The sequence below is a fragment of the Bacillus sp. D386 genome, from assembly GCF_006346415.1.
Window position 1 is genome coordinate 173,015 of the sequence record NZ_VEMV01000007.1, and the last position, 57,671, is coordinate 230,685.

53 protein-coding genes, 1 tRNA gene and 2 other annotated features (2 of these 56 running past the window's edge) are annotated in these 57,671 nt (G+C 39.3%); of the genes, 46 read left to right on the forward strand and 8 right to left on the reverse strand.

Annotated elements, in window-relative coordinates; genetic code table 11:
* The 14 genes from FHY45_RS19520 to FHY45_RS19585 all read left to right on the forward strand — a co-directional run.
* On the forward strand, positions 1–939 hold the 3' portion of the coding sequence (locus tag FHY45_RS19520) for a response regulator transcription factor (protein ID WP_066108837.1). It extends 588 nt beyond the left edge of the window; only the last 939 of its 1,527 coding nucleotides appear in the window; its start codon lies off the left edge, out of view; its stop codon occupies positions 937–939.
* A gap of 201 nt (positions 940–1,140) precedes the next feature.
* Positions 1,141–2,073, forward strand: a complete 933-nt coding sequence (locus FHY45_RS19525) for an ABC transporter permease (protein WP_225983735.1) — start codon at positions 1,141–1,143, stop codon at positions 2,071–2,073.
* 12 nt (positions 2,074–2,085) lie between these two features.
* Entirely contained in the window at positions 2,086–3,000 is a 915-nt protein-coding gene (locus FHY45_RS19530) for a carbohydrate ABC transporter permease (protein ID WP_066108832.1), read from the forward strand.
* Between the two features lie 56 nt (positions 3,001–3,056).
* A complete protein-coding gene (locus FHY45_RS19535) occupies positions 3,057–4,715 on the forward strand; it encodes an ABC transporter substrate-binding protein (protein ID WP_139892809.1) in 1,659 nt (552 codons plus the stop codon).
* Between the two features lie 111 nt (positions 4,716–4,826).
* Complete coding sequence (locus FHY45_RS19540; protein ID WP_066108826.1) at positions 4,827–5,606, forward strand: sugar phosphate isomerase/epimerase family protein; 780 nt, start codon at positions 4,827–4,829, stop codon at positions 5,604–5,606.
* A gap of 6 nt (positions 5,607–5,612) precedes the next feature.
* Entirely contained in the window at positions 5,613–6,689 is a 1,077-nt protein-coding gene (locus tag FHY45_RS19545) for a Gfo/Idh/MocA family protein (protein WP_066108824.1), read from the forward strand.
* A 30-nt stretch (positions 6,690–6,719) separates the two neighbouring features.
* On the forward strand, positions 6,720–7,763 hold the full coding sequence (locus FHY45_RS19550) for a Gfo/Idh/MocA family protein (RefSeq protein WP_066108822.1): 1,044 nt from the start codon (positions 6,720–6,722) through the stop codon (positions 7,761–7,763).
* A complete protein-coding gene (locus tag FHY45_RS19555; RefSeq protein WP_066108818.1) occupies positions 7,763–8,731 on the forward strand; it encodes a sugar phosphate isomerase/epimerase family protein in 969 nt (322 codons plus the stop codon). Before FHY45_RS19550 ends, FHY45_RS19555 begins: the two co-directional genes overlap by 1 nt.
* A gap of 272 nt (positions 8,732–9,003) precedes the next feature.
* Positions 9,004–9,136 (forward strand) — a sequence feature (ribosomal protein L20 leader region).
* A 48-nt stretch (positions 9,137–9,184) separates the two neighbouring features.
* Positions 9,185–9,706, forward strand: a complete 522-nt coding sequence (infC, locus tag FHY45_RS19560; protein ID WP_077248178.1) for a translation initiation factor IF-3 — start codon at positions 9,185–9,187, stop codon at positions 9,704–9,706.
* A 22-nt stretch (positions 9,707–9,728) separates the two neighbouring features.
* Positions 9,729–9,929: a 50S ribosomal protein L35 gene (gene rpmI / locus FHY45_RS19565; RefSeq protein WP_049669916.1), complete on the forward strand. Its 201-nt coding sequence runs from the start codon at positions 9,729–9,731 to the stop codon at positions 9,927–9,929.
* A 32-nt stretch (positions 9,930–9,961) separates the two neighbouring features.
* Entirely contained in the window at positions 9,962–10,321 is a 360-nt protein-coding gene (rplT, locus tag FHY45_RS19570) for a 50S ribosomal protein L20 (RefSeq protein WP_066108802.1), read from the forward strand.
* 59 nt (positions 10,322–10,380) lie between these two features.
* Complete coding sequence (locus FHY45_RS19575) at positions 10,381–10,656, forward strand: DUF1294 domain-containing protein (protein WP_066109248.1); 276 nt, start codon at positions 10,381–10,383, stop codon at positions 10,654–10,656.
* A 72-nt stretch (positions 10,657–10,728) separates the two neighbouring features.
* Positions 10,729–11,298 carry a VTT domain-containing protein gene (locus tag FHY45_RS19580; protein ID WP_066108799.1) on the forward strand — a complete coding sequence of 190 codons (570 nt, stop codon included), beginning with the start codon at positions 10,729–10,731 and terminating at the stop codon, positions 11,296–11,298.
* 281 nt (positions 11,299–11,579) lie between these two features.
* A complete protein-coding gene (locus tag FHY45_RS19585) occupies positions 11,580–12,668 on the forward strand; it encodes a M42 family metallopeptidase (RefSeq protein ID WP_066108797.1) in 1,089 nt (362 codons plus the stop codon).
* Positions 12,669–12,714: 46 nt separating this feature from the next.
* Here FHY45_RS19585 and sspI read toward each other — a convergent pair whose 3' ends face one another.
* On the reverse strand, positions 12,715–12,924 hold the full coding sequence (gene sspI, locus FHY45_RS19590) for a small acid-soluble spore protein SspI (protein ID WP_066108794.1): 210 nt from the start codon (positions 12,922–12,924) through the stop codon (positions 12,715–12,717).
* Positions 12,925–13,052: 128 nt separating this feature from the next.
* Here sspI and FHY45_RS19595 point away from each other — a divergent pair, with 128 nt between their 5' ends.
* The 3 genes from FHY45_RS19595 (at position 13,053) to pheT (ending at position 17,639) form a co-directional block, all read left to right on the forward strand.
* Positions 13,053–13,784 carry a TrmH family RNA methyltransferase gene (locus tag FHY45_RS19595; protein ID WP_175354319.1) on the forward strand — a complete coding sequence of 244 codons (732 nt, stop codon included), beginning with the start codon at positions 13,053–13,055 and terminating at the stop codon, positions 13,782–13,784.
* A 381-nt stretch (positions 13,785–14,165) separates the two neighbouring features.
* A complete protein-coding gene (gene pheS / locus FHY45_RS19600) occupies positions 14,166–15,203 on the forward strand; it encodes a phenylalanine--tRNA ligase subunit alpha (protein ID WP_066108785.1) in 1,038 nt (345 codons plus the stop codon).
* A gap of 21 nt (positions 15,204–15,224) precedes the next feature.
* Positions 15,225–17,639: a phenylalanine--tRNA ligase subunit beta gene (gene pheT, locus FHY45_RS19605; protein WP_066108783.1), complete on the forward strand. Its 2,415-nt coding sequence runs from the start codon at positions 15,225–15,227 to the stop codon at positions 17,637–17,639.
* 548 nt (positions 17,640–18,187) lie between these two features.
* On the opposite strand, the gene FHY45_RS19610 is transcribed toward pheT, so the two are convergent.
* The gene (locus FHY45_RS19610; protein WP_066108777.1) at positions 18,188–18,808 is read right to left on the reverse strand and encodes a DUF1269 domain-containing protein; all 621 of its coding nucleotides are present in this window, start codon (positions 18,806–18,808) and stop codon (positions 18,188–18,190) included.
* A gap of 391 nt (positions 18,809–19,199) precedes the next feature.
* The gene (rnhC, locus tag FHY45_RS19615) at positions 19,200–20,159 is read right to left on the reverse strand and encodes a ribonuclease HIII (RefSeq protein WP_139892810.1); all 960 of its coding nucleotides are present in this window, start codon (positions 20,157–20,159) and stop codon (positions 19,200–19,202) included.
* A 154-nt stretch (positions 20,160–20,313) separates the two neighbouring features.
* On the opposite strand from rnhC, the gene zapA reads away from it, so the two are divergent.
* The 11 genes from zapA (at position 20,314) to uvrC (ending at position 33,287) form a co-directional block, all read left to right on the forward strand.
* On the forward strand, positions 20,314–20,583 hold the full coding sequence (gene zapA, locus FHY45_RS19620; RefSeq protein ID WP_373925507.1) for a cell division protein ZapA: 270 nt from the start codon (positions 20,314–20,316) through the stop codon (positions 20,581–20,583).
* A 7-nt stretch (positions 20,584–20,590) separates the two neighbouring features.
* Positions 20,591–21,133, forward strand: coding sequence for a CvpA family protein (locus FHY45_RS19625; protein WP_066108772.1), 543 nt, complete (start codon positions 20,591–20,593; stop codon positions 21,131–21,133).
* 108 nt (positions 21,134–21,241) lie between these two features.
* Positions 21,242–22,957 carry a DNA polymerase/3'-5' exonuclease PolX gene (gene polX, locus FHY45_RS19630; protein ID WP_139892811.1) on the forward strand — a complete coding sequence of 572 codons (1,716 nt, stop codon included), beginning with the start codon at positions 21,242–21,244 and terminating at the stop codon, positions 22,955–22,957.
* A 27-nt stretch (positions 22,958–22,984) separates the two neighbouring features.
* Positions 22,985–25,342 carry an endonuclease MutS2 gene (locus FHY45_RS19635; RefSeq protein ID WP_139892812.1) on the forward strand — a complete coding sequence of 786 codons (2,358 nt, stop codon included), beginning with the start codon at positions 22,985–22,987 and terminating at the stop codon, positions 25,340–25,342.
* Between the two features lie 361 nt (positions 25,343–25,703).
* Positions 25,704–27,407, forward strand: a complete 1,704-nt coding sequence (locus FHY45_RS19640) for a long-chain-fatty-acid--CoA ligase (protein WP_139892813.1) — start codon at positions 25,704–25,706, stop codon at positions 27,405–27,407.
* 129 nt (positions 27,408–27,536) lie between these two features.
* The gene (locus tag FHY45_RS19645) at positions 27,537–28,118 is read left to right on the forward strand and encodes a fatty acid metabolism transcriptional regulator FadR (protein WP_139892814.1); all 582 of its coding nucleotides are present in this window, start codon (positions 27,537–27,539) and stop codon (positions 28,116–28,118) included.
* A 36-nt stretch (positions 28,119–28,154) separates the two neighbouring features.
* Complete coding sequence (locus tag FHY45_RS19650) at positions 28,155–28,928, forward strand: enoyl-CoA hydratase (RefSeq protein WP_139892815.1); 774 nt, start codon at positions 28,155–28,157, stop codon at positions 28,926–28,928.
* 126 nt (positions 28,929–29,054) lie between these two features.
* Positions 29,055–29,828: an electron transfer flavoprotein subunit beta/FixA family protein gene (locus tag FHY45_RS19655; RefSeq protein ID WP_139892816.1), complete on the forward strand. Its 774-nt coding sequence runs from the start codon at positions 29,055–29,057 to the stop codon at positions 29,826–29,828.
* A 67-nt stretch (positions 29,829–29,895) separates the two neighbouring features.
* Entirely contained in the window at positions 29,896–30,873 is a 978-nt protein-coding gene (locus FHY45_RS19660) for an electron transfer flavoprotein subunit alpha/FixB family protein (RefSeq protein ID WP_139892817.1), read from the forward strand.
* A gap of 182 nt (positions 30,874–31,055) precedes the next feature.
* A complete protein-coding gene (gene trxA / locus FHY45_RS19665) occupies positions 31,056–31,370 on the forward strand; it encodes a thioredoxin (protein WP_066108745.1) in 315 nt (104 codons plus the stop codon).
* A gap of 129 nt (positions 31,371–31,499) precedes the next feature.
* A complete protein-coding gene (gene uvrC, locus FHY45_RS19670) occupies positions 31,500–33,287 on the forward strand; it encodes an excinuclease ABC subunit UvrC (RefSeq protein WP_066108740.1) in 1,788 nt (595 codons plus the stop codon).
* 114 nt (positions 33,288–33,401) lie between these two features.
* On the opposite strand, the gene FHY45_RS19675 is transcribed toward uvrC, so the two are convergent.
* Positions 33,402–33,863 (reverse strand): YslB family protein, encoded by a 462-nt coding sequence (locus tag FHY45_RS19675; RefSeq protein ID WP_066108735.1) that lies wholly within the window; start codon positions 33,861–33,863, stop codon positions 33,402–33,404.
* 406 nt (positions 33,864–34,269) lie between these two features.
* Here FHY45_RS19675 and FHY45_RS19680 point away from each other — a divergent pair, with 406 nt between their 5' ends.
* The 11 genes from FHY45_RS19680 (at position 34,270) to FHY45_RS19730 (ending at position 43,243) form a co-directional block, all read left to right on the forward strand.
* Complete coding sequence (locus tag FHY45_RS19680; RefSeq protein ID WP_066108731.1) at positions 34,270–34,887, forward strand: succinate dehydrogenase cytochrome b558 subunit; 618 nt, start codon at positions 34,270–34,272, stop codon at positions 34,885–34,887.
* A gap of 57 nt (positions 34,888–34,944) precedes the next feature.
* Positions 34,945–36,705: a succinate dehydrogenase flavoprotein subunit gene (gene sdhA, locus FHY45_RS19685; RefSeq protein ID WP_066108728.1), complete on the forward strand. Its 1,761-nt coding sequence runs from the start codon at positions 34,945–34,947 to the stop codon at positions 36,703–36,705.
* 2 nt (positions 36,706–36,707) lie between these two features.
* On the forward strand, positions 36,708–37,469 hold the full coding sequence (sdhB, locus tag FHY45_RS19690) for a succinate dehydrogenase iron-sulfur subunit (protein WP_066108725.1): 762 nt from the start codon (positions 36,708–36,710) through the stop codon (positions 37,467–37,469).
* Between the two features lie 305 nt (positions 37,470–37,774).
* A complete protein-coding gene (locus FHY45_RS19695) occupies positions 37,775–38,245 on the forward strand; it encodes an acyl-CoA thioesterase (RefSeq protein WP_139892818.1) in 471 nt (156 codons plus the stop codon).
* Positions 38,246–38,364: 119 nt separating this feature from the next.
* Positions 38,365–38,589 carry a helix-turn-helix domain-containing protein gene (locus tag FHY45_RS19700; RefSeq protein WP_066108719.1) on the forward strand — a complete coding sequence of 75 codons (225 nt, stop codon included), beginning with the start codon at positions 38,365–38,367 and terminating at the stop codon, positions 38,587–38,589.
* A gap of 281 nt (positions 38,590–38,870) precedes the next feature.
* A complete protein-coding gene (racE, locus tag FHY45_RS19705) occupies positions 38,871–39,692 on the forward strand; it encodes a glutamate racemase (RefSeq protein WP_066108716.1) in 822 nt (273 codons plus the stop codon).
* A gap of 163 nt (positions 39,693–39,855) precedes the next feature.
* Complete coding sequence (locus tag FHY45_RS19710; protein ID WP_139892819.1) at positions 39,856–40,947, forward strand: GerMN domain-containing protein; 1,092 nt, start codon at positions 39,856–39,858, stop codon at positions 40,945–40,947.
* Between the two features lie 144 nt (positions 40,948–41,091).
* A complete protein-coding gene (gene rph / locus FHY45_RS19715; protein WP_139892820.1) occupies positions 41,092–41,829 on the forward strand; it encodes a ribonuclease PH in 738 nt (245 codons plus the stop codon).
* A gap of 46 nt (positions 41,830–41,875) precedes the next feature.
* On the forward strand, positions 41,876–42,481 hold the full coding sequence (locus tag FHY45_RS19720) for an XTP/dITP diphosphatase (RefSeq protein ID WP_066108707.1): 606 nt from the start codon (positions 41,876–41,878) through the stop codon (positions 42,479–42,481).
* Positions 42,478–42,990, forward strand: a complete 513-nt coding sequence (locus FHY45_RS19725) for a metallophosphoesterase family protein (RefSeq protein ID WP_066108704.1) — start codon at positions 42,478–42,480, stop codon at positions 42,988–42,990. Before FHY45_RS19720 ends, FHY45_RS19725 begins: the two co-directional genes overlap by 4 nt.
* Before the next feature lie 179 nt (positions 42,991–43,169).
* Positions 43,170–43,243: transfer RNA gene (locus FHY45_RS19730), tRNA-Arg, on the forward strand.
* Positions 43,244–43,442: 199 nt separating this feature from the next.
* On the opposite strand, the gene FHY45_RS19735 is transcribed toward FHY45_RS19730, so the two are convergent.
* The 3 genes from FHY45_RS19735 to FHY45_RS19745 form a co-directional block, all read right to left on the reverse strand.
* A complete protein-coding gene (locus tag FHY45_RS19735; protein WP_139892821.1) occupies positions 43,443–44,660 on the reverse strand; it encodes an NAD(P)/FAD-dependent oxidoreductase in 1,218 nt (405 codons plus the stop codon).
* 192 nt (positions 44,661–44,852) lie between these two features.
* Positions 44,853–46,412 carry an esterase/lipase family protein gene (locus FHY45_RS19740; protein WP_257469199.1) on the reverse strand — a complete coding sequence of 520 codons (1,560 nt, stop codon included), beginning with the start codon at positions 46,410–46,412 and terminating at the stop codon, positions 44,853–44,855.
* Positions 46,413–46,913: 501 nt separating this feature from the next.
* Positions 46,914–47,183 (reverse strand): DUF1292 domain-containing protein, encoded by a 270-nt coding sequence (locus FHY45_RS19745; protein ID WP_066108697.1) that lies wholly within the window; start codon positions 47,181–47,183, stop codon positions 46,914–46,916.
* Positions 47,184–47,363: 180 nt separating this feature from the next.
* On the opposite strand from FHY45_RS19745, the gene FHY45_RS19750 reads away from it, so the two are divergent.
* The 3 genes from FHY45_RS19750 (at position 47,364) to FHY45_RS19755 (ending at position 49,411) form a co-directional block, all read left to right on the forward strand.
* The gene (locus FHY45_RS19750) at positions 47,364–48,377 is read left to right on the forward strand and encodes an LLM class flavin-dependent oxidoreductase (RefSeq protein ID WP_066108694.1); all 1,014 of its coding nucleotides are present in this window, start codon (positions 47,364–47,366) and stop codon (positions 48,375–48,377) included.
* A 283-nt stretch (positions 48,378–48,660) separates the two neighbouring features.
* Positions 48,661–48,870, forward strand: coding sequence for a hypothetical protein (locus tag FHY45_RS21160; protein ID WP_306821565.1), 210 nt, complete (start codon positions 48,661–48,663; stop codon positions 48,868–48,870).
* Positions 48,860–49,411, forward strand: a complete 552-nt coding sequence (locus FHY45_RS19755; protein ID WP_306821566.1) for a GNAT family N-acetyltransferase — start codon at positions 48,860–48,862, stop codon at positions 49,409–49,411. Before FHY45_RS21160 ends, FHY45_RS19755 begins: the two co-directional genes overlap by 11 nt.
* Before the next feature lie 146 nt (positions 49,412–49,557).
* Here the strand turns inward: FHY45_RS19755 and FHY45_RS19760 are convergent, their stop codons facing one another.
* Positions 49,558–50,367, reverse strand: coding sequence for an SDR family oxidoreductase (locus FHY45_RS19760; protein ID WP_139892822.1), 810 nt, complete (start codon positions 50,365–50,367; stop codon positions 49,558–49,560).
* 434 nt (positions 50,368–50,801) lie between these two features.
* On the opposite strand from FHY45_RS19760, the gene FHY45_RS19765 reads away from it, so the two are divergent.
* The 4 genes from FHY45_RS19765 to ilvB form a co-directional block, all read left to right on the forward strand.
* On the forward strand, positions 50,802–52,151 hold the full coding sequence (locus tag FHY45_RS19765; RefSeq protein ID WP_139892823.1) for an APC family permease: 1,350 nt from the start codon (positions 50,802–50,804) through the stop codon (positions 52,149–52,151).
* A 180-nt stretch (positions 52,152–52,331) separates the two neighbouring features.
* Positions 52,332–54,065 (forward strand): ABC transporter ATP-binding protein, encoded by a 1,734-nt coding sequence (locus tag FHY45_RS19770; RefSeq protein WP_066109241.1) that lies wholly within the window; start codon positions 52,332–52,334, stop codon positions 54,063–54,065.
* Positions 54,055–55,911 (forward strand): ABC transporter ATP-binding protein, encoded by a 1,857-nt coding sequence (locus tag FHY45_RS19775; RefSeq protein WP_139892824.1) that lies wholly within the window; start codon positions 54,055–54,057, stop codon positions 55,909–55,911. Before FHY45_RS19770 ends, FHY45_RS19775 begins: the two co-directional genes overlap by 11 nt.
* Before the next feature lie 845 nt (positions 55,912–56,756).
* Positions 56,757–57,000, forward strand: a binding site (T-box leader).
* A 92-nt stretch (positions 57,001–57,092) separates the two neighbouring features.
* Positions 57,093–57,671: the 5' portion of an acetolactate synthase large subunit gene (gene ilvB, locus FHY45_RS19780; RefSeq protein ID WP_139892825.1), read on the forward strand. Its footprint extends 1,152 nt past the window's final position; 579 of the gene's 1,731 nt are visible here — the first part of the coding sequence; the start codon lies at positions 57,093–57,095; its stop codon lies off the right edge, out of view.

Genomic DNA, 57,671 nt, shown 5'->3' on the forward strand with positions numbered 1-57,671 from the left:
GAGGATTGTAAAAAGGGCGTTGTTTTTACGATAAATGGGTATGCAGCTGTTTATTTGAGATCAGATTATTCATTTATTTCTCGGACTGACATGATCAAGCAAAAATTAATGAAACAGATTCATCCGTTTTGTAAAAGTATTGCATTGGGAGAATTTATGCCGAGTGTATACGGTATACAGGCATCCTATCAAACAGCACTTACCTTGATTAAACATCAATTTTATTTTGAAAAAGGACAAATATTAACAAAGAGCCATAGAAAAGAGTTGGATAGCGCCCATGGGATTTTAAAAGAAGAACTACTGCTAGATGAATATTTAAACCGCCTTTATTATGCGATAGATGTTGTTAATATTGATACTTGCAGAACTGTTATAGATGAACTTGGAAGAGAAATGATGCATCGAGATTTTTCGGAACAGCAAATAAAGAAACAGTTTATTTACATCTATACCCATACAATGAATAAGCTGTTGCAATTAAATTCTTCCATTGGTTTAGATTCAATGAAGGTTAATGATTGTGCCACTGATATTTATAAAATCGAAACTATGTCTGACTTAATCGAATATATTTTTCAACAGTTTGAGTCTATTATAAAAAGAATTGATAATGGGTTGACCGGTACACAAATGAAGAAAATGATTGATTTAATTCATAAGAATTATAATCAAAATCTCCGGTTGGAAAGTCTTGCTGGGGTATTCAATTATAATAGTGCCTATCTTGGAAAATTATTTAAAAATTATACCGGTGAATATTTTAATACGTATTTAGATAAGGTCCGTATTGAAAATGGAAAAATATTATTACAAAAAGGTTTAAAGGTTTATGAGGTTGCCGAAAAAATTGGGTATGCCGATGTTGATTATTTTCATAGAAAGTTCAAAAAATATGAAGGGATCTCACCTTCTGCCTACCGAAATCATACTGGGTAATAGTACCTTGCCAAAGCTATGTTGATGAATGCTTTGGCTTTTTTATTTTACCTTGCATATATATGAACTGCATATCTAAAATTTTCACCTGATTTTCTCCTAAATCTGTATGGTATTACCACCTTTTTGATTCGGTTATCATTAATGTAAGAAAAGGGGGAGGTATCAATGCAGACGGCAGAAAAGAAAGCGCATACAATTATGAAGGCAGCTCCTACAAGAACGCAAAGAATGTGGACGTCAATAAAAAATCAAAAGTATTTGTACCTTATGTCATTGCCATTTGTTGCGTGGGTGTTTGTTTTTAACTATATCCCTTTATGGGGTTGGACAATGGCTTTTCAAAATTTCAAGCCAGCCAGATCATTTATGGAACAGGAATGGGTGGGATTTGACCACTTTATTGCACTCTTTCAGGACGAGAGGTTTTTTCTTGCTTTACGTAATACGCTTGCAATGAGCTTAATGGGTCTGATACTTGGATTTGTTATCCCTATTATATTTGCCATTTGTATTAATGAAATACGTAAGAAGGCATTTAAACAAACGATCCAAACTGTATCATACCTTCCTCACTTTGTTTCTTGGGTTGTAGTAGCAGGGATTGTAACAAAAATGCTTTCGGTCGATGGGGGAGCCATCAATCAGTTGTTGACTACAACAGGTATTTTGGATGAACCCTATCAATTTATGACACAGGGAAATTTATTCTGGATCATTGTTACATTATCCGACCTTTGGAAAGAGATGGGCTGGAACTCAATCATCTTTTTAGCGGCCATGGCTGGAATTGACACTCAATTATATGAAGCAGCAAAGGTGGATGGAGCAAGCCGTTTGAGGCAAATATGGCATATTACCTTACCGGGTATTCGGCCGACCATCTTGGTTGTTTTGATTTTATCGATTGGTCATTTGATTTCCATTGGCTTCGAAAAACAATTCTTGCTGGGTAATGCTACTGTTGTTGATTATGCAGAGGTTTTAGATTTATATGCCTTAAACTACGGTATTGGTCTTGGAAGATTCTCGTATGGTACGGCAATTGGGATATTCAATTCTTTAGTCAGCATCATTTTATTATTCTTAGCAAATGGCATTTTCAAGAGATTTACAAACCAAAGTGTAATGTAATGGGGTGAGATAGTGAGTAGCAAAGGAGTTAACGTGAGACCCAGCCGGGACGACCGAATATTCGATATTTGTAATTATATCTTTCTAACACTTGTATTCGTCGTTACCCTATATCCATTTTTGAATGTATTGGCTATATCCTTTAATGAGTCGAATGACACGATTCGAGGGGGAATTACGATATTCCCAAGAGAGTTTACGCTGGAAAACTATAAAACTATTTTTCAGTACGATAATTTGGTAACAGGATTTGTTAATTCAACACTTCGTACCATAATCGGAACTGTACTTGGAGTATTATCATCAGCAATGGTGGCTTTTACTTTAAGTCGTGCTGATTTTAGTGGACGTAAATTTGTTTCAACGATCTTGGTTTTAACCTTGTATTTCTCTGGGGGATTAATTCCTGGATATATGCTTATGAGAGATTTAGGCTTAATCGATACATTCTGGGTGTATGTATTGCCTGGTATGGTTAATGCCTTCAATATCATCATTGTTCGGTCCTTTATGGATGGATTGCCATATGCCTTACAGGAATCAGCAAAAATTGATGGCGCTAATGATTTTACTATTTTTTGGAGAATTGTATTGCCGCTGTGTACGCCCGTTTTAGCGACAATTGCTTTATTTGTAGCAGTTGGTCAATGGAATTCCTGGTTTGATACGTATTTATATAATAGTTCAAATGAGAGTTTAACAACCTTGCAATATGAATTAATGAAAATCTTACAAAATACGACTGTTAGTGCCAGTGATCCTAATGCTTATCGGACTTCGAGCGGTGAAGCAGCTGCTTCATCTGTATCACCGGAATCCATCAAAATGGCGATTTCAGTTGTCACTATTGTTCCTATTCTGCTAGTATACCCGTTCCTACAACGCTTTTTTGTACAGGGTATGACATTAGGTGCCGTAAAAAGCTGATTTAAGTTAAAACAGATCATGATCTGTTTGACAATAAATGATAAGGAGAAAAGAGAATGAAAACAAAAACGAAATCAGTACTAATTCTTTTGATGGCCGTTATGTTGGTGATAACTGGTTGTAAGGATGATAGTGCTTCGAGTCTGAAGGAAGAGACAACTGGGCCTGTTACTTTTTCTTTATTTAGCGCTGATCCGCATTCTCAATGGGATAAAATGGAAAGTCCAGTGAGCAAAGCAATCAAGGATAAAACAGATGTGACAATTGATCCTGAATTTGATGTAAATGGCGGAGATCAGAAAATCTCGCTTATGATTGCAAGCGGGGAGTATCCGGATTTAATTTTACCAAAAGGGAATGCTGGTAATTTGGTTGATGCAGGAGCTTTTATAGACCTGACAGATTTAATTGAAGAACATGCACCTAATTTAAAGAAAATTTATGGTGATTATTTAAATCGATTGAAATGGAGTAATGAAGATGAAGGGATTTATATCCTTCCAACTGCAGCTGTTGATCAGACGTATTTCGAGCCAGGCACTGGGTTTATGCTCCAGCATGATGTTGTTCAAAAATTAGGTTATCCTGAAATCCGCACAGTGGAGGATGTAGAGAAGGCTATTAAGGAATATAAGGCTAAATATCCAACGATTGATGGAAAGCCAACGATAGGTTTATCCCTACTGGCTGATGACTGGCGCATCCAGATATCTACCACAAATCCTGCATTTTATGCAACAGGTGCACCTGATGATGGAGAATTTTATATCGATCCAAAATCACATGAAGCAAAATTACATTATCGCCGGGCTGAAGAAAAAGAATATTTCCGCTGGTTAAACCATATGAATGATATTGATTTATTGGATAAGGAAAGCTTTGTACAAAAATACGACCAATATTTAGCTAAGATTTCTTCTGGCCGTGTTCTTTCCGTAACCGATACGGATTGGCAGATTGGCGATGCAGACCGTGCGCTGCGTGAATCTGGAAAAACAGAGCGTATGTATGGAATGTATCCTGTAACACTTAATGAACAATTCAAACATCATAATTTCCAGGATACTGGCTATCTAGGCGGATGGGGCATCGGGATTACAGTAGATAATGAGGATCCTGTACGTGCCATTAAATTTATTGATTATCTTGCCTCTGAAGAAGGACAGATTCTTCAAAACTGGGGAATTGAAGGGGAGCATTATGAGGTTGTAGATGGTAAACGTGTCATCTCGAAAGAAGAAATGGATCAGCGTAATAGCAATGCCAATTATGTAAAGGAAACTGGTATTGGTGCATTAAAAGGCTTTGCTCCTTATTACGGGGATGGAATAACAGATTCAACTGGACAAACCTTTTCAATTGCCAGTAGAGAGCAAATCAAAGACGGCTATACTGATGTTGAAAAAGAAGTACTTTCTAATTATGGCGTAGAGATGTGGGCCGATTTGTATCCACAAAAAGAAGATTTCCCTGTAAAAGAATGGGGAGCAGCTTTTAATATGGCGGTCCCTTCAGGTTCTGATACGGAGCTTATCATGCAAAAGTGTCTTGATATCGTGAAAAAACGGATTCCAGAAGCTATTCTGGCAGATCCAGATAACTTTGATAAAGTGTGGGATACCTTTATGAAGGATTTGGAAAAAGCGGATGTCGAACAAGCTGAAAAGGAATATACCAAACTAATAAAAGACCGTATTGAGCTATGGAATAAGTGATATTAAATCATAACTGTCCTCCTGAATCTTTATAGGAGGACAGTGTTTTTAACTATCAGGCTATATAAATGAAAGAATAATAAATTATTTACTGGATTGGAGAGTATTCATATGAATCAGATTCCTATAGCGGTTCAAATGTTCAGTCTGCGAGAAGAGGCGGAAAAAGATTTTGCAGGTACGTTGAAAAAAGTAGCTGAGCTTGGTTTTGACGGTGTTGAGTTAGCTGGCCACGGTAATCTTACTGCCCAGGAAGTGAGGAACCTCTTAGATGAGTATGGCTTAAAAGCAGCAGCCAGCCATATCCCAATCGATGAGCTAGAAAGTGAGCTTGAACGAGTAATTGAAGAGCAAATTATATTAGGTTCAAACTATATTGTATGTCCATATTTAGCAGAAGACCGACGCCAGGAAAGTGAGTATCTTGCTTTGCCTTCTCTATTAAATGAAATAGGGGAGACATGTAAGAGGAACGGTCTTACATTGTGCTATCACAATCATGATTTTGAGCTAGAGACCCTATCTGATGGACGGAAAGCGCTAGAGGTTATTTTTGATGGTACAGATCCAGATAAGGTTAAAGCGGAGTTTGATGTATATTGGCTAAAAAAGGCAGGGGAAGATCCTATTTCCTGGTTGGATAAATACCGGAATCGGTCTCCTCTCATCCATTTAAAGGACATGACCTTAGATGATGAACAGTTTTTCGCAGAACTGGGCACAGGTGGGGTTGAGATTGAGAAAATTTTAGAAAAGGGCGAGGAGTTAAACGTCGCCTGGTGGATTGTTGAACAGGATGCTACGAGATTAACTCCGTTTAGGAGTATGGAAATTAGTATGAATTATTTAAAAAGCAACCTGCCTGATTATACAACAAATAAAGGGAGATAGGGTTTCATGACTTTACGGGTAGGGATTGTCGGCTGCGGAAATATCAGCAGCATCTATATCGAGAATAGTAATAGATTTACAGACTATCAAGTAGTAGCCTGTGCGGATTTGGATTATACAAAAGCGATCGAAATGGCTCGAAAGTATAATGTTGGAAAACCGTTGGAGCTTGAAGAAATATTTACATCTCCAGATATCGATTTAATTTTAAATTTAACTGTTCCTCATGCTCATTCATCTGTATCTCTAAAAGCTATTCATAACGGTAAGCATGTTTATACTGAAAAACCTCTTTCAATTTCATATAACGAAGGCAAAAGAATACTGGACGCTGCCCGTGAAAAGGGAGTTATAGTAGGGTCGGCTCCTGATACCTTTCTCGGTGGCAGTCTTCAATTAGCTGGAAAATGGATTGAGGAAGGGTTGATTGGGCGAATTGTAGGGGCAACAGGCAATATGATGTCCAATGGACCTGAATCCTGGCATCCAAACCCCGACTTTTATTACAAGGCTGGCGGTGGCCCTATGTTTGATATGGGTCCATATTATTTAACGGCATTAATCAGTTTACTGGGCAGTGTGAACAGAGTTACTGGTATAGCTAGAACAACCTATACGGAACGATTGATCACAAATCCGAAGCGGTTTGGAGAGTTTATCCCGGTTGAGGTGCCGACACATGTGACTGGAATACTGGAAATGGCGAGTGGAGTGATTACGACGATTACGACAAGCTTTGATGTAGTGGGAGCTAGAACTCCGTTTCTTGAGATATATGGGGAAAAAGGAACACTTAGCTTGCCTGATCCGAACCAATTTAATCATCCTGTTCTTGTAAAAAGAGATGGAGAGATTGAGTGGACTGAATTGAAGACTATGGGAGATCCATATGACAATCTGCGCGGGATTGGTCTTGCCGACATGGCAAAGGCTCTTCAGAACGGCTATCAGCCCCGTGCTAGCTCTGAAATGGCCTTGCATGTACTTGAAATTATGGAAGGAATACATCGGTCCTCGGAATTAGGGACTCATTATGTAATGGAAAGTAAATGCGAGAAGCCATTTTTACTAGACGCTAATTAAGTTCAATAATTTTAAAATGGAGGAACGTAGATGAATAAAATAAGAGTGGGTGTTATTGGATGTGGAAGTATCGCTAAATTCCGCCACTTACCTGAGTATGCTGCAAATGAGACTTCAGAAATCACTGCCGTATGCGATCTAGTTGAAGAAAGGGCAAAGAAGATGGCTGAGCTTTATGGCAGTGAAGTGTATACCGATTATGATGAAATTATAGCAAGAAACGATATTGATGCTGTCAGTATATGCCTTCCGAATTATTTGCACGCTCCCGTTACAATTGCTGCATTAAAATCTGGTAAACATGTATTATGCGAAAAACCAATGGCAACTTCAAAGCAAGAAGCAGAAGAGATGATTCATGCCGCACGTGAGGCCAGTAAAAAATTGATGATTGCCCATAACCAACGATTTGTTGCATCACATCAGACTGCCAAGGGAATTTTGGATAGCGGTAAATTAGGGAAGATTTATAGTTTTCGTACCGCTTTTGGCCATCCCGGACCAGAAGGCTGGAGTGTGGATGGCAAGGAAAGCTGGTTCTTCAATAAGAAACAAGCATTTATAGGTGCTTTAGGTGATTTAGGCGTACATAAGTCAGATTTACTTCGCTATTTATTTGGAGAGTTTTCAGCAGTAAGTGCTTTTGTTGAAACCAATGCAAAGGATTCTACTGAAGTAGATGACAATGCGGTTGTCCTGCTGCGCACGGATAGCGGAATCATTGGCACTTTAGCGGCGAGCTGGGCTTATGTAGCCGGCGGCGGGGATAATTCAACGGTTATTTATGGAGAAAAGGGTATTCTGCGATTGGAGGATGATCCAGAGCATTCATTAATTGAAGAGTATGTTGATGGACGTGTCATTAAACATAAGTTGGATAAAATTCAGACGAATGAAGATGGTGGGCAAACGTCATCTCATGTGATCAATCATTTCATTCAGTCAATTATCGAGGATAAAGAACCGCTAATTACGGGAGAAGAAGGGAAAAAATCATTGGGTATCATTCTTGGTGCTCTTGAATCAGAGCGGACGAAGAAGACCGTTTCCTTAGCTGAGGGGGAAGGTTTTTAATGAAGATGGGAGTTTTTACCGTATTGTTCTCGAAAATGTCATTTGTAGATATGCTCGATTATGTTAAAGAAGCAGGATTATCCACTGTTGAAATTGGAACCGGAGGGTATCCGGGGAACGCTCATTGTCCGTTGGATGAATTGCTTGAGGATGAACAAAAGAGGAATTCGTATCTTGGAGAAGTCAACTCTAGAGGATTATCGATTAGTGCGTTCAGCTGCCATGGCAATCCACTAACACCGGATAAAAAGTTCGCTGAAGAATCAGATTCCATTTTACGTAAGACAATTCAACTTGCATCCTTGTTGGGAGTACCCGTTGTAAATACATTTTCCGGTACACCGGGAGACAGTGAAGAAGCAAAATATCCAAATTGGCCAACTGTTGCTTGGCCGGCGGAATATGCCGATCTATTAGAATGGCAATGGGAAAATAAGTTGATTCCTTATTGGAAAGAGATCGGGACGTTTGCAGAGCAACATGATGTAAAAATAGGTATTGAATTACATGGGGGGTTCCTTGTTCATACACCTTATACATTATTAAAACTAAGGGAAAGAACCTGTACGGCAATCGGAGCTAATTTTGACCCGAGCCATATGTGGTGGCAGGGAATTGATCCGGTGGCAGCGATTAAGATTCTCGGTAAGGCCGGTGCTATTCATCATTTCCATGCGAAGGATACGTATATCGATCAGGATAATGTAAATATGTATGGATTAACAGATATGCAGCCCTATGGTAATGTGGAATCTAGAGCCTGGACATTCAGAAGTGTTGGATGCGGGCATTCTATTCAAGAATGGAGCGATATGATGAGTGCGCTCCGTATTTACAATTATGATTATGCTGTCAGTATTGAACATGAAGATCCATTAATGTCTATTGAAGAAGGTTTTACTCGAGCGGTTAAGAATTTAAATGGTGTGCTTATTCGCGAAAGACCAAGTGAAATATGGTGGTCGTAATGAATGTACACACTTAAGGTTTGAATTCTGTTGCGAAATCAACCGGATTTGGAATTGTTTTGTTGAATGGCCAAACATGTATCCAATTTTGAAATCTATACAGAATCAATAGTATCTGGATTTTAACTTTCCAATCTTTCTTCAAAAACCTCTTGCCACCAGGTACAATTTTTGATAAAATAACTTTTGTTGTCATTACGAATGAGCTTCTATTGACATTATACAGCGAAACATGTTAAAATGATTTTTAGTGAGCAAATCAAATACGACACATTATAAAGCAGAAGCACCCGCTTCTCACCTGTATAACACTCTTCAGAGAGTAGTTAACTGGTTCAATTGATATAATCAGACGGTATGTCTTTTTATGGGCGGGTGTGCATGCACCGGCCTTTTTTATATGTTTAAAAAGCATGTGAAGTAGTATTTGCTAGAAAATCTTGGAGGTGGCTTATTATTAGCAAACAAGACTTAATCTTAAACGAAGGCATTCGTGCCCGAGAAGTACGTCTAGTTGATCAAAATGGTGAGCAGCTTGGAATTAAATCCCGCAATGAGGCATTAGAAATTGCTACACGCGTGAATTTGGATCTTGTGCTGGTTGCACCGAACGCAAAGCCTCCTGTCGCCCGTATTATGGACTATGGTAAGTTCCGTTTCGAGCAACAGAAGAAGGAAAAAGAAGCTAGAAAAAACCAAAAAACAATTAGTTTAAAAGAGGTTCGTTTAAGCCCAACTATCGACGAGCATGACTTTAATACGAAGCTTCGCAACGCTATTAAGTTCCTTGAAAAAGGAGATAAGGTAAAAGCAAGTATTCGATTTAAAGGACGGGCTATTACCCATAAAGAAATCGGGCAGCGCGTGTTAGTTCGCTTTGCAGAGGAATGTAAAGAAGTGGCTACTGTGGAAACAGCGCCAAAAATGGACGGACGCAGCATGTTCTTGATTTTAGCACCGAAAAACGAAAAGTAATGTTTCGAGGAGGAAATTTCCCATGCCAAAAATGAAAACTCACAGAGGCGCTGCAAAGCGATTCAAAAAAACTGGTTCTGGTAAGCTTAAGCGCAGCCATGCTTACACAAGCCACTTATTCGCTAACAAATCCACTAAAGCAAAACGTAAATTACGTAAAAGTGGAATGGTTAGTTCCGGAGATTTCAAACGCATTCGTCATCTATTAGACAATATCAAGTAATTGAGAACGCTCAATTTTAGGAGGAATTAGATATGCCACGTGTTAAAGGCGGTACAGTGACGCGCAAACGTCGTAAAAAAGTATTAAAGCTAGCTAAAGGTTATTTCGGTTCAAAACATACATTATACAAAGTTGCTAATCAACAAGTAATGAAATCCTTGCAATATGCATTCCGCGATCGTCGTCAAAAGAAACGCGACTTCCGTAAATTATGGATTACTCGTATCAATGCAGCAGCTCGCATCAACGGTCTTTCTTACAGCCGTTTAATGCACGGTTTAAAACTTGCTGGTATTGAAGTTAACCGTAAAATGCTTGCTGAACTTGCAGTTAGCGATGCAGCAGCATTTGCTCAATTAGCTGAAACAGCTAAAAAAGAACTTAATAAATAATAATAGAGGCGCTTCTCAAGTGATTGGGGGCGCCTTTTGTTATGGGAGGAGAGGAGAATATGAAAGAGCTTATCATCGGTTATTTTATACTGATCAATTTAACCTTACTTCTTGTTATGAAACTGGATAAAAACAGAGCTCAACATAATCGATACCGCATAAGCGAGAAAACATTGTGGATTCTGGCTCTTGCTGGAGGAGCTATTGGCGGGACAGCAGGTATGAAGCTATTCAGGCATAAAACAAAGCATAAAGCTTTTGTGGCAGGCTTTCCATTATTAGCAATCGTGGACGTAATCATAGCAGCTATTCTTTTATCAACCATACAGTCATAATTAAGCAAGAGAACATATATTAATAAATAAGCCAAGTTTTAACAACGTAGAAAGGCAAAATGGGGTGTGAGTATGGATTATGATTTTACCATGTTGCTCGCTTTTATTGAGGCAGGTGGTTTTTGGTCACCTCTTGTCTTTGTAGTTTTCCATATAGTAAGGCAATATATTTTTATTCCGGTAGCTGTTGTTTGTATGGCGGGCGGGATTATGTTTGGTGCTGTATTCGGTACGTTATTATCTTTATTAGGTCTCTGGCTATCATCGATTATTTTTTACTTTATGATTATTAAAATGCCGAAATTACAGCATAAGCTTGAAAAGTTGGATGAGCGTACATTGAAGTTCGGAGGAAGAATAAATGTAAAGCAGGCGAGTATCCTAAGGCTTATTCCGTTTATACATTTCCATCTCCTAAATTTTTATTTAATCGGCAACAGCAAAACCTTTACGGATTACGCAAAAGCCGTTTTTTGGTCCAATATTCCCTTGGCATTTTTTTATACGGTATTTGGACATTCGATTGCAAAGTTTTCTCCAACGATGATGCTGATTATCATTTCAGCGCTGATTATCTTGCTCTTTTTCCTTAGAGAAAAGAAGGTCATTATTAAGTGGAGTCAGTTTTTTGGTCATACTTAACATTAGTCTGTTAAACTTATTTGTATAGATAAGTTTTGCAGGCTTTTTTAGATGGTTAATAGAATGAAGTTCTATTCAGTTTACTGAAGACTGGTTAGGATACAGGAGGAATGACCATGTTTAATGGAATGAACCAGTTCCATGGTCAGGCTATATTTAGAAGTGAATATTAACGGAAGTCTTTCGGCTGATTCATAATGGTCTTTCGATTATTTGATAGTAAAGGGAAATAATACATATACTATAAAGAATGATATACATAGTTAAGGAGGCTCTTTTTTATGAAACATCTAGATGATACGCTTTCTATGCTGAAGGAGCTAACAGATGTTAACGGCATTGCAGGTAATGAAGGAGAACCGAGAAAAGTTATGAGAAGGCTGATTGAGCCATATGCTGATAGCCTTTCATTTGATGGAATCGGCAGTTTGATTGCTGAGAAAACAGGAGAAGAAAAAGGACCGCGCATTATGATTGCCGGACACCTTGATGAAGTAGGTTTTATGGTTACCCGGATTGATGACAAAGGATTCCTTTTTTTTCAAACGATTGGGGGCTGGTGGTCACAGGTTATGCTTTCTCAGCGTGTTACAGTAACCACTTCGGGGGGCGAGCAAATTACGGGTTTAATCGGATCTTCACCGCCTCATATCCTTACTCCGGAAGCGAGAAAGAAACCGGCAGATGTCAAAAATATGTTCATTGATATCGGAGCCACAAGCCGGGATGAAGTACTTGAATGGGGAATCCGTCCAGGAGATATGGTAACGCCGTACTCCGAATTTACGGTACTTAAAAACGAAAAAATGTTAATGGCTAAAGCATGGGACAACCGAATTGGTTGTGCGGTGGCAATAGAGGTATTAAAACGCCTAAAAGATGAAAACCATCCGAATACCGTATTTGGCGTAGGAACTGTTCAGGAAGAGGTAGGGCTGCGCGGCGCTAAAACAGCGGCTAATTATGTACAGCCTGATATTGCGATTGCTGTAGATGTGGGAGTGGCAATCGATACACCAGGATTATCTGAAAAAGACGGTTTAACAAAAGCGGGAGACGGTCCGGGACTGGTGTTATATGACGCAAGCCTGGTGACTCATAAAGGCTTGAGGGACTTTATTGTCGGTGTGGCAGAAGAAATGAATATACCTTATCAATTTGATCATATACCTGGCGGCGGAACAGATGCTGGATCATTCCATGTCAGCGGTACGGGTGTACCTTCTATCGCGATTACGATTCCAACTCGTTATATCCATTCTAATGCGGGGATATTAAATCGTGATGATTATGAAAATACGGTTAACCTTATTGTAGAATTGGTTAAACGTCTGAACAGGGAAACGGTGGATAAGATTACGTTTGATTGAATACGAAAAAACGATGATGGAGAATAACTCCGTCATCGTTCTTTTGTTATTTGCTGAGTGCACTTTCTAATAGATGGAGCATCTCGTCCTTCTCGCTTTCAGAGGCTTTTTGCCAAATAAGCTCAAATAATACACCAAGGCCCGGCAGCATTTTTTCTTCACCGCTTTGAATGGCATCTACAATAGTGGCTTCAAGTTCATCCTGGGTATTGCCTGTTACATTATGGATAATGGCATTTCTAAGATTTAAATTCATGGATATTCCCTCCAATTTTGGTCTCATACTTAGTTTTGCTTTTCTTTCCTTTTTCTATGTATTAAATTTGGGATATAATGAAAGAACGTTTGATAAGAAGGTGACTTATATTGAAATATATTGAATCAATGCAAAATGCACGTGTAAAGCAATGGAAGAAACTTTTGACAAAGAAGGACAGGGATAAAAGCGGTCTTTTCATAGTGGAAGGTTTTCATTTAGTAGAGGAAGCTCTTATGCATGGATTAGTGGAAGAACTGATTGTAAAGGAAGGTACTGATTTACCTTTAAAGTGGGAGCTAGAAGGCATTGATTTGTTTACTGTACATAAAGACATTTTTAAAGCAATCGCGGATACTGACACACCACAGGGAGTTGCAGCGGCTTGCAGAAAGCCAACTTTCCCTGAGTTAGGAGCGGACATTTCAACTGTATTATTAATTGATCGTGTGCAGGATCCAGGGAATATCGGAACAATGATACGTACAGCAGATGCAGCGGGCTTTGATGCCGTTATACTAGGGGACGGGTGCGCAGATGCATACAGTCCAAAGGTAGTTCGCTCTACACAGGGCAGCCTGTTTCATATCCCAACTTTTAAAGGAAGCCTAGAAACTTGGGTGGATAAATTACAACAATCAGGTATGAAAGTTTATGGGACTGCCTTGCAGGGAGCAAAGCCATATAAGGAGATAAGTAAAGCAGAACGGTTCGCTATACTTGTCGGCAATGAAGGCAGCGGCGTCAGCAAAGAACTGCTAGAACAAACAGATCAAAATGTGTATATTCCTATATACGGAAAAAGTGAATCATTAAATGTGGCAGTAGCTGCCGGCATTTTGATGTATGGCCTTAAATAAAGAGGAAATGAACGTTTGAAACTCGGGGCAATTTAGATTATAATGAGTAAATAAAATTGGATGATGAAAAGCATAGATGGGGACTAAGTAGCTGTTTGACCGCCTTACAGGAAAAAAACGCCTGAGACTGAGAGCGTTTTTATGGAAAAAGGCAAACAAGTGAATTCACCCCCGGAGCTGCAACCGGGACCACAGACAAAACGTTTGTGTAAAGGTTAGCCGGCAGAAATGTCGTTATTGAATGAAGCGAGCGAGCCTATAATGAATAGGACGCTAACAAGGGTGGTACCGCGATGATAACCTCGTCCCTTTTTGGGGACGGGGTTTTTTGTTGTTTTCATTTATTGGTTTTCATCAAAAATCACATAGGAGGATTTAATTATGCAAGAGAAATTACAAGCATTGCAGCAGGAAGCCTTGGAAAAAGTACAGATTGCTGTTGACCTCAAAGGCTTGAATGATGTCCGTGTTGCGTACCTTGGCAAAAAAGGACCGATCACCGAGGTATTGAGAGGAATGGGCAGTCTTTCAGCAGAAGAACGTCCAAAGGTAGGGGCACTTGCCAATGAAGTAAGAGGTGCGATTGCATCTGCAATTGAAGAAAAGCAGCACGCATTAGAGGAAGAAGCTGTTAATCAAAAATTGGCAAAGGAAAAAATTGACGTCACTCTTCCTGGAGCTCCTGTTAATAAAGGGAACCACCATCCTTTAACAAAAATTACGGAACAATTAGAAGACCTATTCCTTGGAATGGGCTACACAGTGGCTGAAGGTCCGGAAGTGGAACAGGATTACTATAATTTCGAAGCATTGAATCTCCCTAAGAGCCATCCTGCCCGTGATATGCAGGATTCCTTCTACATTACTGAGGAAATCTTAATGCGTACCCATACATCCCCTGTACAAGCTCGTACAATGGAAAAGCATGAAGGGAAGGGACCGGTTAAAATTATCTGTCCTGGTAAGGTGTATCGCCGTGATAATGACGATGCCACACACTCTCACCAATTTATGCAAATTGAAGGTCTTGTAGTGGATGAGAACATTACAATGGCTGACTTAAATGGAACTCTTGAAGTATTTGCGAAAAAATTCTTTGGTGAAGATCGTGAAATTCGCCTTCGTCCAAGCTTTTTCCCATTCACAGAGCCTTCAGTTGAAATGGATATTTCCTGTAAAATTTGCGGTGGAAAAGGCTGTTCAGTTTGTAAACAAACAGGTTGGATCGAAATTCTGGGCGGAGGTATGGTTCACCCGAATGTACTTGAAATGGCAGGATTTGATTCCAAGAAGTACACTGGATTTGCATTTGGTATGGGTGTTGAAAGGATTGCCATGCTGAAATACGGTGTTGACGATATCCGTCATTTCTATACAAATGATGTACGTTTCGGAAGCCAGTTTCATCGTCACGAGTAAGAATTAGAGGGAGGAAATAAGATGTTTGTATCATATAGATGGTTACAGGATTATGTTGATTTAGATGGAATCAATGCTAATGAGTTGGCAGAAAAAATTACAAGAAGCGGAATCGAAGTAGAAGGTGTAGAATCTCCTGCTGAGGTGATTCAAAACGTGGTAATCGGACATGTACTTGAAAAAGTACAGCATCCGAATGCTGATAAATTAAGTGTTTGTAAAGTGGATATCGGTGAAGAAGAACCGGTTCAAATCGTGTGCGGTGCGCCGAATGTGGCAGCAGGACAAAAAGTTCCTGTCGCAAAAGTAGGAGCTGTTTTACCGGGGAATTTCAAAATTAAAAAGAGCAAGCTTCGCGGAGAAGCATCCCACGGCATGATCTGTTCCCTGCAGGAATTGGGAATCGAAGCGAAAGTAGTGGCAAAAGAGTTCAGTACAGGTATTTTTGTATTCCCTGAAGATGTTGTTCCTGGCACAAATGCGCTTGAACAACTGGGGCTCGATGACCATATTCTTGAGCTTGGATTGACACCAAACCGTTCTGATTGCCTAAGTATGCTTGGTGTAGCTTATGAAGTAGCAGCTATTTTGGGTAAAGAAGTTAAAGTACCAGAAGTAACTGTAAAATCAGGCTCTGAGAAAGCAGAAGACTATGTAAGCGTAAAAGTGGACGCACCTGAGCAAAATCCTCTTTATATCGCGAAAATCATTAAAGATGTAAAAGTCGGTCCATCTCCATTATGGCTGCAAAGCCGATTAATGAAGAGCGGAATCCGCCCGCATAATAATGTGGTCGATATTACGAATTTCATTTTGCTTGAATATGGTCAGCCATTGCATGCGTTCGATTATGATCGTTTACAATCTAAAGAAATTGTCGTTCGTATGGCGCATGAAGGTGAAAAACTGACTACATTGGATGAAGCTGAACGTACGCTTAGCGGTGATCATTTGGTAATTACAAATGGCAAAGAAGCTATTGCACTTGCTGGTGTTATGGGAGGAGCCAACTCTGAGGTTGTTGATGGAACAACAACTGTATTACTGGAAGCAGCCTATTTTGCAGGCGGTCCTGTTCGCAAAGCTTCCAAAGATTTTGGTCTTCGTTCAGAAGCAAGCGCACGCTTTGAAAAAGGTGTGGATCCAAACCGCGTTCGTGCTGCCGGAGAACGTGCAGCAGAATTAATCGCAGAGCTTGCAGGCGGTACAGTGCTTGAAGGTCAAGCAGAATTTAATGAGATGAAGATTGAAGAAGCCGTAATCAGTATTGGTCTTGGAAAAATCAATAAAGTATTGGGTACGTCATTATCTGTTAACGAAGTGAAGGATATTTTAACGCGCCTTCAATTTGAAGTGAAAGTGGATGGAGAAGACTTTGTAATTACGGTACCGACACGCCGTGGAGATATTACCATTCCAGAAGATATTATTGAAGAAGTAGCAAGACTTTACGGATACGATAATATTCCAAAAACATTGCCGGTTGGTGCTTCTAAGCCAGGTGTACTAACTCCATACCAAATGAAGCGTCGAGTTGTACGTCGTTATCTAGAAGAAGCCGGTTTAATGCAAAACATCACATATTCTCTAACATCTGCTGAAAAAGCAACCATGTATACATTAGAGCAACGTGAAAGCATTCGTTTGGCGATGCCGATGAGTGAAGAAAGAAGCACTCTTCGTATGAGCCTGATTCCTGGCTTGCTGGATGTGTTAAAGCATAATGTAGCTCGCCAAAATGAAAATATGGCTGTTTATGAAACAGGCGCTATTTTCCTTAAAACTTCTGATACAGAGCTTCCAGAAGAAAAAGAGCATCTTGCAGGTGCTGTAACGGGTCTATGGAACACAAACCTATGGCAGGGAGAGAAGAAGAAAGTAGATTTCTTCGTTGTAAAAGGAATCCTTGAAGGGTTATTCCGCAAACTTGGATTAGAAAACCGCATGGAGTGGAAACAAGCGATCGTTGAAGGAATGCATCCAGGACGCACAGCTGAATTGTTCTTAGATGGAGAATTAATTGGTTTCGTAGGTCAAGTTCATCCGAAAGTTGAAAAGAAAGAAGACTTAAAAGAAACCTATGTATTTGAATTGTCTCTAGTAGACCTTTTACATGTAGATCAAGAACCAATTCAATATACAGCTATTCCAAGATTCCCTTCTATTACACGTGATATTGCATTGGTTGTGGACTCTGAAGCAGTAGCGGGAGAAATCAGCACGATTATCAAAGAAGCTGGCGGCAAACTATTAAAAGAAGTTCACTTATTCGACTTATACGAAGGAGAAAAAATGGAAGAAGGCAAAAAATCATTAGCATTCTCCCTAAAATACTTCGACCCTGAAAAAACACTAACAGACGAAGAAGTAACAAAAGCCCACAGCAAAGTCCTAATGGCAGTAGAAGAAAAAGCTGGGGCACAGCTGAGAGGCTAGAAAAGCTGAAGGGCCTTGCTCAGGAGCGAGGAGCATAAGACAAAGGCACGAAGGGGATGGTTTCCCCCGTAGTGGCTTTGCTTATGTCCTGAGCTCCTAGGCCCTGAAGCTAGATCTGGTGAAAAGCTGAAACGACTAAAAAGGAACAAAGTCTAAGAACGCCACATCGTGTGGCAACGACTTTGTGACCAACATCCTGTTGGCCTCCGACAAGCATAAGAGAGAGGCACGAAGGGAGGCGTTTTTTCCTCCCGTAGTGGCTATCCTTATGACTCGAGGGCCTAGGAGTTGAAGCTGGATCTAACGAAAGGCTGAGACGACTCAAAAAGGAACAAAGACTAAGACCACCACATCGTGTGGCAATGTCTTCATCCAACATCCTGTTGGCCTTTGCAGCCACTTATAATTGAATGAGGGAGTGGTGGAAGCCATCTCCCTTAATTAAAGATTATATCTGTATAATTTTAATGCAAAAAAGATTGCTATAATATAAGCAATCTTTTTTTTATGTATGAATTAACTTGTTAATGTATGATGACTGTGTTGGTTTATGATAATTTCTCTTTAATCTGTTTGAATTCTTCTCTTAATTTCGTACTATATTCGTCGATTTTTTCTCGTCTTTCTTTTGAGCGCTGTTCTTTCATTCTGGCTTTTGCTTCGTGTTCTAATTCCTTTTGTATCTTACGCGCATGGTCTAGTTCTTCCTGAATAACGCTGGCACGGTATCTAACGATTACTGTATTAAATTGATTAATGATCTCATTATAGGATGTTTCTGTTTCTTCTTGTATAACAGCTATAAGGGCTATATCTCCGTCTTTCATTCTTGTAGAAACCGTATAAAGCATACCGTCCTCTTCCTTGGCATCATTCATATCTAATAAAGAACCGAAGCCGGCACCTATCCCCATTCCTAAAAGGATACCTATCGGACCGCCAAGTAACCCGAGAGCTCCTCCAATAAGTCCGCCTAATAAAGTGTCATCACTTGTTTGACTGCCAGTGTTGAAGCTATCCTTTGTGATAATCTCCCCATCAACTTTTTTTAGTAAAACTACTTGTGAGAGGACGAAATCTTTCTGGGATGTATGAGTTCTTTTTAGCTCAGATAAAGCCTGATATGCTTCGCTTTCAACCTTGAAAAAACTTAACACAACATTTTCCATTCTCGTTTTACCTCATCTCTTTGAAAAAATTCCGATTATTTTATTCCCCTCAGAAAATGCGGTAAACTGGTAAGTTTTTCATTGCATTTAAACATCATTTTAATTGGCTGAGGATAGCGGCTGGATTTAGGGGTAGTTTGGCTGGATTCCAATCAAACTCGGCTGGATTATTACCAAGATTGGCTGAATTCCTTCTAAGTTCGGCCGGATTTTGAATAAAGTCGGCTTGATTCCCGTAAATACAACCTACGAGGCCCTGTTAAATGGAGAATCTTGTTGAAAACAACTTTACTCCATAATAAAAACACTCAGACCAGATGTGATCTCCCCAATTGTTAGACCGTGTGTCTAACAATTGGGGTGCAGATCAGCTCCCAAGCTGAGTGTTTGATTATAATCCAATTCGTTTTACGAGCTTGCGTGCCTTTTCTGTATTGGCGAAGTGAAGCTTGGCAAAGGCGTTTAATTCACTTTCACCTTTTTTAGCGATAAAGACAGCGGCAGCTTCATCCACTTTTGAACTGGCGCCTTTAGGAATCGTCATCCCTGCCTGTTCGCTGAGTAGATCCATATGTTTTAAGAAAGCGTAGCGGGCAATGACAGAAGCGGCTGCCACCGCTGTGGATATACTTTCAGCTTTTGTGCTGAAATACAAGGGAACTTCACGATTTCCGTTCGTGGCGGTATGGCGAAAATATATATCAGGTTCACAAAATTGGTCTATGAGAATACCATCTGGCTTGGTTCCTTCCAATTTGGCCAGCAAATGATGAATAGCTTGTTCATGCAGCATGGCTTTCATTTTACCCTGGCTCATTCCTTTTTGCTGAACACTATTGTATTTTTCGTTTTTCAGGACAAGCAGACTATACGGGATCATTGCTGTAATCTTTTTGCCAAGAATTAATATTTGCGGATCGCGAATCGTTTTAGAGTCCCGTATGCCCATATTTTCAAGTTCCCGAATATGTTCCTTGCTGACATAGGCTGCCGCAACTGTTATGGGTCCGAAGTAATCGCCCGTTCCCGCTTCATCTGTACCAATGATACTCAACTCATTGATTGTATGAGGAGGACGGTAGATATGGTCTGATACACTTCTTTTTTTAATTGGTGATTTTTTTTGAGGGGCAGCAGCATTGGCTGATCCGCTACTCCATTTTTGAACTTCTGCATCTGAGACGGCTCCCTGGAACAATACTTTTCCAGAATTATAGGCCGTAATCGTCATCCCATTCATTTTCGCTGAGAAAACAGCTCCGGGTGGTGTTTTAGGCAATAAAGAATTCAAGTAATAGGATTTCATTTTAAGAATCGTTTCTTTTGTTACTGTAATAACAGTATTCGCCATTTTTCTACTCTACTCCTCTTTACGCCAAATTTCCGTCCTCTTGTTGATAGGACGGAAATTTGTGTATATGATATTTTACGATTGATAGTAGTTTTTATCTAGGAATACCAAGAAATTGGTTTTCATGTTATGATAGTAGACAGGATTTTTATGATTGGAGGCAACCGCCTTGTCTGATAAAAACAGGATAAACGTTGAGATATATGGACAACAATACACCATTGTAGGCGATGAATCAACTTCTCATTTACGACAAGTTGCCCACTCGGTGGATGATAAAATGCGCGAAATTGGTCAAAAAAACCCGAGTCTGGATACGACTAAATTAGCTGTATTAACTGCAGTTAATACGATGCATGAATACTATAAATTGTTAGAAAAGATAGAAGCCTTGGAAATAGAAATAAATCAACAGAAGAAATGAGGATATTATGGTTACACTATTCATATTAGTAGCTTTACTCATAGGATTTTTAATAGGTTTAAGAAGAGGCTTAATCTTGCAGCTTGTACACTTATTAAGTTTTATTATTGCCTTGATTGTAGCTAAATTATTTTATAAAGACCTCGGTCCTAAGCTTGAAATGTGGGTTCCTTTTCCGTCATCAGCGGATACTGACTCAAGTCTTAATATGCTGTTTAATATTACAGATTTGGATTCTGCTTTTTACAATGCAATTGCATTCTTTATTATTTTTGTTGGCGTAAAAATTGTCCTGCAAATTATTGGGTCCATGCTGGACTTTCTTGCTCAGCTGCCCCTTTTGAAGCAGTTTAATCAATTGGCTGGCGGGGCTTTAGGATTTGTAGAAATGTATTTGGGTATGTTTATTATCCTATTTATTGGTGCTATGCTACCCATTGAGTCACTGCAGGAAATGATACATAACTCATCCTTAGCGAAAACAATCATTATGAACACCCCATTTTTATCTGATTGGGTGACAAATTTGTGGTTCCATCCATTTTCATGACTTCCTCTTCCAATAGGGAAGTCATTCTTTTTTAGTATCCGATTGAGCTTGTATATAATGAAGGATAAAGGTATCTAATAAATGAAATAGGACGGGTAGGTGGCCGGAATGATCGTAAACAAAAAAGATGTCATTAAACTATTGGAAACAATAGCAATATATATGGAATTAAAGGGAGAAAATCAATTTAAGGTTTCTGCCTTTCGCAAAGCTGCACAGGCACTTGAAGTAGATGAACGCAGCCTGTCGGAGATTGATGATTTCACCAAGCTGAGCGGGATCGGCAAAGGAACGGCAGCTGTCATAAATGAATATATCGAAACGGAATCATCAGAGGTCCTTAAAGAATTGCAGGAGGAAGTGCCGAAGGGGTTAATTCCTCTTCTTCGCTTACAAGGACTCGGTGGGAAAAAGATTGCCAAGCTATATAAAGAGTTAGCTATTACGAATGCGGAAGAGCTGCAGAAAGCGTGTGAAGAAGGGAAAGTCAGTAAACTTGCCGGCTTTGGCAAAAAGTCTGAAGAAAACATACTTGATGCCATCAAAGCAATGGGAACAAAACCGGATCGTCTGCCTCTTGCTGTTATGCTGCCGATTGTGGAAGACATTGAGGCAAAACTGCAGGCAATGGAAGATGTTATTCGCTTTTCAAGAGCTGGCAGTGTAAGGCGCGGACGTGAAACGATAAAAGACCTTGATTTCATCATAGCTACTGACAATCCCTTGAGTGTCAAAGAACAAATCTTAGGGTTAACCAATATTGATCATATCGTTGCAGCCGGTGATACAAAAGTATCTCTTGCTTTAGCCTATGATTATGAAATAGCAGTAGATTTCAGGATGGTAAAGCCAGCTGAGTTTGCAACGGCTTTACACTATTTTACTGGATCTAAGGACCATAATGTCCGTTTACGCCAATTGGCTAAGGATCGCGGTGAAAAGGTTAGTGAATATGGCGTTGAAAATTTAGAAACTGGTGAAGTCAAAACATTTGAGAGCGAAGAAGACCTATATAGCCATTTTGGTCTGCCGTATATTCCACCGGAAATTAGGCAGGATGGTACTGAAATCGATAAATATCAAGCTGATTACGGTTTAATTTCCTTGGAGGATATTAAAGGTGATCTTCATATGCATACAACCTGGAGTGACGGCTCCCATACGTTAAAAGAGATGGTAGAAGCTTGCCGTGCCAAGGGGTATCGCTATATGGCCATAACCGATCATTCTCAATATTTAAAAGTGGCAAACGGACTGACACCTGAAAGAGTTTTAAAACAGAAAGAAGAAATCAGGAAGTTAAATAAGGAATATGATGACATCATGATCCTGTCCGGTATCGAAATGGACATCCTTCCGGATGGTACACTTGATTTTGATGATGAAATTCTAGAACAATTAGATCTTGTTATTGCTTCTATTCACTCCTCTTTCTCACAACCGCAGGAAGTGATTATGGAGCGTTTGAAAACAGCATTGACCAATAAACATGTCGATATTATCGCACATCCAACTGGGCGGGTTATTGGGCGAAGAGACGGTTACGCAGTGGATATGGATTTATTGATTCAGCTTGCAAAAGAAACTGATACGGTATTAGAGTTGAATGCCAATCCAAATCGTCTCGATTTAGCAGCGGAAAATGTTAAAAAAGCTCAGGATGCAGGAGTTAAAATCGTTATTAATACAGATGCTCACAGCATTGATATGCTGGAGAATATGGACGTAGGTGTGTCAAACGCCAAGCGTGGCTGGATCAAGAAAGAAACTGTATTAAACGCCCAAAATGAGGACGATTTTTTGGCTTTCCTCAATAGAGACTAACAGAAAAAGTAAGGAGGATTTTTCTCCATGCAAGACAAAGTATTAAAAACACTCGAGTTTACAAAAATCATTGCACAATTGCAAAAACATGCTTCTTCCAGTCTGGGAAAAAGCCTAAGTGAACAGTTAATGCCCAATACCGATTTGGAAGAGGTTAAACGTACTCAATATGAAACAGACGAGGCTGCAACCGTATATCGCTTAAAGGGCAATGTGCCTCTTGGAGGGATATTTGATATTCGCTCCCATATAAAACGAGCTCGGATTGGTGGTGTTCTCAGTCCTGTTGAATTGATGGAAACATCAAGTACACTGAGAGCAGGACGGACTCTACGCAGATTTTTGGAGGATATGCAGGAAAATGAAATCGAACTTCCTATTCTCTATGAATATAAAGACCAATTAGTGAATCTGAGTGATCTGGAAAAAGACATCAATATGGCAATTGGGGACCATGGTGAGGTTCTGGACTCTGCCAGTGATACGCTCCGGACGTTGCGTCAGCAATTGCGCACGAATGAAGCAAGAGTTAGAGAAAAGCTTGAAAGTATGATTCGTTCAAGCAATGCCGCCAAAATGTTATCAGATACGATTGTGACGATTCGGAATGATCGTTTTGTCATACCTGTAAAGCAGGAATATAGAAATCATTATGGCGGTATTATCCATGATCAATCTGCATCAGGGCAAACCTTGTTTATTGAGCCGCAGTCTATTGTTCAATTGAATAATACATTACAGGATATTCGCGTAAAAGAAAGTAGGGAAGTAGAACGTATACTAACAGCACTTTCCAATGCTGTAGGCGAGTATGCAGATGATATTCTACTGAATGTCTCTATTTTGGCTAAGCTCGATTTTGCCTTTGCAAAAGCAAAATATGCAAAAGCTATTCATGCATCCATGCCGATTATGAATAATCAGGGAATCATTAAGCTTAAGAAGGCAAGACATCCGCTCATTCCAAAAGAAGAGGTTGTTGCCAACGACATCATTCTTGGAGAGACCTATGGGACGATGGTCATTACAGGACCGAATACAGGCGGTAAAACCGTCACATTAAAAACGGTCGGTCTTTGTACATTAATGGCTATGGCAGGTTTGCAGGTACCGGCAATGGATGGATCAGAATTAGCAGTTTTTAAATCTGTATATGCAGATATCGGTGACGAACAATCGATTGAGCAAAGCTTGAGTACATTTTCATCTCATATGGTGAATATAGTGGAAATCCTAGAAACCTTGGACTTTGAATCACTCGTATTATTTGATGAGCTTGGAGCTGGAACAGATCCTCAGGAAGGAGCGGCACTAGCGATTTCAATTCTGGATGAAGCACATTCACGTGGAGCTAAGGTTATTGCTACAACCCATTATCCTGAGCTGAAAGCCTATGGATATAATAAAGAAGGCGTCATTAATGCAAGTGTGGAATTTGATGTAGAAACGCTCAGTCCAACCTATCGACTGCTTATCGGTGTGCCTGGTCGAAGTAATGCGTTCGAAATCTCTACGAAGCTGGGTTTAACTGAACGGATTATTCGCAACGCTCGTGGAATGATTGGAGCCGATTCCAATAAGGTTGAAAACATGATTGCATCTTTGGAAACTTCACGAAAGGAAGCTGAAAAAGACTGGCAGGAAGCGGAAGAATATTTGAGGGATGCTGAAATCCTTCATCAAGATTTACAAAAACAATTAATGGAGTACGAGGATAAAAAAGATACGCTAATCGAAAAAGCCAAGCAGGAAGCAAGGCAACTCGTAGAAAAGGCTCAAAAAGAAGCGGAGGAAATTATCCGTGAGCTGAGACAGATGCGAATCGAAAAGAGTGCTGAAGTCAAAGAGCATGAATTGATAGAGGCGAAGAGAAGGCTTAATGAAGCAAAACCTGAGGAATCCAAAAAAATAAGAAAAGCCGCTGTATCGTCAGCCAAAAGGACGCTTAAGCCTGGCGATGAAGTTAAGGTTCTCACTTGGGGACAAATTGGTCAATTAATAGAAAAGATATCCGATCATGAGTGGAATGTTCAAATGGGAATCATGAAAATGAAAGTGGATGAGAAAGATCTCGAATTTAAGAAAAGTCCAAAGCCAGTCGAGACGAAAACGATCACCAAGATTAAAGGTAAAAATTTTCATGTTAATCTAGAGCTTGATCTCCGTGGTGAGCGTTACGAAAATGCATTGTCTAGAGTGGAGAAATATATTGATGATGCCTTGCTTGCCGGTTATCCGCGTGTTTCCATCATTCATGGGAAAGGAACAGGGGCACTGAGACAAGGAGTCAGAGAGTATTTGAAGAATCATCGTTCAGTCAAATCAATGAGGTTTGGGGAAGCTTCTGAAGGTGGAATTGGCGTGACGATTGTTGAATTGAAATAAGGGAGAACACAGGAGGAGACCATGGAAACACTGGGGAAGATTTTGTTGGTGGTATCTGCTTTATTTATCATTGTCGGGATCATATATATGGCCTTCTACGCGTGAGTGCGTGAGTGAAAGAGTTTAAATGGTGGGGGGTCCCGCTGTTTAGGCTCTTTTTTATATCCTGCCGGCAAGTTAAGTACACATTGAAAGCAAAAAAGTGATTATTGGATATTCAGGACTTCCAAAATCATTCTTTAGGAGTTAAGAACTAGATAATTCAAATAAAGTTAACAGAATATTAGTAAAATATTGTCACATAAAATTCATTATACTATAATTAACTAGGAGAAATAGCTTTTTAAGGGAGGTTTTTACATTGTTAGAAGAAAAACCATGGTTTAAGCATTATCCAGAAGAAATCCCGAAAAGCATCGAGTATGGACATAATTTAATACAGGATTATTTAAAACAGTCTGCTTACAAATACCCAACTAAAAACGCCATTCATTTTATGGGAACATCAATTACGTACAAGAAACTGTATGAGTATGCATTGCAATTTGCCCATTATTTGAAAAAGCTAGGCGTTGAAAAAGGTGACCGAGTAGCTATCATGCTACCAAATTCGCCGCAGGGAGTCATTGGTTATTATGGATCATTGATAGCAGGTGCTATAGTGGTTCAAACGAACCCTCTGTATATGGAAAGAGAAATCGAATACCAAATGCAGGATTCAGGTGCCAAAGTTATCCTGACTTTAGATATTTTGTTCCCCCGTGTCATGAGTGTCATGAAAAAAACAGATTTACAGCATATCATCGTTGCTCCCATCAAAGATTTTTTACCTTTTCCAAAGAACTTAATTTATCCATTTATCCAGAAAAAGCAATATGGCATTGTCGTCAATGTTGAGCATAAAGGCAATCATCATCTCATGTCTGAAATCCTAAAAACATCACCGAAAACCGAGGTCGAGTATGAAGGCAACCCGGAAGAAGATCTTGCCTTACTGCAATATACCGGTGGAACAACTGGTTTTCCTAAGGGAGTTATGCTGACACATAATAACCTGGTAGCCAATACAAAAATGTGTGATGCCTGGCTCTATAAATATAAAGAAGCAGAAGAAAAAGTCCTCGCAATATTGCCTTTTTTCCATGTCTATGGGATGACTACCGTTCTTATCCTTTCTATCATGAAGGGCCATGAGATGATTATATTGCCAAAGTTTGATGCCGTTACGACCTTGAAGACTATACAGAAACAGAAGCCAACTCTATTTCCAGGAGCTCCTACCATGTATATTGGCTTATTAAATCATCCCGATATATCGAAGTATGATTTATCATCCATTGATGCCTGTATAAGTGGTTCAGCAGCACTCCCAGTGGAGGTTCAGGAGAAATTTGAAAAACTCACTGGAGGTAAATTGGTCGAGGGCTACGGTTTGACAGAAACATCACCGGTAACTCATGCTAATCTTTTATGGAATGACAAGCGTGTGAAGGGAAGTATTGGTTTGCCATGGCCAAGTACGGAAGCAGCAATTCTATCTTCTGAAACCTTAGAGCCGTTACCTCCAGGCGAGGTCGGTGAACTAGCAATAAAGGGACCGCAAGTTATGAGAGGTTATTGGAATCGTCCTGAGGAAACAGAAAGCGCTTTCTCTGGTGAATGGTTATTAACGGGAGATATGGGCTATATGGATGCAGAAGGATACTTCTACATCGTGGATCGTAAAAAAGATATTATTATTGCAGGTGGGTTCAATATTTATCCGAGGGAAATTGAAGAGGTATTATATGAGCATGAGGCTGTTCAGGAAGCCGTGGTGGCGGGTGTGCCTGATCCATATCGCGGAGAAACCGTGAAAGCGTATGTAGTATTGAAAGATCAAGCAAAAGTGACCGAGCAGGAATTAAATGCATTTTGCCGTAAGCATTTGGCTGCCTTTAAAGTACCTCGTCTATATGAATTCCGCGATGAGCTTCCGAAAACCGCGATTGGTAAAATTCTACGACGTGTATTGGTTGATGAAGAGAAACAAAAACAACAAACAATTGATAAAAGAGAGGCTTAATCGATTCTGAAGAAAGCGCTTCGTAAAACCATTTATTTGAAAAGGGATTTAGCTTGACTTTATTATTTTTCCCCTCTAATATGAAATTATGAATGACTATTCATTCATTTTAGAGGAGGAAGAATGATAATGAAAAAAGACCGCCCAAAATACAAACAGATTATTGATGCAGCCGTGATTGTTATTGCAGAAAACGGCTACCATCAAGCACAAGTCTCCAAGATAGCAAAGCAGGCGGGTGTAGCAGATGGTACGATTTACTTGTATTTCAAAAATAAAGAAGATATTTTGATTTCCATGTTCCAGGATAAACTGGGAGGTTTTATATCCAGTATTGAAGAAGAGATGGAACGGGTATCCAGTGCAACTGAAAAAATGCTGGTGCTGGTGCGCAAGCATTTTGAGATTCTTTCTGAGGATAAGCATTTGGCTATCGTTACACAGTTGGAATTACGGCAATCCAATAAAGAGATACGTTATAAAATTAATGATGTTCTTAAAGGATATTTAAAGCTTGTTGATTCCATTTTAGTTACAGGAATTGAACAAGGGGAATTCCAAGATAAACTTGATGTTCGTCTGGCTCGTCATATGGTATTTGGTACGCTGGATGAAATCGTTACGACTTGGGTGATGAACGAGCAAAAATATGATCTTAATAAGCAAGCTGAACCAGTTCACCATTTAATAATCAAAGGATTGGGTGCTTGAATGAGATAACCATGATACAAAAAAGGGGTAATACAAATGAAGACATTACGTGTATATGAGGAGAATCAGGTGGCCTATGTCTCTATAGATAGGCCACCAGCTAACGCACTGGCTTCTGATCTTCTTGAAGATTTATCCGCCATGTTTGATTCGATTGAAGAAAACGAGGATGTGCGGGTTGTTGTCCTATATGGAGAGGGGAAATTTTTCTCAGCTGGTGCAGATATTAAAGAATTCACGACAGTTACATCCGAAGGAGATTTTTCTGCTCTTTCTAAAAGAGGACAGGATTTATTTGAAAGGATTGAACGGTTCAAAAAACCGGTCATAGCGGCCATTCACGGCGCTGCATTGGGAGGCGGACTTGAGCTCGCTATGTCTTGCCATCTGCGATACGTAACTGAAAGGGCTAAGCTTGGATTGCCAGAGCTGCAGCTGGGTCTTATTCCCGGTTTTGCTGGCACTCAAAGGCTCACTCGTTTTGTGGGAGCATCCAAAGCTGCAGAGATGATGTTCACATCTGAACCTATTTCTGGTTTGGAGGCTGTTGAAGCAGGACTTGCAAATAAATCCTTCAAGGATGAAGAGTTAATGGATGCCGTAAAAGAGATTGCCGGTAAAATTGCAGGAAAAAGTCCAATTGCACTAGAGAAAGCCATCCACCTTATTAACTACTCTAAGCATGAACAATATTACAAAGGAGTAGATGAGGAAGCTATCCAATTTGGCAAAATCTTTGTCACTGAAGATGCTAAAGAGGGGATTCATGCATTTTTAGAAAAACGTTTGCCGATTTTTAAAGGAAAATAGGCGGTCAATAGCGAATCATTTTGTGAGTAACCTCTTCTCTTTGAGTGGGAGCTTCAGAGAGTAGGAGTTATATATATTTAGTTTTCTCAATCTTCAAAATTAATACGAACTATAGGAGGGCAATACATGAATATCTATGTTTTGCTAAAAAGGACATTTGATACAGAGGAGAAAATTTCATTATCAAACGGCCGTATTCAAGAAGATGGCGCTGAGTTTATCATTAACCCGTACGATGAGTATGCAGTGGAGGAAGCTATCCAGGTGCGTGATGCACAGGGAGGCGAAGTGACTGTTGTGACAGTCGGCGGAGAAGATGCAGAGAAAGAGCTAAGAACTGCACTTGCAATGGGAGCTGATAAGGCAGTTCTTATAAATATTGAAGATGATGTGGAAGATGGAGACCAATATACAACTTCTAAAATATTAGCTGAGTATTTAAAAGAACAAGAGGTTGATTTGATTATTGGAGGGAATGTGGCAATTGATGGAGGTTCCGGTCAGGTAGGACCGCGTGTAGCCGGTTTACTCGATATCCCTTATGTAACTACTGTTACTAAACTTGAAATTAACGGCAGAAATGTAACCGTTACCAGAGATGTTGAAGGGGATTCTGAGATTATTGAAACTTCTCTGCCTTTATTAATTACAGCTCAACAAGGTTTGAACGAGCCGCGTTATCCATCCTTACCAGGGATTATGAAAGCGAAGAAAAAACCGCTTGAGGAATTGGAACTGGATGACCTTGATCTTGAAGAAGATGATGTAGAAGCTAAAACAAAGAGTATTGAAATTTATCTGCCTCCTAAGAAAGATGCTGGTAAAGTTTTACAAGGGGAAATTCCTGACCAAGTAAAGGAACTGGTTAATCTGCTTCGTACTGAAGCAAAGGTAATTTAATTTAAATAAACGGTGATAGTGATAGATAGCAACGAACACAAAGGGAAAAATAACGGGAGGTAAAATTATGTCTAGAAAGATTTTAGTTTTAGGTGAAACAAGAGAGTCTTCTCTTCGTAATGTATCCTTTGAAGCAATCGCTGCAGCTAAGACAGTTGCTGAGGGCGGAGAAGTTGTAGGCGTTATATTTGGAGAGTCTGTTACAGAGATTGGGATGGAATTAATTCATTATGGAGCCGACCGTGTTATCGCTGTTGAGAATGAACAGCTAAAACAGTATTCATCAGACGGTTATACTCAGGCCTTGTTAGCTGTGATTGATCAAGAATCTCCTGACGGACTTATTTTCGGCCATACTTCATTGGGAAAAGACCTGGCGCCGCGTGTTGCTGGTAAATTAAGTTCCGGACTAATTTCAGATGCGATTGGTGTAGAAGAGGCAGGCGGAAATATCGTCTTCACACGTCCAATCTACTCCGGTAAAGCATTTGAAAAGAGAATTGTAACAGATGGACTAGTATTTGCTACTATTCGACCAAATAATATTGATCCGCTTGAGCATGATCCTTCCCGTACGGGGGATGTTTCAACTATATCTGTAGATATCAAGGATTTACGTACCGTTATTAAGGAAGTATTACGTAAAGCAACTGAGGGAGTTGATCTGTCAGAAGCTAAAGTAATTGTTGCCGGTGGACGGGGAGTAAAAAGCGAAGAAGGTTTTGAACCACTAAAAGAATTGGCCAACGTTCTTGGAGGTGCTGTTGGAGCATCTCGCGGAGCATGTGACGCCGAATACTGTGATTATTCTCTGCAAATTGGCCAAACAGGTAAGGTCGTGACACCGGATCTGTATATTGCTTGTGGAATTTCCGGAGCAATCCAGCATTTAGCCGGTATGTCTAACTCCAAAGTAATTGTAGCAATCAACAAAGACCCAGAGGCTAATATTTTTAAAGTAGCTGATTACGGTATTGTTGGCGATTTATTTGATGTAGTTCCTTTATTAACAGAAGAGTTCAAAAATCTTCTTGTGAAATCTTAAGTTCATATTTTGGGTAAACAGGGTGGCAAAAGCCATCCTGTTTTTCAACATAAAGGTAAAATTAGTACAAACCCATTTCTTTGAAATTCAGGATAATTAAGCAGGACAGTAGCCATCCTATATAGAACAGTGGTATACTCCACTTATAGTTTACTTAATGTATGCTTTAGGAGGTAAAATTCATGGCAATTTCTAATGTAACGGATCAAACATTCGTAACTGAAACAGGCGAAGGCTTGGTTTTAGCTGATTTTTGGGCACCTTGGTGTGGACCTTGTAAAATGATCGCACCTGTATTGGAAGAAATCGATGCAGAGTTAGATGGTAAAGTTAAAATCGTTAAACTTGATGTAGATGAGAATCAAGAAACAGCTGTTAAATTCGGTGTCATGAGCATTCCTACACTTGTTCTTTTTAAAGATGGAGAAGTAGTAGATAAAGTGATCGGATTCCAACCAAAAGAAGCACTTGTTAATTTGATTTCCAAGCATTCTTAAGGTTTAACGTAAAAAAGACTTCGGACGACCGGAGTCTTTTTTCTTTTGGAAAGTATTAAAACCTCCTTTAATTGTAAAATCCGTTTATAATATATAGAAACTTAAACTTTAAGTAGAGGGGGGACCCTTTTGAATCAACATATAAAAGATAAGCTTAGCTTGTTACCCGATCAGCCGGGATGTTATCTAATGAAGGACCGACAAAATGTTGTTATATATGTGGGAAAAGCCAAAGTTTTAAAAAATAGGGTACGTTCTTATTTTACTGGTTCTCATGATGGGAAAACCCAGCGCCTTGTATCGGAGATTGAGGATTTTGAGTATATCGTAACCTCTTCTAATATGGAGGCACTCATATTAGAAATGAATCTAATAAAAAAATATGATCCAAAATACAATATCATGCTGAAGGATGATAAAAGCTTTCCGTTTATCAAGATCACTTCGGAAAGGCATCCTCGATTAATCATTACAAGAAACGTAAAAAAAGATAAAGGTAAGTACTTTGGGCCCTATCCAAATGTATATGCAGCCAATGAAACTAAAAAGCTGTTAGACCGGCTGTATCCGCTCAGGAAGTGTACAACCTTACCGGCTAAAGCATGTTTGTATTATCATATTGGACAATGCCTTGCACCATGTGAAAAGACGGTCAGGGAAGATGAATATAAACAAATTACAGATGAAATAACAAAGTTTTTAAATGGCGGTTTTAAGGATATCAAGAAAGATTTACAGGATAACATGTATAAAGCATCAGAAGAATTGGACTTTGAACGGGCCAAGGAATTAAGGGACCAAATCGCTCATATTGAAGCAACAATGGAAAAACAAAAAATTGTATTCAGCGATTTAACGGACCGGGATATATTTGGATATGCAGTTGATAAAGGTTGGATGTGTGTCCAAGTCTTTTTTGTTCGGCAAGGAAAGCTGATTGAGAGAGATGTCTCGTTATTCCCTTTATATGATGATCCTGCTGATGAGCTATTGACCTTCTTGGGGCAATTTTATTCTAAGCCAAATCATTTTAAACCACATGAAGTACTCCTCACTGATGATATAGATATAGAATTGGCTGAAGGACTTCTTGACGTGAAAGTGGCACAGCCTAAACGTGGACCAAAGAAAGACCTGGTGAAACTTGCTGTTAAAAATGCAAAAATCGCCTTGCAGGAGAAGTTTTCTTTAATCGAAAGAGACGAAGAACGGACGATAAAAGCAATTGAAAACTTAGGAGAAATCATGGGGATTCATACACCGCATCGAATCGAGGCTTTCGATAACTCGAATATTCAGGGTGTTGATCCTGTCTCTGCTATGGTTGTATTTATTGATGGGAAACCTGAACGGAAGGAATACCGGAAATATAAAATTAAAACCGTAATCGGCCCGAATGACTACGATTCCATGAGAGAAGTCGTCAGAAGGAGATATGCCCGCGTACTTCGAGAGAATCTCCCTTGGCCGGATTTAATCATAGTTGATGGAGGCAAAGGACATATTGAGGCAGTTCGCGAAGTAATTGAGGATGAATACGGAATGGAGATTCCTGTAGCGGGATTGGCTAAGGATGATAAACATAAGACCTCCGTATTGCTATACGGAAACCCTTTAGAAATAATTCCATTGGGCAGAACCAGCCAAGAGTTTTACCTCTTGCAGCGTATACAGGATGAGGTTCACCGATTTGCAATTACCTTCCATCGGCAAATTAGAGGAAAATCAAGCTTCCAATCTGTCCTGGATGGAGTTCCTGGTATAGGAGAGAAAAGAAAGAAAGTACTGCTTAAGCATTTTGGCTCGATTAAAAAGATGAAAGAAGCCACATCAGAGGAATTTATAAAATTGGGAATCCCTGAAGCAAGCACCAAGGCTTTATTGGATAAACTAAATGAAGAACAAAAAAATGACTAACCAGTAAACCTGCACCTTTAATTTTATGGTGCAGGTTTTTTATTGAAGGTAAACAGATATCATAGAGAAAAAGGGCAATTCATATATGGAATTACCCTTTTTAATCAATTTACATTAAATGGTATCTTTATTGTCGGTTTTCACCGTGAAGTATACTTTATTTGCCCGTTTTTTTTGTTCTTCATAGCTTTCAGAAACTACTTTTCTCTGATGTTCTGTTTGGTAGGCAAGAAAACCTGCTTCTAATTGGAAATGGGTATTTTCGTTGATTGAAAATCTGCGGTTAATTAATTCACCTGTAAGCTCCCACTTTAATTCATCTTTTGTTTCCTTTACCAGCGTAAGGTCGCCCCAACCGGCGTCATGAAAAAACGTGATGGTTTCTTCTGTACTAGATAATGGAAATCTTCTTCCGAGTTGCTTTCCAGCCCAATAAAGGATTTGAGGGCCTTCCTTTCCCAATAAATCTTCCAAAAGGAATTCTCTTATTATTTCATACCCAAATGCAGGTATTAACGGCTCATTTTCAGTGACAGGTGCCATTTCTACTGACTCTAACTTATCTTCTTTTGTCATAGTTTCCCCTCTTTCCTTACATTATTATAGCTATATATATGGGAGTGGATGCAAGGGTAAAGTTGTATTTTCTATTAAGTATTTTCCAGGTAATATATAGAAATAGAAAAATATCAGTTATTTACAAATTATCGGTAGAAATAGGAAATCTCTGTATCCGTTTTCTTGACGCATTTTGGTTGAAAGGAGTACAATAAAACCGTCACATAATTGTAAGAATATGTGGAATTATTTTTGTTTTTATACTATTCATCTATTAATTTTGCAGAAAAATGTTTTTGGCATCTTAGATGGGTGGTGGGTTAGATGATTGCAGCTATGTTGAAGACCTGCTTGCAATTATTTAAGGCATAGTCCTTATCCAAGGCTATACTTTTATTTTTTCATTTTCAGAGGGAGGGTAACTATGGAGAGTCGTCGCGAGTTTAATTTACGTAGGTTACATTCGTTGTTAGGGGTATTACCAATCGGGCTTTTTTTGATTGAGCATTTAATGGTCAATTATTTTGCGACAAGAGGGCCTGAAGCATTCAACAAAGCAGCTGAATTTATGCATGATTTACCTTTTAGGCTTTTAATGGAGATTGTTGTCATCTATTTGCCAATCCTTTTCCATGCTGTATTAGGTCTTCATATTGCATTTACGGCGAAATATTCAGTGGGAAGTTACAGCTATTTCCGTAACTGGATGTTTGCTTTACAAAGAATCACAGGTATCGTGACTGTAGTTTTTATCGTTTGGCATGTATGGCAAACGAGGGTGCAGGTCGCATTGGGTGATACAGCAAATGCGGATATGATGGTTGAAATTTTTTCTAATCCATTTATGATTGCTTTCTATATGGTAGGTGTACTTTCAGCAATATTTCACTTTGCAAACGGGTTATGGTCATTTGCTTTAAGATGGGGACTTATCGTAACACCAAAATCCCAAAGAATATTTACATATATAACTCTTGGAGTTTTTGTATTTTTAGCTTTTATATCCATTCGCACGCTGCTGGCGTTTATCAACATGGCTTAAACAATTGCAATAGCTTAGCAGGTGAGTCTGCTAGTTTAATAAGGAGAGGGTCGGTTTATGAGTAAAGGTAATATAATCGTAGTCGGCGGCGGTCTTGCTGGTTTAATGGCTACCATCAAAATCGCTGAAGTAGGACATAAAGTAGAACTTTTTTCAGTCGTACCCGTTAAAAGATCCCATTCTGTTTGCGCCCAAGGGGGAATTAATGGAGCGGTAAATACAAAGGGTGAAGGTGATTCTCCTTGGGAGCACTTTGATGATACCGTGTATGGCGGTGACTTTCTGGCTAACCAGCCGCAGGTAAAAGCAATGTGTGATGCGGCTCCTTCGATCATTCATATGTTTGACCGTATGGGCGTTATGTTTAACCGTACGCCTGAGGGATTGCTCGACTTCAGACGTTTCGGCGGTACACAGTATCATAGAACAGCATTTGCAGGCGCAACTACTGGCCAGCAATTGCTCTATGCATTAGATGAACAGGTTCGTCGTTATGAAGTGGCGGGTCTTGTTCAGAAATATGAGGGTTGGGAATTCCTTGGAGCGGTGCTGGATGATGAACAGATATGCCGCGGAATTGTAGCACAAAATTTAACCTCTATGGAAATTAAATCTTTCCGTGCGGATGCAGTTATTATGGCAACCGGAGGACCTGGAATTATTTTTGGTAAATCTACGAATTCCATCATTAACACTGGTTCAGCAGCTGCGATTGTATATCAGCAGGGTGCTACCTATGCAAATGGTGAATTTATTCAAATACATCCAACGGCAATCCCTGGGGATGATAAACTTCGATTAATGAGTGAGTCTGCGCGTGGAGAAGGCGGACGTATTTGGACTTATAAAGATGGAAAGCCTTGGTACTTCCTTGAAGAGAAATACCCTGCTTATGGAAATCTAGTTCCTCGTGATATCGCAACACGTGAAATTTTTGATGTGTGCGTGAATCAAAAGCTGGGAATCAACGGTGAGAACATGGTCTACTTGGATCTTTCTCATAAAGATCCTAAAGAGCTTGATATTAAATTGGGCGGTATTATTGAAATCTATGAAAAATTCACTGGTGAAGATCCGCGCAAATTGCCTATGAAAATCTTCCCGGCTGTTCACTATTCCATGGGTGGACTATGGATTGATAACGACCAAATGACTAAAATACCTGGATTATTTGCTGCCGGTGAATGTGATTTTTCACAGCATGGAGCTAACCGTTTAGGAGCGAACTCCCTGCTATCCGCCATTTATGGAGGAAGTGTTGCAGGACCAAATGCGGTACGCTATGTAAATGGACTTGCTAGAAACGCTGATTCCCTACCGGATTCTTTATACGAACAGCATGAGAAGGCTGAAATGGAAAAATGGAATCGCATTATGTCCATGAATGGAACAGAAAATGCTTATTCCATCCATAAAGAATTGGGTGAATGGATGACCGATAATGTAACAGTAGTTCGTTATAATGATAAGCTTCAAAAAACAGATGAAAAGATTCAGGAGCTGCTTGAAAGATGGGAAAACATTAATATTAACGATACGGCAAAATGGAGCAACCAGGGAGCATCATTCACACGTCAGCTATACAATATGCTTCAACTGGCACGCGTTATCACATTGGGTGCCCTGCAGCGTGACGAAAGCCGTGGTGCTCACTACAAACCGGATTTCCCAGAACGAAATGATGAAGAGTTCATGAAAACGACAATGGCTGACTTTGTTGATGGAAAATCTGCACCAAATATTTATTATGAAGAGATTGATGTCTCACTTATTAAGCCGCGTAAACGTGACTACTCTAAGAGCAAGGGGGCAAATTAATTATGGCTACAGAAAGTAAAGTACTGTTTAAGATCCAACGCCAGGATAACCCGAACTCTGAGCCTTATTTTGAAGAATTTGAGTTGTCCTATCGACCAAATATGAATGTCATCTCTGCACTAATGGAAATACGTCGTAACCCGGTTACAAAGGAAGGCAAGAAAACAAGCCCGGTTACGTGGGATATGAACTGTCTGGAAGAAGTTTGCGGTGCCTGTTCCATGGTCATTAATGGAAAGCCACGTCAATCCTGTACGGCATTAGTGGATCAATATGAACAGCCAATCGTGCTGGAACCAATGCGTACTTTCCCGGTTATCCGTGACCTTCAGGTAGACCGTAGCAGAATGTTCGATTCACTTAAAAAAGTTAAAGCCTGGATTCCTATCGATGGTACGTACGATTTAGGTCCAGGACCTCGTATGGCTGAGAAAAAACGCCAGTGGGCATATGAATTATCTAAATGTATGACTTGCGGTGTTTGCCTGGAGGCCTGCCCGAATGTAAATGATAAGTCCAATTTTATCGGACCTGCTCCTGTGTCACAGGTTCGTCTATTTAACGCTCATCCAACAGGTGAAATGCAAAAAGCAGAACGTCTGAATGCGTTAATGGGTGACGGAGGAATTCAGGATTGTGGTAACTCCCAAAACTGTGTTCAAGTTTGTCCGAAAGGTATTCCTTTGACAACCTCGATTGCTGCATTAAATCGGGACACGAATGTCCAGGCTTTCAAAAATTTCTTTGGAAGTGACAAAATCTAAGTCTTTTCATTTTGATAGTCTTAGATGGATGTGAATAAATGTAATATAGTAAGAAAGGCCGTCTGTAATAGTCAGACGGCCTTTTCCGTTTAGCGATTGTGTTATGTTTGTAGAAATATAAATAAATAGGTTAGTACTACACATTTGTGATCATACAATAAAGTTTTATTTTTATTCACTTGTAATCTAAGCAAAGGACATGGTCCAAAAAACATGCTATCCACCAGTAAAATAATTACAATTTCGTCGATTTTTCTGTATAATGAATGAATAGTCATTCATATTTATAGAGAGGTGTGTTCCCAATGGGTAAAATTGCATATATTAAAGACATGGAAGAGTGGAAAGAAGAATTTACTTTTTCTTATTCTATTAAAGTTAGATTTTCAGAGACAGATATGTTTGGGCATTTAAACAATACAGTGCCTTTTACGTATTTTGAACAGGCACGGATTGAATATTTTAAAAGTCTTGGCATGATGCAGGATTGGGTGGATACCAAACATGAAACGATTCCTGTAGTAGCTGATCTTCAATGTGATTTTCTCCACCAGGTTTTTTTCGATGAGAAACTCAATATTAAAGTTAAGGCAAATAAAATAGGCAATTCATCGGTTGATATCCATTATCTTGGTCTACGAGAGGATGGGGTTCCCTGCTTCACCGGTCGAGGAACAGTTGTCCAAATTTCCAGATTAAGCGGTAAGCCGGTAGCTTGGACAAAAGAGATGAAGGAATTGTTTAATGACGGATTGAAGAAGCAACCTCAATCATAAAAACACGTTCATTCTTATCTAAATATAGTCACTCCTTATAGACCAGTCACATACACTATCGTGACTAAATATATACCCAATCCTAAGGTTATGGCTGGTAGCAAGGAGGGTTACAATAGTTGAAGGAGAACGATTTCACTCATAAACCTTTACTCACAAAAAGAGAAAGAGAAGTATTTGAGTTATTGGTACAGGACAAAACAACAAAAGATATCGCTAAGGACCTCTTTATTAGTGAGAAAACTGTGAGAAATCACATATCTAATGCGATGCAAAAATTGGGCGTAAAGGGCCGTTCCCAAGCGGTCGTAGAACTACTTCGAATGGGTGAATTAGAATTATAAGATCATTCAATGATCTTTTTAGAAGCTCGCCTAGCAAATGATCTATTTATCATTGTTCTTGACAATTCCTTTATGAGTCCATAAATTAGGAAGAGTAGCGAATATCAAATCACTATACACGTCATTGTAAAATGTAAAGTATGTGGTTTGAATCACTACTCTATTTTTATGCCCAAGTGATGGATTGGAAAAGAAATAAACTAATGATAAAGTGATATACAGTCCGGTTTAAATAATAGAGCAAAATGCTGCAAGCAAAAGATAGATAGAGGCGATCTGATTTGGATAGAGAAAACCCAATAGGACTTATCGATTCGGGAGTTGGCGGATTAACGGTTTTTAAAGAATTTATCAGGCAGCTTCCAAATGAAAATTTAATATATCTTGGTGATACAGCCAGATGTCCATATGGGCCCAGACCAATGGAAGAAGTTCGAAAGTTTACATGGGAAATGGCTCATTTCCTTTTGAAGAAGAATATTAAAATGTTAATTATAGCTTGTAATACCGCGACGGCTGCCGTACTTGAGGAAATGAGGGCAAGCCTGCCAATTCCGGTTTTGGGTGTTATTCAGCCGGGAGCTAGGGCAGCGATTGATGTATCAAAATCAAGAAACATCGGTATTATTGGTACGGAAGGAACAGTGCGCAGTAAAGCATATAATAAGGCGTTATTAAGCATTCATCCAAAGGTACACATTGAAAGTTTGGCATGCCCAAAATTTGTCCCTCTGGTAGAAAGCGGGGAATGGAACAGTGCAATTGCTAAAAAAATTGTTGCTGAAACATTAAAGCCCTTGAAAAATAGGAGCATGGATACATTGATTTTGGGATGTACACATTACCCATTGCTAACAGAACCTATATCAAATTATATGGGATCCTATGTGACGGTTATATCATCAGGGGAAGAAACGGCCAGAGAGGCAAGTGTACTATTGGAGCATGCTGGCATGCTAAATAAGGAAACCCCTCAGCCAACCTACAATTTCTATACTACCGGCTCCAGAAGAATGTTTAAATCTATTGCTTACGCCTGGCTTGGTGAAGCAGTTGAAACGGTTGAACATGCTACGCTTAATCAGTTGGTAGATGGAGACTAGTAAAGCAACTTATAAAAACCCTTGCACAATTTTAAGTATGAAAATACTTCGCTAAAATTGTGCAAGGGTTTTTTTAATCCATAATTTTTTTCTGCCTATAAAGGTATAAAATGAGCCAAGCCCCGTATATATGTAGTACAAACAGTCTTAGGAGGAATGGTGTATGCCTTTACGAACGAAATCAACATTGGTTGCTTCGGTACTTATATCATCTGTTTTAGTGTCAGGCTGCGGCTTGTTCGATTTACCAAAAAAAGAAGAAATTGATCCGCCACAGGATGTTACTTATTTGAAGGAGCAGGCAGAGGGTGAAGAAGAAGTTGTCAATCAGGAGGGTGTTAACACCAACGAAGAGGTAGGAAAGAATGAAGAGGCATTAAAGGTTCAAACGGAATTATATTTAATGGATGCAAATGGATATATTGTGCCACAAACCATTCCATTGCCAAATACAGAAAGTGTAGCTAAGCAGGCGGTGGAATATTTAGTGACGAACGGCCCGGTATCACAAATGCTTCCGAATGGATTCAAAGCTGTTTTGCCGTCAGATACTGCTGTTAAAAGTGTAGACATTAAGGATGGAGTAGCCACCGTAGATTTTTCTAAAGAGTTTAAGGAATATAAAAAAGAGGATGAAACGAAAATTCTGGAGTCAGTGACTTGGACTTTAACGCAATTTGATAAAGTGGAGAAAGTAAAATTGCAAATCGAAGGGCAAGCATTAAAGGAGATGCCCGTTAATAAAACAGCAATACAAAACGGAACATCAAGATTAATGGGAATTAATAACGATCATACAGACACGACCGATATTATGAATACACGTCCTGTTACGGTTTATTATATGTCCGGTGAAACAGATAACTATTATTATGTACCAGTGACAAAAAGAATCAGTAATCAGGAAAATGATCATGTAGAAGCCGTAGTCAGCAGCCTGATTAAAGGTCCGGGTTATTCCTCTCCGCTTGTTACGGAGTTCAGACCTGATGTTGCATTAGTCGAGGAACCTAAAATAGAGGATGGCGTGGTTACACTTAATTTTAATGAATCTATTTATTCAAGCTTTGATGGGGAGGAGAAAATAGTATCCGGCCATTTATTAAATGAACTGGTGCTTTCTCTTACTGAGCAAAAAGATATAAAGAAAGTGGCGATTCAGGTAAATGGAGAGGGTGAGCTTCTGAAGGAAGATGGCAAGAAGCTATCGGAACCGGTAACACGACCTGAAACCGTCAATACAGGTAAATACTAATAGTGAAAAAGATGGGCAAGTTCCGTTTAGGAGCTTGCCTGTTTTTAATTTGGACATAAATGGCAATATTGTTTGGACAGGGTGCTTTTTTATTGATTTAGGGTATGCTAAACTAAGCATGATGTATACATTTAGGAGGTACCTATGAGATTTGATGGTCGAAAGAAGAATGAATTAAGACCCGTACATATAGAAACAAATTATATTAAACACCCGGAAGGCTCGGTGTTAATCAGTGTCGGTGATACAAAGGTGATTTGTACAGCCAGTGTAGATGACCGTGTTCCGCCATTTATGCGCGGAGAAGGAAAAGGATGGATTACGGCAGAGTATTCAATGCTGCCTCGTGCAACAGAGCAAAGGACGATGCGCGAATCAACTAAAGGGAAAGTTACTGGACGTACGATGGAGATCCAGCGTTTGATTGGGCGCGCTTTACGTGCGGTAGTCGATTTGGAAGCGCTTGGAGAAAAAACAATCTGGATTGATTGTGATGTGATTCAGGCAGATGGAGGAACAAGAACAGCTTCGATTACAGGTGCATTCGTTGCAATGGCGATTGCGCTCGATAAGCTTCAGGAGGCAGGGAAAATTAGCTCTTATCCGATTAAAAACTATTTAGCTGCCACATCAGTCGGGATGATTGAGGAGCTTGGAGCGGTTCTTGATTTGAATTATCATGAAGACTCTAAGGCTTTAGTGGATATGAATGTCATTATGACAGGCGCAGAGGAATTTGTGGAGCTTCAGGGAACCGGAGAAGAAGCGACTTTCTCCAGACATCAATTGAATGAATTACTTGACCTTGCAAGTGAAGGTTTACAGCAATTATTTACTGTACAGCAAGAGTCATTGGGAGATATAGCAGCTAAAATTCAGTAAAGCGTACCAATTTATACGATTTTTCTCTTGGGAGGAGAAGTTGAATATGAATACCGTTTTAATTGCAACCAAAAATAAAGGTAAAGCAAAAGAATTTGAAGCATTATTTTCCCCAAAAGGGATTAAGGTTATTACCCTATTGGATATTGAGAATGCGATTGATGTTGAAGAGACAGGAAGCACATTTGAAGAAAATGCTCTTTTGAAGGCTAACACTATTTCTGAGCTTATGAATATGCCTGTTTTGTCTGATGATTCTGGCTTGGTCATTGATGCATTGGATGGACGTCCGGGTATTTTTTCGGCAAGGTATGCAGGTCCAGGAAAAGATGATAGAGCTAATTATGAAAAGGTTCTTAATGAGCTAGAGGGTGTACCTAAAGAAAAACGAACTGCCCGTTTTTATTGTGCAATAGCACTTGTCGGTCCGAAGATGGACCCTATTACAGTTTCCGGAACATGTGAGGGAATCATTGCTGACGCGCCGGATGGCGAGAATGGCTTCGGATATGATCCTATTTTCTTTGTGCCGGAAAAACAAACAACGATGGCGAACCTTGAAGCAGAGGAGAAAAACAGAATCAGCCATCGAGCGAATGCTTTAAAAGAATTAGAGAAAGTACTAAATGAAAAAGTAGTGGAATTCCTATGAAATGTTTAATTGTCAGTGATAGCCATGGCTTACTGGAAGAATTGGACGTTTTGCATGAAAGACATAAAGAAGAGGTCGATCTGTTTATACATTGCGGGGATTCAGAATTATCTCGTGATGATCAAGTAATTCAGTATTATCAAACTGTACGAGGTAATTGTGATTTCGGAGAGGACTTTCCGGAGGATTTAATTGCACATCTTGAAGACTGGTCAATACTTGTTACACATGGGCATTTATACAATATCAAATCTACGTTGATGAATATTAGCTTGAAAGGGAGAGAGGTTGGTGCGAATGTTATCTGTTTTGGCCACTCTCATATAGCAGGTGCAGAAAAAATTGATAACTGCCTGTATATTAATCCCGGCAGTATACGTCTACCGAGAGGAAGTCAGTATAAAACCTATGTGATTCTCGAAAAACAAGGTCAGAATGCAATCGTTGATTTTTACACAATGTCTGGGGAAAAATTACCAGGCTGGCAATTGAAAACAACACTTTCCTAAATCAAAAAAAAGTTGTATAGTAAGTGAAGGGAATATACAGATCAGGATTTGTGAGTTCCCTTCCCTTCCCTTCACTTTTAAAAAGATAAAAAACTTTTTCAAAAAAGTTATTGACTTATAAATAAAGTGATTATATAATAATAAATGTCGTTAAGGACAACGTAAAAAAATAAAAACATGTCCCAGTAGCTCAGCTGGATAGAGCAACGGCCTTCTAAGCCGTCGGTCGGGAGTTCGAATCTCTCCTGGGACGCTAGTAAAAAAACCTCTTATTTTCATAAGAGGTTTTTTGTTTTCTATATCTAATAAGTATGAAGCTAGAATGATTAAATCTATGGTATAGACAAATTCTCTTCCAAGTCCGTTAATTAAAGAAAGAGGCAAAACCTTTTAAAGTTGGTTTTGCCTTTTTTTACATTTAATATTGAAATTATACAAATAACCTATTTGGATTACCTTTCCCTCCGTTTCTGACTATATAAGTTAAAGGCTGGATGAGAACCTTTTGTGATGATATCCGTGATGATTTTAGACAAGACAGTGCTATAGACAAGTCCGTTATCTCCATAGGCAAATTGAAAATGGCAGTGTGGAAATTCGTCATATTGACCGATAAGAGGAAGTCCATCGTGTGTCCCGCCATAGAAGGCTCCAAGATAAAATTCGGGTTCAGCTTTTATACCGGGAAAGAGCTTATTAAATTCTTCAATAAGCTTCGTCTTTTTATGATTAATTTTTGAATCACGATCCTCAGGATAGATTGTGTTTTCGTCAAGTCCTCCAATGATAATCCGATTATCTGCAGTTGTGCGCATATAGATATATGGGCGTGCTGTTTCCCAAATTAATGTTTGCTTATACCATTCAGATTGCTGAAGATTTTCAACCGGTTTGGTGATAACAGCATATGAACTTGTCAGAAGACAATCCTTATCTTTTTTAAATTCGAGCCCTTCATATCCAGCAGCAATGATGACTTTTCTTGCTGTGATGGAATGATTGCGGTCTGTAAAAAATGTAGCATACTCCTTATTGAATTTTTTACCGGTTATTTTTGTATCCTCAAATATTTGTACACCCTTTTGATGGGCTGCTTGAATCAGGCCATGATTATATTTAAATGGATTGATTTCCCCATCATTATGGATATACAAGGCTGATTGCTTAGAAAATGGGTAACGCTCTTTAATTTGGCTTTCGTTAAGCAGATCGACAGGGAAGTCGTGCTTGATCAAATAATCGTATTCCCTTTGTAACTTCATCTCTCCTTGGGGATCACTGGCATAATAGAGGCTATCCCTTCGTGTAAACTCGGAATCTAAATTTAGTTTTTTCGATGTTTCTTCAATTTCAGAAATGGCTTGCTCGCATAATTTTGTATGGTAAATGGCTGATTCTTCCCCAAAGGAATTGATCAACTCAAACAACATCTTATCTCCTAAATATTGAAGGAGGGCGGTGTTGGTCATTGTGCTGCCGGTACCAATCCTTCGTTTATCAACTACAGCCACCTTAAGTCCTTTGTCGCTTAAAAGGTATGCGCACTGTGCCCCTGAACTTCCTCCCCCAACAATAAGAACATCACAAAGTATATCTTCCTCCAACGATGGATATACAGGAGGATTAGGATAAGTTGTTTGCCAATAATATTTGCCGCTCTGCAGGTTCATAATCCGTGCTCCTTTTATAGAGGTGATTTGAAATAGAATTCCCTGCTGAAATGAAAGTATACCTGTATCAAAGTGTAAGATTATTGGATGGAGCGAGAGCTTAAAAATATATTATGACCACTTTATAATCTGAATAAGCAAAAAAGAAACACCTCTCTTATTAAAGAAACATAAGAGGGGTGTATATACACATTAATCAATATAAACAGATCTCACCAACGTGCGAACAGATTCTTTTCCGTTAGGATGCTTGGTCTTGATATCGACTGTCATATTATAGACACCTGGCTTCGGCACTTTTGGCAGTTTGGCAGAGAAATCTATTCCGTTGGTTGTCTTAGGGAGGACGGTTTGTGTCAATTCGATACCGTCTTTGTCGATTAATTTAATTGAGAAGCTAGCTGTTCCGGAATGCTTAGGGGCACGGATGGTGAAGTCCGTCAGCTCTGCTTTGCCTGTTCCGGCCATCTCCAGTTTATATATTTCCTTTTCGTTAAAGGTAGAGGCTAATAGATAGGCATCATCAGCTTCCGTTGCCTTTATTTGTACCGTCCATGTACCAGGAGTGAATTCTTTGTTATAAAAGGTATATAAGCTGGCACCGGAAAAAAGTATCTGATCGACAGTCGGCTTAGAGGCGGGGATGATGGTACCATCTGGTGAAATCAATTCGACACCTATTGATGAGTGGGCCGTATAGATCGAGATTGTACCGGTGGTTTTTTCCGGAATATAGATCTCTTTTTTTACAAGTTGATTTTGGGCTAAGGCATCCCCATGAATATAATGAGAAGATGTATTTTGAATGGCCGATTCATTTTGCTCGGGATCGGCTGTTGATTTAATTTGTGTAACTGTGGCAGTGCGCATATAAGGCTCAATCCGCGAAAACACCTTGGAGCCCATCCGAATATTATCATGGTCAATTGAGCTGTCTGTAAACAGATGTGTACCATAGGATAGTTTGGAGCTTGTTTCAGTGACCAATCCATCATTAGCCCCGTATGAAGATAAATAGGCGCCTCCCAAGGATAGAGCGGAGAAAGCAGGTCCATGATCCGTTCCTGCCACGGTATAGTACTTATTCTTGTTTCTATTCGTATGCCCATCCGTTACAGAGCGGAATCTCGCCATTTCCCCAAGCTGCAAAGAATAGGTACCAGCATCGTTTTGGCCAAGCAAATCTCCGAGCCACCCAGCATACCAGCTATATGCCAGGTCTGCCAGCTCTGAACCACGATGTGGTGAACCTAGTGTAATAACCTTGCCGACATAGGGGTGGGCTCCATAGTGTACTAGGGCTGCTTGAGTATCTGGTCCTCCTTTGCTGTGAGCGATGATGTTGACTTTCTGGCCATTGAAGTGTCGGGAGATATCGGCTAGCATCGATGCAAGTAATTCTCCGTTCGTATACTGATTTTCCGACCCGTTTCCGGCTGCATCATAAAGCTGGACAAAGGCGGTTTGATATCCGGCTTCATACGCCTTTGTATACATATCATTCACGCCATGATATTCTGTTTCACCGTACCAACTGGTTGAACTGCCATTTTTCCCTTGGACAAAAACAATCGGAGGTTTAGCTGGATTTAAATTCGGCGGCCGTTCACCCAGGAACCATTGGCCTGGCGTAAAGGTTTCATCAGGTGGTTTCAGCTTGCCGGCTGAGGTTTTTGTAGGCAGGCTGAATGGTAAGAAAAGAAGCGCAGCTGATAGAATAACACCAATCCGTTTCTTCATCGTATCCTTCATATGATCCTCCATTCAAATCAGTCTTTTAATACAAAAATAATTTTATGATGATTAGAGGTTTCGTATTCTGAAGCAAATGGCTCAAAATGTATTAGGAATAATTATGTGTGCAAGATTCTTTGAATCTGGAAGAGGAGTTTTCTTTGGTTGATAAAACGTAGTCAGAGTAGGTTTCTTTAGATAAAAACATTTATTAAATGTCATAATGAGAGCGGTAGATACAATCTTTATCTATTTAACTATACAATCATTTTGACTTTTTTTACAATTTAAATGTGGCATACAAGCATAGAGGAGAAATACTGTTATTAAAGAAAAAATAACTAAGAGATTTTCTGTACGTGGGAAATTGAAGGATGAAAACGGAATGGGCTTTGAATGGCTGTGGATTTATGGATATTCACAGTCAACACCTAGGTCTATAGTAGATCTTGACTGAATTCACAAAAAAGGTTGTCCCTTATGCTATTAATGCATTTGGGACAACCTATTACCTGTAAATTAATGAGAGTGTTTCATATTCTCTTCAAGTACACTTGCGACCTTTTGGAATTCTTCGTCGCTTTCAATTTCGTGAAGTTCACCGTCTTCGTCAACACGGAAAAAGAATATTTCCATATCTTCTTCTGTTTCGAGTTTGATTTCTTCCACGAGTGCGGTAACAGCGTATTCTGCTCCGTCTACATCCAATGTACCTAGTACTTCAATTTCTTCTTCCTGTCCATTTTCGCCTTCTAATACAAGGATTTCTCCCACTTCAATTTTCGCCATTTGATTACTCCTTTAACGATTTACTTGTCCGCTTAGTATATCCATTATTGATAGGAAAAACAACTATTAATACCCAGGTGCGAAGCTTAGAAAAAGGATTGATCAAGCAAGAATGTTTGTTTATTGTCACTTACTTGTTACTATTAAATGGAAACTTTATGATGGAAGGATCCAAACTATATGACAAATAAAAGTATTAATATAAATGTTCCTGTTTCTGTACTAAATTTAGCCCCTATTCGCAAAGGCCAAGATGCAAAGGGAGCAATTGATTCAATGGTTGAGCTTGCACAGGCTACAGAGAAGATGGGATATAAGCGATATTGGGTTGCCGAGCATCACAATACACCTACAATGGTTAGCTCAGCCACTTCTATTTTAATTAAACATATTTTGGAGCATACAGATAAAATAGAGGTCGGATCCGGTGGCATTATGCTGCCTAATCATTCCCCATTAGTTGTGGCGGAGCAGTTTGGAACGATGGCAACTATCTATCCAAATCGCCTTAATTTGGGCTTGGGAAGAGCGCCTGGAACAGATATGATGACGGCGAGTGCATTAAGACGTTCACAGAAGGATTCCGTTTATACATTTCCTTCAGATGTGCAATCCTTGTTAACCTATTTGGGACCGGAAGAGAATCAGGGTTATGTAAGGTCGTACCCGGGTGTCGACACCAATATACCAATTTATATTTTGGGATCCTCTACGGAATCAGCTGTTCTTGCTGCTAAATTGGGTCTGCCTTATGTATTTGCAGCCCATTTTGCTCCAACTTATTTGGAAGAAGCCATCTCAATTTACCGTAATCAATTCAAGCCGTCTGAATATCTAAGTGCTCCTTATATGATGGTCTGCTTGAATGTTATTGCAGCGGAAAGTGATGAAGAGGCTGAGATAGAATCTACAACCATGCAACAATTTTTCCTAAACGTTGTTCGTGGGACAAAAAATTTGTTAAGCCCTCCAATCAAAAACATGGATGAATTATGGAATGGACCTGAAAAACAAATGGCAAAATCCATGTCCAGTGTCACGTTGCTTGGCTCAAAACAATCCATACGCGAGCAGCTAATCAGCTTCCAGGAAAAATATAATGCTGATGAAATTATGGCTGTTTCCTATATCTATGATCAAGATAAACAAAAGCGGTCCTACGAAATACTAAAAGAAGTGGTTGAAGGTCAATAATGAAAAAACATCGCATCCGACGGTACATATTTAACCGTGAGGATGCGATTTTTTATTAATGAATTGTGTCGTTGCAATCCTATTTGTTCCGTCGAGCTCAGTTGAAAAGTGATAACATGAAGAAGGAAATGTGGCAGTAAGGATTTTATTAAGCAACCGTAAATATACATAGAATAATTATGTTAAAATATTCAAAAACATAGTTTTACGCGTTCTTTGTCGGTGGATGGGCTAAATTGTATATTAAAGCATTCAATATTTTTTTGTATGGGAGTGAGGGAGAATGATTAAGCGTTTAAGCGAAAAAGATCATGATGTTTGTGTGTCTTTTATTCATACGAAGCCTTCTGAAAACTTATTTTTAATTGGGGATATTGAAGCGTATGGATATGAGGAAGATTTCCAAAAGGTTTGGGGAGAGTTTGATACAAATGGGAATCTGATTGCCGTTCTTTTAAAATACAAAGAAAACTATATCCCATATGCTGAATGATCCTGAATTTTCCATGATGTCCGGTCTAAAGGAAGTCACTGAGAATATTGAACCCTATTTACAGCAGAGACTTTTAAATAAAAGGCAAACATTTTATGCGAAATGCCAAGTTTTAAACGCTGAGGCTGGCTATGTAGATACGACAGAAGTACAGTATGCTGCACCTGATGATGCAGAACGAATTGTTAAATTGCTGCAAAATATCCCGGAATTTAAAAATTCATGTACGTCGGTAGAAGAAAAACGTAAAAGTTTAAAGGATGGTTTTTCGCGTTGTGCTTATATTACCGATAATGGGAAAGTTGTTTCATCCGCTTCGACTACAGCGGAAAATTCCTGCTCAGCTATGGTAGTCGCTGTCGCTACTTTAGGAGATTATAAGAAAAAAGGCTATGCTACGAAATGTATGGTCAAGTTATGCAAGCAGCTTCTTAGTGAGGGAAAGGAAATATGCTTGTTTTATGATAATCCAAATGCTGGCGCTATATATAAACGAATTGGCTTCGCAGATATTGGATATTGGATATTGGATGATGTATAGGTTTAAGAAGGATAAATTGTCAGATTAATAGAGCGGCGATATGGAGAAGACGTAGTGGAAGGCATTCATACAAAGCACCCTGAAAGTTAAGCTTGAAACCTAATGTTCAGAGTGCAATAGAGTATTTACTATTACTGTAGGATTGATTATTTATGTTTTGCTAGATTTGCTACAGTACCGCCATCTACACGTAAGTCGATACCTGTGATATAAGAAGCCGCATCGCTTAATAAAAATTCTACAGCTGTTGCAATCTCTTTTGATTCCCCTTCACGACGTAAAGGTGTAATTTCAAGCATCTTCTTCATTTCTGCTTGCTTTGAGGCTTCCTGACGTCCCATTGGTGTGTTGATTGTTCCAGGAGAGAGAGAATTTATACGTGCGCCTTTTTCTCCCCATGTCCATGCCTGGTCCTCAACAATTAATTGTACGCCTAATTTAGATAAACTGTAGGCAGCCCCAGGATTCCCTTGGGCAAATTGCTCCATTGTTTCCACGGCATTTTCAGCTAACGGCTGTTTTAGTGCTTCCATATAAGGGCCTTGACGGGGAGCCATATAACCGCTCATGGAAGAGATGCAAACGACCGCTGTTCCTTCTGTAGCAAGTGGAAGGAAAGCTTCTAGAATAATGCCTGTCCCAACCAGGTTAACTTCTGTAATCCGTTTTGAATCCGCCATAGTAGGAGAAAGGCCTGCTGTATGAACTAATCCTTTTAATGTACCCAGCTCAGCAGCCTTATCAGCTAGGTCTGCAACGTTTTCCTTAGATGTAATATCAACGACTTGAATGTGGACATCTGTAACCCCTTTTCCAGCCAATTCCTCTTTTGTTTGAAGTAAGCGTTCATGCGAAACGTCTGCTAAAAGGACAGTCCCCTTCTTGCCGACTAATTCAGCAGTTGCTTTCCCCATTCCGCCAGATCCGCCTGTAATGACATATACTTGTTTCGTCATAGTTCCAACCTCCTTATATGATTCAATTTTAATTATAAATGTTTTTTGATTAGTGGTAAAATTTAACTATGTGAAGATTCAGAACAAATTCTAAACTTTTATATAAGAGGTTAAAATATAAAACTCAAATGTTTATGTATATCCATAAAAAATAACGGTTTCAAGACTAGGTTTTGGAAAGGAAGCTAGTTCGTCATCAAGAGATATTAGAAACTAGAACATACCATACTCCTATAAAATATTGTGAGCAAATAATTAGTGAAGTAATTATTAAATAAAATAGGATAATTTAGGAGTGTATCAATTAATAAATTCAATTTTTGCTATACTAATATGATTAATAAATCAATAATTGTCTTGAATAACTTCTCTCTTTCGGATAACATTTTTAATATGTGAAATAAGGAACTTATTTTGAGAGGATTAATTAAGCCATGTCAAAACATCAAAAGAAGAACATCTATGCAGCGGGAGCTGTTTTAAAGAAAGAGATTGGTTTGAAAGAAGCCTTAACCATTGTAGTTGGGGTTGTAATTGGATCAGGTATATTTTTTAAAGCTACTCCAGTATTGGAAAGCGCCGGTTCTCCAGTTGCGGCTATTATAGCTTGGTTACTTGGGGGATTAATTACTCTTGCAGCTGCTCTGACGTTGGCTGAGATTGGCTCAGCTATACCGGAGACAGGTGGGGTATTCGCTTATTTGAAGGAGCTTTATGGAGAAAAATTTGCTTTCCTATTTGGATGGGTACAAGCGTTAATCTATATACCAGGCATTCTGGCGGCGCTATCCATCGTTTTTGCCACACAAGCAACATATTTTATGCCTATGACAGACCTCCAGCAAAAATTATTAGCGATTGGTATTTTAGTATTTGTGGCCGCACTAAATATCATCTCAACTAAACTTGGAGGCAGGATTCAGTTCATTTCTACGATAGCTAAAATGATTCCAATTATTGCCATTATCGTGTTTGGAATTATTCATGGAATGGGGAAAGAAACAGCATCGCTATTCTCGGGAGAATCTGTTCATAGCTTTACCCTAACTAGCTTTGGTGCTGCAATCCTAGGAACTTTGTTTGCCTATGAAGGCTGGGTGAGTGTTGGAAATATGGCTGGAGAAATGAAAAATCCTCAGCGCGACTTACCACGCTCTATTTTATTTGGAATGACAATTATTATTGCAGCTTATGTCCTAATAAACGTAGCCTTTTTCTCTGTTATGTCTGTTCAGGAGATTGTTTCGACAGAAAAAGTAGCAACGGATGCTGCTCTCATTCTTTTTGGAAGCGGCGGCTCAGCGATTATCTCGATAGGGATTCTAATCTCTATATTTGGTACATTGAACGGATATTTGATGACAGGTGTCCGAGTGCCATTTGCGATGGCACAAAGCAAGATCTTCCCGTTCCATCATGTTATGGGACGTGTTGAAAGCCGTACAAGTACACCGATTAATGTCTTTATTTTTGAAGTGGTCTTATCGATTATTTATATTTTATCTGGATCATTTAATACACTGTCTACTCTGGCCTTATTTGCCACATGGATTTTCTTTGTAATGGCCATTTACGGGGTTTTCATCCTTCGTAAAAAGCGTAAGGACTTAGTTCCGACTTATCGAGTTCCTTTCTATCCGTTTGTTCCGCTTGTCGGAATCGTTGGTGGAGTATATATATTGGTATGTACGGTTTTTACCGATACCTTATATTCTTTAATTGGATTAGCGATTACCGCATTGGGTTATCCTGTATATCTCTATCTGAAAAAATCAAATATGTAAATATGAATACACACGGGTTTCCGATTAGGAAATTCCGTGTGTTTTTTTATCTATCTATATATAAAGCTCCTAAACTGTTTTTAAAAGGAAAGGTAAATTGGGCTTTTTACTTGTATGATTGAAAAGGTTTTAGCAAAATAAGGATGTAGTCATATGTCGGTAACGAAAAAAGGTGAAGGTATGGGGTATTTACGAAAATATATAAAGAAATATGGAGTTTTATTTACGGTTGCGATTCTATTTTTAATGGTTGAAGCCATTTGTGATTTGCTTCTGCCTACGATATTAGCAACGATGATTGATAAAGGTGTAGCAAATAAAGACCTTTCTTTTGTATTGGAAATGGGCGGAGTGATGTTAGTTGTTACGGCAGTAGGTGCGTTGGGTGCGATAAGCAGGAATATAATCTCTAGTAATATTTCGCAAAAAATGGGAGCCGAACTTCGCTCTGATTTATATAAAAAGATACAGTCTTTAAAACTCGTGCAAATGAACCGTTTTGAAGCAGCGACTCTAGTTACAAGGCTTACAAATGACGTAACGCAGGTGCAAGTATTTGTGAACGGCTTGATGAGAATTATGGTGAAGGCTCCATTGATTTGTATAGGGAGCATTATCATGGCAGTCCGTTTAAATGCTTCTATATCATGGATTCTATTAATTATTATTCCGATTGTAGCGGGTATCATTATGCTGAATCTGAAACTTAGCTTTCCTTTCTTTATCCGCGTTCAAAAAGTGACAGATCGCTTGAACGGGGTAATGAGAGAATATTTATCCGGCATACGGGTGATCAGGGCATTCAATCGTTCTAAGTTTGAGAAGGAGCGTTTTGAAGAACGGAATGATGATTTGGCAGAAACCTCTATTAAAGCTATGCGAGTAATGTCTGTATTTAGTCCTGGAATCATGCTAACCGTGAATTTTGGAATTGTGCTCGTCCTTTTAGTGGGCGGTTGGAATATAAATAATGGACAGATGCAGGTTGGACAAATTGTTGCCTATGTGAACTATATGACTCAAATCTTAGTATCTTTATCGATGATTTCAATGATATTTAATTTCTTTGTTCGGGCAAGGGTATCTGCCGGAAGGATTGGAGAAGTATTTAATACTGAGGAGCCTCCTTCAACACTTGATACATCTGGAAAAGCTATTGATAAAGAAGGTATCTTTTTTAATCAAGTTGGTTTTTCATACTTTGGAACGAAGGACTTTGTAGTAAAAGATGCTACCTTTCATGTAAATATGGGAGAGACAGTTGGGATAATAGGTTCAACCGGATCAGGAAAGAGCAGTCTGGTTAACTTGATTCCTAGATTGTATGAACCTTCTAAAGGTGCCATTTATATGAATGGGGTAAACATTCAAATGATGGACCCAGCTTTATTGAGAGAGTCTGTGGCATATGTGCCTCAGAAATCTATATTATTTACGGGAACGATTAAAGAAAATATACTTTGGGGAAATGGGAATGCCAGTATGGAAGAGGTGGTACAGGCAGCCAAGGCAGCCTGTGCCCATACATTCATAGAGGCTTTGCCCAATGGGTATGATACTCATCTTGGACAGGGCGGAATTAATCTTTCCGGTGGCCAAAAGCAAAGATTATCGATTGCCAGAGCCCTGTTGAAAAAATCATCAGTTTTAATTCTTGATGATTCAACCAGCGCACTTGATGCGGTCACGGAGAAGCAATTAAAGGAATCATTAGGGGAAAGAACGAAAGGGTCGATGATTTTTTTGATTGCCCAAAGAATAACCTCTGTTATGGATGCCGATAAAATTATCATTATGGATAATGGGAAAATAGTAGGCATTGGAAATCATGAAGAGTTAAAAACTCATAATCCGGTTTATCAGGAAATTATACGTTCGCAAATAGGTGAGGAGATGGTTAGCCATGGCAAATAAATCGGAGAATGGAAGCAAGCCCTCACAGCCGCAAATGCCGAAACCAGGGGGAAGAGGCCATGGCCATGGTGCGGGCCGATTTGCTCCTGTAGAAAAACCTAAGGATTTTACGGGAACTCTTAAACGGATTTGGGGATTTTTTGGGTCTGAAAAGAGAAGTCTGTGGATTATTTTTGGCTTTGTTGTTATTAGTTCAGCTATCAGCTTATTTGTTCCCTATTGGATTGGAAGAACAGTCGATACGATTGCAATGGAATCAGTTGACCTGAACTTATTACATATGATGATTCTTATTTTGGCTGTGGTTTATGTGACGGATGGAATATCCAGTTTGCTCCAGGGCTGGATGATGGCCCGAGTTTCTCAGCGGGTTGTTCAATCCTTAAGAAGCAAGCTATTTCATAAGCTGCTTAAATTACCAATTGGTTATTTTGATTCACATGCTCATGGCGATATGATGAGCAGAGTTACCAATGATATCGATAATGTCAGCAGTAGTATTTCTCAATCGACTACGCAGCTGATGGGTGGAGTCATCACAATAACGGGATCATTTATTATGATGCTAATATTGAGCCCCATTTTGACGGTTGCTGCATGTATTACGATACCATTTATGTATTTGCTGACGAAAATGATTGCTAAACGGACACGGGTTTTATTTCGGGAACAGCAAAAACATTTAGGCAAATTGAACGGACATATAGAAGAAACGATATCCGGAACGCTTATTATTAAAGCCTTTAATAGAGAAAATCAAGTGGTCGAGACGTTTGAAGAAATCAATGGTAAATTATTTGAATCAGGAAGGAAGGCACAAATCTGGTCAGGTTATTTAATGCCATTAATGAATGCAATTAATAATCTTGGACTGGCCGCGATTGCAATTGTAGGCGGTATCTTGGCTGTAAATGAAGCTGTAACGATTGGGGTGATCGCCAGTTTTGTCAGCTATTCAAGGCAGTTTACGAGACCGTTAAATGATTTGGCCAATATATTCAATCTATTTCAGTCTGCAGTTGCAGGTGCTGAACGAGTATTCCAGGTGATTGATGAGAATGAAGAGACAAAAGATGGCGAGCATGCGGTTCCACTCCGGCATTCAGAAGGAAATGTAACGTTTAAGAATGTTTCATTTGGATATGACGCAAATCACCCCATCTTAAAAAATATCAGTTTTGAAGCAAAAACGGGCAGCCACAATGCGCTAGTGGGACCAACTGGTGCAGGGAAGACAACCATTACGAATCTCTTAACCAGGTTTTATGAGGTATCTGAAGGGAGCATCTTAATCGATGGGGTAGATATTCGTGATTATACAAGAGAGAGCTTAAGAGATACGTTTGGGATTGTGCTGCAGGACACGTATTTGTTTACGGGAACCATTAAAGAGAATATAAAATATGGCCGGTTGGATGCTACAGATGAAGAAATGATTGAAGCTGCCAGAACGGCAAATGCTCATTATTTTATTACAAGACTTCCAAATGGCTACGATACGATGCTTCTAGAAAATGGCTCGAATCTCAGCCAAGGGAACAAGCAGCTGCTAGCTATTGCCCGGGCAATATTAAAGGATCCAGCAATCCTGATCCTGGATGAGGCAACGAGCAGTGTAGATACGAGAACAGAGCTTGCCATACAGAATGCTATGCGTAAAGTGATGAGAGGACGTACCAGCTTTGTGATTGCACACAGGCTCAGTACGATTCGCGAGGCAGATAAGATTATGGTCATTGATGACGGCCAAGTCAAAGAGAGTGGAACGCATGAAGAATTATTACGTCATAAAGGTCGATACAGTGAAATGTATGAAAGCCAGTATAAAAATATCCAGACTTCATAATGTGAAATCCTGTGGTAATTGATCCGCAGGATTTTTTATTGAATTATATGTAATTAATATGGAAATTATATGCTACTATTAAAATAGTATTTATGAAGGAGTTCGATTGCTTTGAAAAAAAGACGACCCTGATACTATTTGTCCTTTCATTCATCTATCTATCATTGGCCCAAGCATTAAGTTGGAATAAATACTTTGTTGTTTGGGAGGGTAAGGTATATGAAATAAAGGAAGATGAGGCAATAGATCCTCGGGAAATTGGTAAATACATAGGCAAGGTGGAGTCAGGGCAGATGACAATACCGGGCATTATAAAGGAAACGGCTCTAACATTTACCCTGTAGGCACTAAGTATTATACATAAAAAAATAAATCCTCTGATTCGGGCATTGCTGTTGAAATCGATAACCAACAATGGAAGAAAGCCGAGTTTATCCATGAAGCACCATTCCGTTTTACCGATCTGTTTGAGAAATACCTGCCGTATACACTTTTATCAGTTATTGTATCTATTATTTTAGTAAAATACATAGCAAGAAGAAGAGCATCGCAATAAATTCCAGAGCTTATAGGCTCTTTTTTTTGTGTGAAAAATAGAGATGAAATTTCATTTATTTCTTTTAATTACAAATGATATTGCGATGATAAAAATTTTAAAATAGGAAAACCGCTTAGCAAAAACAATGAAAGCGCATACAATTATTCAGAATTAATTAAATAGTCTAATAATTTAGAAAAATCAGTTGACTATGTGTCTGGAAGGTCGTATTATAAATTTCAACGAGATAACAAATTAGTAATTATTTGGATTTATAATAGTGGAACTAATAACAAGAATTTAATAAGTAGAAGCGATGATAAGGATAAGTAGTAAGTGGGCTGAACAGTTACAGAGAGCCGATGGTGCTGAGAATCGGTACTGTTTCCAAGTATGAACTCCCCTTTGAGCGTCTGTATGAACTCTCCAGTAATACAGACCGGGTTTGACCGATCAACCCGTTATCAAAAGTAAAGAGTGCATGATTGATGAAATCAATTATGAATTAGGGTGGTACCATGGAAAGGACAACAAGCCTTTTCATCCCTGCGTTTCAATTGGGAAACGTATGTGATGAAAAGGCTTTTTTATTTTTAAAAAAGACCTGGCAAATAAGCCTATCACTAAACAGGAGGTAGATTCCATGTTGGAGAAAACAGCTCTTGCTGAGAAGAAAAGCCTACAAACTGAAATAAAAATCAGCGGAGCCGAGATGTTGGTCAATTCCCTGAAAAAGCAAGGAGTGGAGGTTTTATTTGGATACCCCGGAGGTGCCGTTCTACCCATTTATGATGCACTTTATAAATCGGGATTGAAGCATATATTGCCAAGACATGAACAAGGCGCAATCTATGCGGCTGAAGGATATGCAAGGATAAGTGGAAAGCCAGGAGTGGTAATTGCTACATCTGGTCCCGGAGCAACCAATATTGTCACAGGTCTTGCTGATGCCATGATGGATTCCTTGCCTTTAGTCGTTTTTACCGGTCAGGTTGGTACAGGAGTAATCGGAACAGATGCTTTTCAGGAGGCAGATATTTTAGGAGTTACAACACCGATCACAAAGCATAATTATCAAATTCGAAATACGGCAGATATTCCAAAAATCGTGAAGGAGGCCTTTCATATTGCTTCAACAGGACGCCCAGGGCCAGTCCTCATTGATATTCCGAAAGATATGGCTCAGCTAGTAGCTATAGAAGAGGAACCTGAAACAATCCAT

Coding starts and splice junctions, on each gene's coding strand:
- FHY45_RS19525 (WP_225983735.1), top strand. CDS start 1,141: ATGAAGGCAGCTCCTACAAGAACGCAAAGAATGTGGACGTCAATAAAA.
- FHY45_RS19535 (WP_139892809.1), top strand. CDS start 3,057: ATGAAAACAAAAACGAAATCAGTACTAATTCTTTTGATGGCCGTTATG.
- FHY45_RS19540 (WP_066108826.1), top strand. CDS start 4,827: ATGAATCAGATTCCTATAGCGGTTCAAATGTTCAGTCTGCGAGAAGAG.
- FHY45_RS19545 (WP_066108824.1), top strand. CDS start 5,613: ATGACTTTACGGGTAGGGATTGTCGGCTGCGGAAATATCAGCAGCATC.
- FHY45_RS19550 (WP_066108822.1), top strand. CDS start 6,720: ATGAATAAAATAAGAGTGGGTGTTATTGGATGTGGAAGTATCGCTAAA.
- FHY45_RS19555 (WP_066108818.1), top strand. CDS start 7,763: ATGAAGATGGGAGTTTTTACCGTATTGTTCTCGAAAATGTCATTTGTA.
- rpmI (WP_049669916.1), top strand. CDS start 9,729: ATGCCAAAAATGAAAACTCACAGAGGCGCTGCAAAGCGATTCAAAAAA.
- rplT (WP_066108802.1), top strand. CDS start 9,962: ATGCCACGTGTTAAAGGCGGTACAGTGACGCGCAAACGTCGTAAAAAA.
- FHY45_RS19575 (WP_066109248.1), top strand. CDS start 10,381: ATGAAAGAGCTTATCATCGGTTATTTTATACTGATCAATTTAACCTTA.
- FHY45_RS19580 (WP_066108799.1), top strand. CDS start 10,729: ATGGATTATGATTTTACCATGTTGCTCGCTTTTATTGAGGCAGGTGGT.
- FHY45_RS19585 (WP_066108797.1), top strand. CDS start 11,580: ATGAAACATCTAGATGATACGCTTTCTATGCTGAAGGAGCTAACAGAT.
- sspI (WP_066108794.1), bottom strand. CDS start 12,924: ATGAATTTAAATCTTAGAAATGCCATTATCCATAATGTAACAGGCAAT.
- FHY45_RS19595 (WP_175354319.1), top strand. CDS start 13,053: ATGCAAAATGCACGTGTAAAGCAATGGAAGAAACTTTTGACAAAGAAG.
- pheS (WP_066108785.1), top strand. CDS start 14,166: ATGCAAGAGAAATTACAAGCATTGCAGCAGGAAGCCTTGGAAAAAGTA.
- pheT (WP_066108783.1), top strand. CDS start 15,225: ATGTTTGTATCATATAGATGGTTACAGGATTATGTTGATTTAGATGGA.
- FHY45_RS19610 (WP_066108777.1), bottom strand. CDS start 18,808: ATGGAAAATGTTGTGTTAAGTTTTTTCAAGGTTGAAAGCGAAGCATAT.
- rnhC (WP_139892810.1), bottom strand. CDS start 20,159: ATGGCGAATACTGTTATTACAGTAACAAAAGAAACGATTCTTAAAATG.
- FHY45_RS19625 (WP_066108772.1), top strand. CDS start 20,591: ATGGTTACACTATTCATATTAGTAGCTTTACTCATAGGATTTTTAATA.
- polX (WP_139892811.1), top strand. CDS start 21,242: ATGATCGTAAACAAAAAAGATGTCATTAAACTATTGGAAACAATAGCA.
- FHY45_RS19635 (WP_139892812.1), top strand. CDS start 22,985: ATGCAAGACAAAGTATTAAAAACACTCGAGTTTACAAAAATCATTGCA.
- FHY45_RS19645 (WP_139892814.1), top strand. CDS start 27,537: ATGAAAAAAGACCGCCCAAAATACAAACAGATTATTGATGCAGCCGTG.
- FHY45_RS19650 (WP_139892815.1), top strand. CDS start 28,155: ATGAAGACATTACGTGTATATGAGGAGAATCAGGTGGCCTATGTCTCT.
- FHY45_RS19655 (WP_139892816.1), top strand. CDS start 29,055: ATGAATATCTATGTTTTGCTAAAAAGGACATTTGATACAGAGGAGAAA.
- FHY45_RS19660 (WP_139892817.1), top strand. CDS start 29,896: ATGTCTAGAAAGATTTTAGTTTTAGGTGAAACAAGAGAGTCTTCTCTT.
- trxA (WP_066108745.1), top strand. CDS start 31,056: ATGGCAATTTCTAATGTAACGGATCAAACATTCGTAACTGAAACAGGC.
- FHY45_RS19675 (WP_066108735.1), bottom strand. CDS start 33,863: ATGACAAAAGAAGATAAGTTAGAGTCAGTAGAAATGGCACCTGTCACT.
- FHY45_RS19680 (WP_066108731.1), top strand. CDS start 34,270: ATGGAGAGTCGTCGCGAGTTTAATTTACGTAGGTTACATTCGTTGTTA.
- sdhA (WP_066108728.1), top strand. CDS start 34,945: ATGAGTAAAGGTAATATAATCGTAGTCGGCGGCGGTCTTGCTGGTTTA.
- sdhB (WP_066108725.1), top strand. CDS start 36,708: ATGGCTACAGAAAGTAAAGTACTGTTTAAGATCCAACGCCAGGATAAC.
- FHY45_RS19695 (WP_139892818.1), top strand. CDS start 37,775: ATGGGTAAAATTGCATATATTAAAGACATGGAAGAGTGGAAAGAAGAA.
- FHY45_RS19710 (WP_139892819.1), top strand. CDS start 39,856: ATGCCTTTACGAACGAAATCAACATTGGTTGCTTCGGTACTTATATCA.
- rph (WP_139892820.1), top strand. CDS start 41,092: ATGAGATTTGATGGTCGAAAGAAGAATGAATTAAGACCCGTACATATA.
- FHY45_RS19720 (WP_066108707.1), top strand. CDS start 41,876: ATGAATACCGTTTTAATTGCAACCAAAAATAAAGGTAAAGCAAAAGAA.
- FHY45_RS19725 (WP_066108704.1), top strand. CDS start 42,478: ATGAAATGTTTAATTGTCAGTGATAGCCATGGCTTACTGGAAGAATTG.
- FHY45_RS19735 (WP_139892821.1), bottom strand. CDS start 44,660: ATGAACCTGCAGAGCGGCAAATATTATTGGCAAACAACTTATCCTAAT.
- FHY45_RS19740 (WP_257469199.1), bottom strand. CDS start 46,412: ATGAAGGATACGATGAAGAAACGGATTGGTGTTATTCTATCAGCTGCG.
- FHY45_RS19745 (WP_066108697.1), bottom strand. CDS start 47,183: ATGGCGAAAATTGAAGTGGGAGAAATCCTTGTATTAGAAGGCGAAAAT.
- FHY45_RS19750 (WP_066108694.1), top strand. CDS start 47,364: ATGACAAATAAAAGTATTAATATAAATGTTCCTGTTTCTGTACTAAAT.
- FHY45_RS21160 (WP_306821565.1), top strand. CDS start 48,661: ATGATTAAGCGTTTAAGCGAAAAAGATCATGATGTTTGTGTGTCTTTT.
- FHY45_RS19755 (WP_306821566.1), top strand. CDS start 48,860: ATGCTGAATGATCCTGAATTTTCCATGATGTCCGGTCTAAAGGAAGTC.
- FHY45_RS19760 (WP_139892822.1), bottom strand. CDS start 50,367: ATGACGAAACAAGTATATGTCATTACAGGCGGATCTGGCGGAATGGGG.
- FHY45_RS19765 (WP_139892823.1), top strand. CDS start 50,802: ATGTCAAAACATCAAAAGAAGAACATCTATGCAGCGGGAGCTGTTTTA.
- FHY45_RS19770 (WP_066109241.1), top strand. CDS start 52,332: ATGGGGTATTTACGAAAATATATAAAGAAATATGGAGTTTTATTTACG.
- FHY45_RS19775 (WP_139892824.1), top strand. CDS start 54,055: ATGGCAAATAAATCGGAGAATGGAAGCAAGCCCTCACAGCCGCAAATG.